Here is a 56,709-nt window from a genome sequence, read left to right on the forward strand (position 1 = left end):
TCCACGAGGATCCAGGGGGTCCGGCTCGGGGGCGGCCAACGGGCCTGTTGACCGAGCCTCAGGGGCTCGTTCTGTCCGGCGTCTCGCTGACGACGAGAAAGTTACGCCCCGCCGACGGGGAGGGTCAAACCGGGGTCCCCCACCCCGAATCGGCCCTCTCATCGCAGGTCAGAGGCCTGCGCTCGGCGCGGTGGACGGCATGACGGCCAGATTTCGGCCTTCATGACGCCGGTCACATTTGGCGACCGCGGACCGCTCTCGGTGCTCTGAACCGGCGACGGACGGCCACGATCCGTGCCCTGGCCTGCGGCGATGGCCATGGTTCGACGCACACGGTGCGCAACCGCGCCGTCCTGACGTCGAGTTGCAGCGCTCGAACAGCTCCCGAGCACCCCCGGGCGGCCCCCGATCACCCCGGCGCCCTGCCGTCGGCACCGTGCCTGGCGCCCGGACTCTCCTGCCGGTCCTCCCGGGAACTCCCGGCGGTGCGGGGTCGCTCCTTCGCGCGCACACGCGAGACCGGCCCACCGCACACGCGACGCCGGCCCGACGCCCTCGCTCCGGAGCGACATGTTCCGCGGCGGCGAGTCCTCCCGATCATCGACTTCCGGCCTCGGTCGATGATCGGATTTCGAGCCCAGCACGTCGGTACCGCGCGGAATTCCGGGGCAAGTCTCGTGATCGAACCGCGATCATCACCCCGAATCCCCGGAGTCCACAGCTGTGACCGCTCGATCGAATTCACGCAGAGGCTGTCCGTGGACACGTCGTCGCAGGCAGCGACCGAGGAACCACCCGTTCGTGCGTGCATCTCGTGCCGCGCCGTCGCGTTGAACCGGATGAGCGTCTCCCACCGGACGCGCCGCGAACGCGGGGGCGAAGCAATTCCGCGGCCGCCGGTGGGAGGCGCTCTTTCCGTTCACCCGGAATTCGTCTCTGCGCGACGCAGCACGAGCCGGCCCCTGCTCCCGGGCATCGGCGCGAGCGCGCGGGGCCCGCGCGACAAGACCGGTCCGGCACGGCGAGCACGACGGCCCGGAACGACGCGAACACCCCGAGGTCGTCGACAGGCCGCGCATCGTCCGCACTCCCCCGGCGTCGGCCTCCCTTGCGAGGGCGGCCATGACCCGGCCTGCACCGGCAGGGTCCGGGCCCGGTGGAGCCGCAGCGACCGCCGCGAGGACGACGGGGGCGAACGGCCACGCGTCGCCGAGCACCTCCATCGCCACCGCGGCCGCCAACCCGAACAACGGCGCCGCGGTCGCGAGCGCCGCGGAGGCCCGGCTGATGCGGTGCAGGGCTCCACCGTCGCCGGGGATCCTCCGCCCGCAAGGGCCGGGCGGACGTACCGCGGGCACGTCGATGTGGCCGCGGTCACCGGCCCGACGACGCCGATCCCGGCGAGGACGTGGATCACGGGCGGGACGGCCGTCACATCCGCGGTCCTCCCTCGTTCCCGAAAGGCCGGTGCAAGTTACAGGGAGGCTGAAAGCCGGGCCTCGACCGCGTCCCGGTATGAAGGTTGAATCGCTCGCCCAATCCTTCAGCCTGTCTGAAACCGTGGCTGACGCTCGGAGCCGCAGTACCGCAAAACCGGACCAGCCTCTTTCAGACTGCCTGAAACCAGGAGCCGCGACGTCCCCCGGTCAGGGGGTGTCCTCGCCCAGCCGCCCGAGCATCCCGACGAGCGTGCGGGCCAGGAGGGCGCGTTCGGGCCGTGGGAGCGAGGCGAGCATCACCCGTTCGACGTCGCCGACCGCCTTCTCCGCCCGGCTCAGCAGCCGCCGTCCGTCCGGTGTGACGTGCAGCTCGGCCACCCGGCCACGACCTGGCTCGGTGCGACGCTCGACCGCGCCGCGCTCCTCGAGCCGGCGCAGGGTCGACTGCATGCTCTGGGCCGTCACCCCCGTGCGGCGGCCGAGCTCGCTGTAGGAGAGCCCGGGGCGTCGGGTCAGGTGGCCGAGCGCCGCCAGGTGCCGCATCGTGAGCTGCTCCGCCCGCAGCGCCGTGTCGATCTCGTCGCGCACCCGTCGCCCCAGCGTCGCGAGCAGCACGGCGAGGGCGCCCGGCCCGGCCGGCGGTCCGGCGGGGGGCGGTACGGGGCTCGACACGGCGCCATCATGCCTGCCGTGACCGGGCCGAGAACGCCGCCGGCCCCGCACCACGGATCGGGGTGCGGGGCCGGTCGTCGCGGGGTCACCCGCCGGGCCGGGGATCGGTCGGCCCGGCGGGGAGCCCTGCGGTTCCCGGACATCGCCGGGAGGCGGGAGCGGATCAGGCGTTCTGGGGGAAGCCCAGGTTGATGCCGCCGTGCTGTTCCCGCGCGGCCGGGTCGAGCCAGCGGGTGGTCACGACCTTGCCGCGGGTGAAGAAGTGGAACCCCTCCACACCGTGGGCGTGGGTGTCGCCGAACAGCGAGTTCTTCCAGCCCCCGAAGGAGTAGTAGGCCATCGGCACCGGCACCGGCACGTTGATGCCGATCATCCCGACCTCGACCTCGTTCTGGAACCGCCGCGCCGCACCGCCGTCGTTGGTGAAGATCGACGTCCCGTTCCCGTACGGGTTGGCGTTGACCAGCTCCACGGCCTCCTCGTAGGAGTCCACCCGCACCACCGACAGCACCGGACCGAAGATCTCGTCGGTGTAGATCGACATGTCGGCCCGGACGTTGTCGAACAGCGTCGGGGCCACGAAGAACCCGTCACCCTCGGCGTCGAACGAACCCCGACGGCCGTCGACCACCAGCGTCGCGCCCGCGGACTCGCCCGCGTCGATGTAACCGGACACCCGCTCCTGCGCCGCCCGGGTCACCAGCGGGCCCATGTCACAGCCTCGCGTTCCGTCCCCGGTGCGCAGCGCCACCGCCCGCTCGCGGATCTTGTCCACCAGGGTGTCGGCGATGTCGCCCACCGCGACCAGCGCCGAGACCGCCATGCAGCGCTCCCCGGCCGAGCCGAACCCGGCGTTGATCGCCTGGTCCGCGGCCAGGTCCAGATCCGCGTCGGGCAGCACCACCATGTGGTTCTTCGCCCCACCCAGCGCCTGCACCCGCTTGCCGTGCGCCGTGCCCGTCTCGTAGACATACCGCGCGATCGGGGTCGACCCGACGAACGAGATCGACTTGACGTCCGGCGACGTCAGCAGCGCGTCGACCGCGGTCTTGTCCCCGTTGAGCACGTTGAACACGCCGTCGGGGAGACCGGCCTCGCGCCACAGCTCGGCGATCCACAGCGCCGCGGTCGGGACCTTCTCCGACGGCTTGAGCACCACCGTGTTGCCCGCGGCGATCGCGACCGGGAAAAACCACATCGGCACCATCGCCGGGAAGTTGAACGGCGAGATGATCCCGACCACGCCCAGCGGCTGGCGGATCGAGGCCACGTCCACGTTGGTCGAGGCGTTCTCCGTGGCCGAGCCCTTCAGCAGGTGCGGGGCCCCACAGGCGAACTCCACGACCTCCTGGCCGCGGGCCACCTCCCCGGCGGCGTCGGAGAGCACCTTGCCGTGCTCGGAGGTGATGATCGCCGCCAGCTCCGGGGCCCGCTCGTCGAGCAGCTCCCGGAACTTGAACAGGATCCGGGTCCGCTTGGTCAGGCTGGTGTCCCGCCAGCCCGGGAACGCCGCCTTCGCCGCCGCGATGACCTCCGCGGCCTCCTCCTCCGACGCCAACGGCAGCGAGGCCGTGACCTCACCGGTCGCCGGGTTCGTCACGTCCGAGAACCGGCCGGACTTCCCGTCGACCTTCTGCCCGTTGGCCCAGTGGTACAGGGTCTTGCTGTCAGTCATGATCTTCTTCTTCCCCTCAGGAGCTGGGCCGCAGGAACGACTTCTGGATGGCCTTGTTCTCGTCGTAGACCTTGCGAGCGGCCTTGGTGGAGTCGAGCTCGCTGATCTCGCTCACCGGGACGTCCCACCACGACTGGGAGTCGGGGGCGCCGATCAGCGGGTCGGTCTCGACGTAGATGACGGTGCTGTCGGGGGCGGCCTTGGCCTCGGCGATCGCCGCGGCGAAGTCCGACGGGGTCTTGGTGCGGATCACCCGGATGCCGAAGCTCTCGGCGTTGGCGGCCAGGTCGAGCGGCAGGACGTCGCCGTCGAGCCGGCCGGTCTCCGCGGAGCGGTAGCGGTACTTCGTGCCGAACCGCTGCGAGCCGAGGGACTCCGACAGCGACCCGATGGACGCGAAGCCGTGGTTCTGCACCAGGACGGTGATGACCTTGAGGCCCTCCTGCACCGCCGTGGCGAGCTCGGTGGCCATCATCAGGTAGGAGCCGTCGCCGACCATGACGAAGACGTCCCGGTCGGGGCAGGCCATCCGGACGCCGAGACCGCCGGCGACCTCGTAGCCCATGCAGCTGTAGCCGTACTCGACGTGGTAGCCCTTGGCGTCCCGGGTCTGCCAGAGCTTGTGCAGGTCACCGGGCATGGAGCCGGCGGCGCACACCACGACGTCGCGCGGGTCGGACAGCTCGTTGACCATCCCGATGACCTCGTTCTGGGTCAGCAGGCCGCCCGCGCCGTTCGCCGGGACCTCGGGCTCGTAGACCGCCTTCACCGTGGCGGTCCACTCGGCGTCGAGCGCGGTGTAGCGCTCCGTGTACGCCGAGGCGACCGAGTACCCGTCGAGCAGCGGGAGCAGGGCCTCGAGGGTCTCCCGCGCGTCGGCGACGATCGAGGCGCCGGAGTGCTTGACGGCGTCGATCGGGGCCACGTTGACGTTGACGAACCGCACGTCCGGGTTCTGGAACGCCGTGCGGCTCGCGGTGGTGAAGTCCGAGTACCTCGTGCCGATGCCGATCACCACGTCGGCCTCGCGCGCGGTCGCGTTCGCGGCCGTCGTCCCCGTGGAGCCGATGGCGCCCAGGCACTGCGGGTGGTCGAACACGAGCGTGCCCTTGCCGGCCTGGCTCTGTCCGACCGGGATGCCGGTGGCCTCGGCGAACGCGGCGAGCGCCGCCGTCGCCCCCGAGTAGTGGACACCGCCGCCGGCGACGATCACCGGCCGCTCGGCCGACCGGATGATCTCCGCGGCGCGGGCCAGCGCCGCCTGCTCCGGCAGCGGGCGGGCGACGTGCCAGACCCGCTTCTCGAACAGCTCGACGGGCCAGTCGTGGGCCTGGGCCTGGACGTCCTGCGGGAAGCAGACGGTCACGGCGCCGGTCTCGACCGGGTCGGTCAGCACCCGCATCGCCGACAGGAGGGCGGCGGGCAGCTGCTCCGGCCGCCAGACGCGGTCGAAGTACTTGGAGACCGGGCGGAAGGCGTCGTTGACCGTGACGTCGCCGGCGTTCGGCAGCTCCAGCTCCTGCAGCAGCGGCGAGGCCGAGCGGTCGGCGAAGGTGTCCGCGGGCAGCAGCAGCACCGGGATGCGGTTGATCGTGGCGAGCGCGGCGCCGGTGACCATGTTCGTGGCGCCCGGGCCGACGCTCGACGAGACCGCCCAGGTCTGCAGCCGGTCCTTCATCCGGGCGTAGGCGACGGCGCTGTGCACCATGGCCTGCTCGTTGCGGCCGAGCACGTACGGCAGCGCGCCGGGCTCGTGCAGCTCGGCCTGCAGCAGCGCCTGGCCGAGGCCCGCGACGTTGCCGTGGCCGAAGATGCCGAAGCAGCCGGCGAACAGCTTCTGCTCCTCGCCGTCGCGCTCGCTGTACTGCGCCGCGAGGAACCGGACGGTCGCCTGCGCGACGGTGAGCCGGATCGTCTCACCCATTTACTGACCTCCGAGGCGGGAGTCGATCGCCTGGTCGGCCCACGTGTCGCGGATCCAGGCCTGGTCGGGGTGGTCCGTGATGAGCCAGGCGCGCTCCTCGCCGGGGCCGGCCATCACGTTGAGGTAGTACATGTCGTGGCCGGGCGCCGCCGCGCACGGACCGTGCCAGCCCCACGGGATGAGCACCGTGTCGCGATCGTGGACCTCGACCATGATGTCGATCTCGTGGCCCGGCGAGCTGCTGGTGCGGTGGAAGCCGAGGCCGGGCTGGCCGGCGGGGCCGGGCGCGATCTCGAAGTAGTAGATCTCCTCGAGCTGCGACTCGTGCGGGCCCGCCTCGTCGTGCTTGTGCGCGGGGTAGCTCGACCAGTTGCCGCCGGGGGTCACGACCTCGCAGGCGATGATCGAACCGGCCTCGAAGGAACCGACGGTGCCGAAGTTGCGCACCTGGCGGCTGGCCTGGCCCGCGCCGCGCAACTCGACCGGGACGTCGGCCTTCGGCCCGTACCGGAAGGGCAGCTCCCGCTCGCACCGCGCGCCGCACAGGGCGAACCGGCCGCCGGCCTCCGACGCGAGGGTCACGGTCGAGCGGATCGGCAGGTAGGAGACGTCCGTGGGCCCCTCGAAGACGTTCGTGCGCCCGGCGAGGGTGTGGGTCTCGTCCCCGAGGGTGACGGTGGCGGAGCCGGACAGCGGCACCACGAACATCTCCTCGGCGCCGGTCTCCACGGTCCGGGAACCGCCCGCAGGCAGGTTCACGATCCGCAGGCTCGAGTGCTCCCAGCCCGCCGACTTCGGGGTCACCTCGAGCTCGTAGCCATCGGCGCCGCCGGTGCCGGCGGGGATCACGTACTCGGTCATGCTGCGGCGGCCTCCTCCGGTCGGACGAGCGAGACGGCGGTGTCGACGGCCTTCGCGACGTCGCCGTCGTCGGGGTACAGCAGTGCCCGGCCGACGATCAGGCCGCGCACGGACGGAAGCTCCAGCGCCGACTTCCACGAGGCGTAGGTCTCCTCGGGCGCTCCGGTCGGGTCGCCGCCGAGCAGCAGCGTCGGGAGGGTGGTGGCCTCCATGACCCGCTCCATCTCGTCGACGACCGGCAGCTTCATCCAGGTGTAGGCGCTGGAGGTGCCCAGGCCCTGGGTGATGTGCACGGACTTGATCACGGCCTCCGGCGAGAGGTCGTTGACGACCTTGCCGTTCACCCGGTTCGACAGGAAGGGCTCGACCATGGCGACGAGCTGCGCCCGGTTCGCCTCGGTGACGACCTGTGCGGACAGCTCCAGGGTGGCGACCGACGCCGGGTCGTTCAGGTCGATGCGGGTCAGCATCTTGATCGCCTCGAAGCCCGCCTCGACGGTGCCGGCGACGTCGTAGCCGGTGAGCCGGTCGTCGAGCTCGAAGCTGGCGCCCTGCAGGCCGCCGCGGTTCATCGACGACACCACGACCTTGTTCTCCAGGGCCCCCATGAGCAGCAGGTCCTCGAGGACGTCGGCCGTGCCCAGCACGCCGTCGACACCCGGGCGGGACAGCGCGGTGCGCAGCCGGTCCAGCAGCTCGGGGCGGCTCGCCATCGCGTCCGCGCGGCCGCGGGCGCTGAGTGCACCTCGGGCCGGGTGGTCGGCGGCGACGATCATCAGCCTGCCGTCGTCCGGGACGAACGGGCGGCGGGCGCGGGAGCGGAGCAGCTCCGGGATGCGGTGCGGCTCGAAGGTCCGGATGTCGCGGACCTCGTCGTAGGTCTTCGCGAAACTCACTTGTCCGCCTTCTGGTTCGGGTCGCCGCCGTCGAGGAGGATGTCGATCTCGGCGGGCGTGGGCATCGCGGTGGAGCACTCCAGGCGGGAGGCGACGATCGCACCGGCCGCGTTCGCCCTGGCCAGCACCTTCTCCAGCGGCCAGCCCGCGAGCAGGCCGTGGGCCAGCGAGCCGCCGAAGCTGTCACCGGCACCGAGGCCGTTGTACGGCTGGATCAGGATGGGCGGGGAGACGACGTGCTCGGTGCGGGTCTTCGCCAGCACGCCCTTGGGGCCCTGCTTGACGATCGCCAGCTGCACGCCGGCGTCGAGCAGCGCGTCGGCCGCCTTCTCCGGGTCGGTCTCGCCGACCGCGACCTCGCACTCCTCGCGGTTGCCGACGGCGACCGTGACCTGGCCCAGGATCTTCTGGATCTGCTCGGTAGCCGCGGCGGGGGTCTCCCAGAACATCGGCCGGTAGTCGAGGTCGAGGACGGCCGGGCGGCCGTCGCGCGCGGCGAGCACGTCGTGGTGCGTGGTCCGGCTCGGCTCCTCGGAGAGCCCGGTGACCGAGAGCCACAGCAGCTCGGCGGCGCGGACCGCGTCCAGGTCGACGTCCGGGGTCGTGACCTGCAGGTCCGGGGCCTTGGGCTTGCGGTAGAAGTACAGCGGGAAGTCGTCCGGCGGGAAGATCTCGCAGAACGTGACCGGCGTCGGGTACTCGTGGTTCGTGACGACGTGCTCGTCGCTCACCCCGAGCCGACGCAGCTCCTGCCGGACGTAGCGGCCGAACGGGTCGTCGCCGACGCCGGTGATGATGGCGGCCCGCCGGCCGAGCCGCGCGGCGGCGACGGCGACGTTGGCGGTGGTGCCGCCCAGGAACTTGCCGAAGGACTCGACGTCCTCCAGGCCCACCCCGACCTGCAGGGGATAGATGTCCACCCCGGCGCGCCCGAAGGTCAACACCTCTGCTGGTTCGCTCATCGAGTCCTCTTCGACGTCTCGTTTCCGCGCTGTCCGACGCCTTCGAAGCTACGTGTCCGTCGGTACTTTGTCTATACATAGTTACGTACTCACTTGTAGCCTCGCTCGCATGGAGGACACCCCCGTCGCGTTCGAGGTCGAGCTGGACCGGGCCAGCCCGGTCCCGCTCTACCACCAGCTCGCGCTGGCCATCGAGCGCGCGATCGAGACCGGGGTCCTCAAGCCCGGCGACCGGCTGGAGAACGAGGTGGCGCTCACCGCGCGGCTCGGCCTGGCCCGGCCGACGGCGCGGCAGGCGATCCAGGAGCTCGTGACCCGCGGGATGCTGGTGCGCAAACGCGGTGTCGGCACGCAGGTCGTGCAGCCGCACGTACACCGCGAGGTGCGGCTGACCAGCCTGTTCGACGACCTCGCCGCCGAGGGGCGGGTACCCGGGACCGAGCTGCTGTCGCTCGACGAGTGCGGCGCCGAGGAGGTGCCGGAGCCGCCGGGGCTGCCGGCACGCCTGACCCGGATCCGGCGTCTGCGCAGCGCCGACGGGGTGCGGCTGGCGCTCCTCACCAACTACCTGCCGGAGCACTACAGCGTCTCCGCCCCCGACCTGGAGCGGACGGGGCTGTACGCGCTGCTGCGGGCGCAGGGGGCGAGCTTCCGCATCGCCCATCAGATCATCGGGGCGCGGCTGATGACGGCGGACGAGGCGACACTGCTCGGCGAGCAGGAGCCGGCGGCGTGCGTGACGGTCCGTCGCTCGGTCTACGACGACACCGGCGCCTTCGTCGAGACCGGCACGCACGTGTACCGGGCCTCGCAATACACGGTGCGGACGTCGTTGGTGGTGTGAGGGAAGCCCTCAGCGCGCGGCACACTCCGCGCAGCGCCCCCAGAACACCAGCTCGGCCTCGTCGATCTCGAAACCCTCCTGGTGCGCCGGCTCGAGGCAGGGCGCGGACCCGACGGCGCACGGCACGTCCCGTACCCGCCCGCACACCCGGCAGACCAGGTGGTGGTGGTTGTCGCCGTGCTGCAGCTCGAACCGGGTGGCCGAGCCGGCCGGCTCGATGCTGCGCACCAGCCCGACGCGCCGCAGGTCCTCGAGCACGTTGTAGAGGCCCTGCCGGGACAGCTCCGAGACCGCCGACGGCCCCGCCGCCGCCCCCGCCCGGGCCACGACCTCCGCCACCTCGACGGCGGTGGAGTGCGGCCGGTCGGCCAGGGCGTGCAGCACCGCGCGCCGGTGCGGCGTGCTGCGCAGCCCCTTCTCCCGGAGCAGAGCGGTGAGGTCGTCCATGCAGGTGAGGCTACCCCCACAGATTGGATGCGGTCACTAACTTGACCAGCATCACGATTTGACTGTGTCAAAAGTAGGGTACAAAGGAACCATGACCGCCACGAACACCACCACCAGCGCCCCCACCGGCTTCCGTCCCTTCACCGCCTCGCCCGAGCTCGAGGCGAACCTGCAGAAGGTGCTCGTCGACCTCGTCGCCCTGCACCTCGAGGGCAAGCAGTTCCACTGGAACGTCGTCGGGGCGAACTTCCGCGACCTCCACCTGCAGCTCGACGAGATCGTCGAGGTCGCGCGCGAGCACAGCGACACCATCGCCGAGCGGATGCGCGCCCTCTACGCGGTGCCGGACGGCAGCCCGCGGACCGTCGCCGAGACGACCTCGCTGCCGCGCCAGCTGCCCGGCGAGCAGGACACCACCGCGGTCGTCAACGCGATGACCGAGCTGCTGTACCGCACCGCCGCGACCGTCCGCGAGGTGCACGACGCCGTCGACGCCGAGGACCCCTCGACCGCCGACCTGCTGCACGCGGTGATCGTCGACCTCGAGAAGCAGGCCTGGATGCTGAGCTCGGAGAACCGGCGCGCCTGAGCGCCCCGGGCGTCACGGGCGGCTGCGGCCGGATCCCCTTCGGGGGGTCCGGCCGTTCTCGTTCCCGCCCCCGTCCGCAACCTCCGGAACCCCACCACCCGATCGGGTGACCACGCGGACGCCCGGAAACGGTGCCCGGGCCCGCACCGATCTTCCTTGCGGCAAGCGCACGTGAGGGAGTACTGCAGTGCAGGCACGGAACGGGTCGGAGACAACCCTCGGCGAGCGACAGGGTTCGGAGGCGCGGGTACCCGCACCCCGCGAACCCGCGACCGGGCCGGTCCGGGTGCCCCGCTCGTCGGTCGCGGTCGAGGTCGTCGTCGCGGCGGTGGCGCTCGTCCTGCTCGGCGGGACCGTCCTGACCTACCCGTTCCGCGGTGACCAGGCGATCTTCTCGCTGATCGGCCGGCAGGTCCTGCAGGGCGAGACGCTCTACACCGACCTCTGGGACGTCAAGCAGCCCGGGGTCTTCCTCTGGTACGGCCTGGCCGACGCGCTCGGGCTCGGCGAGACGGGCGCGCGGCTGCTCGACGTGCTCGCGGCCGTCGCGTTCGGCGCCTGCGTGTGGCGGCTGCTGCGCCGACGGACGGCCACGCCGTGGGTGCGCCGGTGGCTGCCGGTGCTGGCCACGGGTGTCCTGCTGACCTCCGCGGGCCCGGGCGACTTCGGCCAGCTGGAGATGCTCTGCCTGGTCCCGGCGGTGGGCGCGTTCGCGCTGGTCGCCGCGGACCCCGGCCGCGTACCGGGGTGGCGGCGGGTCGTGGGCGCCGCCCTGTGCGTCGGCGTCGTCGGGGTGTTCAAGCTGCCGCTCGCCGCCGTCACCGGGCTGGCACTGCTGGTGTTCCTCGCGCTGCGGCTGCGGGCGCGTGCCCGCGTCGTCGCCGTTCCGGTCGTCGTCGGTGCCGCCCTTGTCCCCGGACTGCTGGTGCTGGCCTGGCTAACCGTCCGCGGCGCCGGCGGGGCCGCGCTGCGGGTCTGGCTGGTCGACGCACTGGACATGGGTGCCGCGCACGGCTCCCGCTCCCCCGCCCGGCTGCTCGAGGGGCTCGGCCGGTACTGCCTGTGGAGCGCCCCGGTCGTGCTGCTCGCGGCACGGCGGGCCGGCACCGCGTGGCGCCGCCGGGACGCGCTCGACCTGGCAATGGTCGCCTTCGCGGTCCTGCACGTCCTGTCCGTCGCCGGCCAGTTCGGCTGGTGGTACCAGTGGTACTTCCTGTCGGCGCCGCTGGTCGTGCTCGCCCTGCGCGGCCTCGACGACCTGGCCCCGCGGCTCGCCCGGGGCCCGCGGCGGGGGTGGGCGATCACCCTGCTGGCCGTAGCCTGCCTGCCGCTGCTCGGGCACGCGGCGAGCTGGACCCTCCCGGCCGTGCTCGACGGCGGCGGGCTCACCGCCGCGAGCCGGGCGCGGATCGACGAGCGGGTCGCGGGGTACGACACGATCCGCGCCGAGATCGCTGCCGCCGGGGTGCGGCCCGACGACAGCCTCTTCGTGCTCGGCGATCCGCTCTACCACCTGCTGGCCGACGAGCCGCTGGTCGTGCGGACCAACGGCTGGGACTACGACCTCATGGCCGACCGGCAGTGGCAGGAGCTGGCCGGCGAGGTCGTGGCCGTCCGGCCCACCGTGGTGCTGGTCGACGACCAGGCCACGGGCTGGCTCGCCGAGCGCGGCCCGGACCTGCGGGCCGAACTGGCCCGGGACTACACGCCGATCCGCACCGACGCCGAGGGGACCTGGTACCGGCTCCGCTAACCTACGAGCGCGGCGACCTGCTCCGCGACCGGCGGGGCCCGATCCGGTTGTCGATCTCGTGGTGCGGCGCCGGCGGCGGCTCGTCCGGCCGCATCCGGGCCACGAAGGCGTCGAAGTCCGCGAGCTTGCCGCTGTCCCGTGGGGAGGCGCGCCGCTCCAGGCGGTGCCGCAGGGTCGCGCGGTCCGAGCGCACCCAGACCAGCCGGACGTCGTCGCCGCCCAGTTCGGCGACCCATCGGAGCCACCGGTCCGGGTCGCGGATCTGCCCGGTGAAGGGGCCGGAGAGCAGCACCGGGCAGCCGTGCCCGCGGACCTCCCGCGCGGTCGCGGTGAGCCCCGCGTACTCGTGGACCTTGACGTGCGCGTCGTACCAGGGACCTTCGCGCTCGCCGGGCGGGCGGCCCGCGGCCTCCAGGGTCGCGGCCACGAAGTCCCCGTAGAGCGTGTCCTTGTCGAGCAGCGCCGGGACGGGGTCGAGGGCCGCGAGCAGGGCGGCGGCCACCGTCGTCTTGCCTGCGCCGGGTGCCCCCGCGACCACCCAGACCGTCCCGGCCCTCTCGACCACCGGTCCACCGTGCACGATCGACGCCGCGCGGGCCAGGATCTCCCCGTGCCCCGCGACCCGATCGGCCCGGCCACCGTGCCCGGCGCCTTCGACGACCACGCCGCCTCGTACGACCGGCTGGTCGGCCGCAACCCCGGCTACCACGAGCACCTGCGGCTGTCCGCGCGCCGACTCGGACGATGGTCGGCTCCACAGGCTCCGGCTCGGGACGGCACCGGCCCGCGGCTGCTCGACCTCGGCTGCGGGACGGGCGCGTCGACGGCCGCGCTGCTGGCCGCGGCACCGGACGCCGAGATCGTCGCCGTCGACGGTTCGGCGGAGATGATCGCGGAGGCGCGGCGCAAGGACTGGCCGGACCGGGTGCGGTTCGTGCACTCCCGCCTCGAGGACCTGTCCACGACCGGGATCACCGGCCCGTTCGACGGGATCCTCGCCGCCTATCTCGTGCGCAACCTGCCCGACCGCGACGCCGGCCTCCGGACGATGTACGACCTGCTCGCCCCCGGCGCGCCGATCGCGGTGCACGAGTACTCGGTGCGGGACAGCCGGCGCGCGCGGGCGGTCTGGACCGCAGTGTCCTGGGGGATCATCATCCCGCTGGGCCGCCGGGTCACCGGGTCGACCGACCTCTACCGCTACCTCTGGCGCAGCGTCCTCGACTTCGACGGCGCCGGGCGGCTCGCCGCGCGGATGCGCGCGGCCGGGTTCGCCGACGTCCGCGTCGAGCCGGTGACCGGCTGGCAGCGCGGCATCGTGCATTCCTTTCTCGGGCGGCGTCCGACCTGACCGTCACGCCCGGTCGGTTCTCCCTGGGCGGCGTCCGACCTGACCGTCACGCCCGGTCGGTTCTCCCTGGGCCGGCGTCCGACCTGACCGTCACGCCCGGTCCCGGAGCGCCTCCCCGCCCTCGCCGTGCGAGGCGCAGTGGGCGCAGCAGAAGAACTTCCCGCCGGCCTGCACCCCGTGCCCGATGACCCGGCAGCCGCAGTGCTCACACACCGGCGCCATCCGGTGGATCGCGCACTCGAAGCTGTCGAACACGTGCACCGCGCCCTGCGCGTGTACCTCGAAGGCCATGTCGTAGTCGTTGCCGCAGACCTCGCACTGCGCCATCACGTGCTCCTCTCCTCGGGGCTCCTCGGCGGGCGACCCGCCTACCCGGTCTCGGCTGGTCGAAGCACGCGGTGGGCCGGGGGGCGCTACGGGCGTTCCCGGCACCTCCGCACCGGGAGCCCCACCTGCGCGTGTGGTTAGGTGCAGCCGGAACGACGGTCACGGGAGGTGGCGATGGCGCAGGCGGACGGCGGGCGCGTGCAGGCCCTGCTGCGCAGCGAGGACAAGGTGCTGCGGCGCTGGGTCGAGGCGGCGGAGACGCCGCTGCGTGGCCGGTTGACGACCGGCGAGCTAGAGCGGACCTGCTCGGACCTGCTGGCGGTGCTGGGCGAGGCCGTCGCCGGCGGGGGGCTCGACGTCACGTCCGCCGCCTATGCCGGCGCCCGCGGTTTCCTCGCCGAGCTCTCCCGGGACTGGGCGCGCCGCGGCTTCAGCCCCAGTGAGACGGCCTCGGCCGTCTTCGCGTTGAAGGACGCGCTGTTCGCCGCGGCCGACGAGGACGGCGAAGGCGGCGAGAGCGGGGGCGACCTCGCCACGGTCCTCGAGTCCTCCCGCTGGGTCGACGCCCTGGGCCTGGTGACCTTCGAGAGCTTCGCCCGCGCCCGCGAGCAGGTGATCAGCGAGCAGGCCGAGCAGCTGCTGGAGCTGACCACCCCGGTGGTGAAGCTGTGGGAGGGCGTGGTCGCCGTCCCGCTGATCGGCACGCTGGACTCCGCGCGCACGCAGATCGTGATGGAGAAGCTGCTGCAGACGCTGGTCGACACCGGCTCCGAGCACGCGATCATCGACATCACCGGCGTGCCGGCGGTCGACACCGAGGTCGCCCAGCACCTGCTCAAGACCGTCGTCGCGGCCCGGCTGATGGGCGCGGAGTGCACGATCTCGGGCATCCGGCCGCAGATCGCGCAGACGATCGTGATGCTCGGTATCGAGTTCGGCGACATCACGACCAAGTCGACGCTGGCCGACGCGCTGCTGCACGCCATGCGCGGCACGGGCGTCGAGGTCGTCCGGCGCCGGACCGGGAGCCGCTGACCGTGGAGCGGGTTCCGGTCCTGTCCCTGGGCGACGCGCTGCTCGTGTCCATCCAGGTCGACCTCCAGGACAACACGGTCCTCGCACTCCAGGAGGACCTGGCCGAGCGGATCGTGTCCACGGGCGCGCGGGGCGTGCTCATCGACATCTCCGCGGTCGACATCGTCGACTCCTTCATCGGGCGCATGTTCGCCTCGATCGCCGCGCTGTCCCGGCTGCTCGACGCCGAGACCGTCGTCGTCGGGATGCGGCCCGCGGTGGCGATCACGCTCGTCGAGCTCGGGCTGTCGCTGGACGGCGTGCGCACGGCGCTCGACGTCGAGCGCGGTATGAAGATCCTGCGCGCGCTGTCCGACCGGCGCGGGCTGCCGGTGGCCGACGAGCTGGACGACGACCTCGTCCCCGTCGCGGAGGGCGGCGGCCCGGCCGCCGGGGCGTGACCACCTCCACCGGCGTCGAGGAGCTGCCGATCCGCACCGGCGACGACGTCGTCCGGGTCCGGCAGCTGGTCCGGGCCCGTGCCCAGGAGGTCCGACTCTCGCTGGTGGATCAGACGAAGCTGGTCACGGCCGCCAGCGAGCTGGCCCGCAACACCCTCGTCCACGGCGGCTCGGGCACGGCCACGGTCGAGACCCTGACCCGGGACGGCCGGTCCGGGATCCGGGCCGTCTTCGCCGACGAGGGGCCGGGGATCCCGGACGTCGACCAGGCCCTGACCCCGGGCTGGACCAGCGGCTCCGGGCTCGGTCTCGGGCTCTCCGGCGCTCGCAAGCTCGTCGACGAGTTCGCGATCGACACCGCGGTCGGCCGGGGCACGACGGTCACCGTGGTGAAGTGGACCCGGTGATCCCGCCCCGGGTCGAGGACGTCGCCTGGCTGCCGCTCGACGACCCGAGCGGTCCCGGTGGGGCCCGCCGGGCGGCGGAGAAGCTGGCCGACCAGCTCGGCTTCCCGGCGCAGCGCGTGGCCGAGGTCGGCCTCGCCGTCACCGAGATCGGGACGAACGTGCTCCGGCACGCCGGTGGCGGTGCGGTGCTGCTCCGTGCGGTGCACCTGGACAAGACCGGCGGGGTGGAGGTCGTCGCCGTCGACGCCGGCCCCGGGATGAGCGACGTGCCGGCCTCGAGCCGCGACGGGCACTCCACGCGCGGCACGCTCGGCGTCGGGCTGGGGGCGATCGGCCGGCTCGCCGACGCGCTCGACATCGGCTCCCGCCCGGGGAAGGGCACCGTGCTCGTCGCCCGGTTCCGGCCCGGGCGCGACGCCGGCCCGCCGGGGCCGGACGCGGCGGGCGTCACCCGCCCGTTGTCCGGCGAGCAGCTGTGCGGCGACGCCTACGCGCTGCGGGAGGAGGGCTCCCGGCTCTGGCTCATGCTCTGCGACGGCGCAGGGCACGGCCCGCTCGCGGCGGCGGCGTCCCGGGAGGCGGTGCGGGCGTTCGCCGAACCCGAGCGCCCGCCGTCGACCCCCGTCGACGCGCTGCGGGCGATCCACGGGGCCATGTCCGGCACCCGCGGCGGCGCGGTCGCGGTGGCCGAGCTGGATCCCGACGCGGGGCTCGTGCGCTTCGCCGGGGTCGGCAACGTGGCCGGCGCGGTCGTGAGCGGCACGTCCAAGCGCAGCATGATCTCGGTCGGCGGCATCGCCGGCTACCGCGTCCCCACGCTGCGCGCCTACGACTACCCCCTGCCGCCCGACGCCGTCGTGGTCCTGCACTCGGACGGCGTCCGGCCGCGCTGGCAGGCCGAGGACCTGGCCCTGCCCCGCCGGTCCCCGGTGGTGGTCGCCGCCGCACTGCTGCGCGACGAGGGCGTGCGTCAGGACGACGCCTCGGTCGTGGTCGGTCGCGCACCCGGGGCCGGCCGGTGACGACCGCGCGGGCCGAGGTGTTCCGGCTGCGGGTGCGCGGCGAACAGGACGTGTTCGTCGCCCGCCAGCGGGGCCGCGAGGTCGCGGCGCTGGCCGGGCTCGAGCACCAGGACCAGATCCGCGTCGCGACCGCGCTCAGCGAGCTCAGCCGCGAGCTCGCGACGCTGCCCGGCGAGGTCACGATCACGATCTCGCTCGGGGCCGAGCCCACGCCCGCGCTGGTGCTCACCGCCGAGTGGGCCGGCGGGGGTGGAAACCCCGAGGACCTGGAGGGCGTCCGGGCCGCCGCGCGCCTCACCGACGGCTGCGAGGTCCGCCAGGCGGACACGGGTGGCTCGGTGCGGCTGATCAAGCGCCTGCCGCCGGGCAGCGGCGTCGACCCCGACCAGGCCGAACGGATCCGCAGCGCCGTGCGCGAGTCCCGCCCGGCCGACGCGCTCGCCACCCTGCGCAGCCAGAACCAGGACCTGCTGGAGGCACTGGAGAGCCTGCAGGCCCGGCAGGAGGACCTGCTGCGGGTCAACGCCGAGCTCGAGGAGACCAACCGCGGCGTGCTGGCCCTGCACGCAGAGCTCTCCGAGGAGCTGGAGGAGACCAACCGCGGCGTGGTCGCCCTCTATGCCGAGCTCGACGACGCCTCCACCCGGCTGCGCGAGGCCAGCGAGGCGAAGACCCGCTTCTGGGCGAACGTGAGCCACGAGCTGCGCACCCCGCTCAACTCGGTGCTGGGCATCTCGCGGCTGCTGCTGGACCCGGAGGGCGGCGCGCTGGACGCCGAGCAGCGCCACCAGGTCGAGCTCATCCGCGACGCGGGCGCCATGCTGTTGTCGCTGGTCAACGAGCTGCTCGACGTGGCGAAGGCCGAGTCGGGCCAGATCGAGGCCGTCATCGTGCCCACGGACCTCGGCGCGGTGTTCGACGAGCTGCGCGCCACGTTGCGCCCGGTCGCCGGCGCCGAGGTCGAGCTCGTCGTGGAGCGGCCGGAGATCGACGTCGTGTGGACCGATCCGGTGCTCCTCGGCAGGATCCTGCGCAACCTGGTGAGCAACGGCCTGAAGTTCACCGAACGGGGCGAGGTGCGGGTCCGGGCGGGTCTGGACCCCGGGAACGGGGAGGTGGTGGTCCGGGTGAGCGACACCGGGATCGGCATCCCCGCCGAGCACCAGCAGCGGGTGTTCGAGGAGTTCTACCAGGTCCGCGGGCACCTGCAGGCCGCGAGCGGCGGCACCGGCCTGGGCCTTCCCTACTCCCGGCGGCTGGCCGCGATCCTCGGCGGGTCGCTCGGGATGGAGAGCGAGCCGGGCCGCGGGACCGTGCTGACGCTGCGCCTGCCCGCCCGGCCGGCCGGCGAGGCCGCCGCGGGCGTCGTGCCGCTCGGCCGGGTCCTCGTGGTCGACGACGACCCGGCGGTGCGGGCCCTGCTCCGGCGGATCGTCGAGGGGTTCGAGGGGCAGGTCACGGAGGCCGGCTCGGGGCCGGAGGCGCAGCGCGCGCTCGCGGCCGCGGTTCCCGATCTCGTGCTGTTGGACCTCGACATCCCGGCGCCGACCGGCTCCGAGGTCCTCGCCGGGATGCGCGCGGAGCCCGCCCTCGCCGCCGTCCCGGTCGTGGTGGTCACGGCCGCGCAGCTCACCGACGCGCGACGACGCGACCTCGGCCGGACGGCCGTCGTCGTCGACAAGGCGCAGCTGTCCGGGCCGGTGCTGGTCGCGGCGGTCGGCGCCGCTCGCGACCTGGTCGGGCGGGCCCCGTGACCGGCCCGGAGACGCCCACCGAGGGGGTCGACGGGACGACGATCCTCGTGGTCGACGACAACGCCGGCAACCGGTACGTCGCCGCCAGCTGGCTGCGCCGCGCCGGCTACCGCGTGGTGGAGGCGGCGACCGGGACGGAGGCGCTGGACCGGGTGGCGCGGGATCCGATCGACGTCGTCGTGCTCGACGTCGGGCTGCCGGACATGAGCGGGTTCGAGGTGTGCGAGCGGATCAAGTCCGACCCCGCCCTCAGCCGCCCGGTGATCCACCTGTCCGCCACCGCGGTCCGCGGGCAGGACCGGGCCCAGGGGCTCACCCGCGGCGCCGACGCCTACCTCGTCGAGCCGGTGGAGCCGGACGAGCTGCGCGCCACCGTGTGGTCGGTGCTGCGCTACCACCGCGCGCGGGCGGCGGCGGAGCGGCTCGCGGCCCGGCTGGCCGGGCTCAGCCGGGCGACCATGGCGATGAACGCGGCCGTGGACTTCGACGAGCTGGCCACCACGATCGCGTCCGGCGCGGCGGTGCTGGCGGAGGTGCCGGCCGCCGCCCTGGTCGCCGCGTCGGACCGGACCGTGCGCCGGGCCGTGGTCGACCCGGCCGATCCGGACGACACCCCGCGGTGCGACTCGGTGTCGCCGCGGCTGCTCGAGCGGCTCACCGGCACCCTGTCGGACGGTCCGGCCGCGGTGTCCTGGGCGGACGCGGTGGGCGGTGAGGCGGTGGCCGGCGAGGAGACCGGCGCCCCGGCCTCGGCCCTGCGGTTCGGGTTCCGGGCCGGCCGGGTGGCGATCGTGCTGCGGACGCCGGGGGTCGGTACGGAGCTGCGCGACCTGCTGGCCCAGCTGGGCAACGCGGCCGCGCTCGCCGTCGACTCCCTGCAGCTCTACGTCGAGGAGCACACCCTCGCCCTGACCCTGCAGCGCGCCTTCCTGCCCACCGCGCCGGCCGCACCACCCGGGGTGGAGGTCGCCGTGCGGTACGTCCCCGCGGCACAGAACACCGAGATCGGCGGGGACTTCTACGAGGTCGTCGAGCTCGGCGAGGGCCGGCTGCTCCTCGCGATCGGCGACGTCTCGGGTCACTCCATCCACGCCGCGACCGTGATGGTCGAGCTGCGGCACGCGCTGCGCGCCTACGCGGTCGAGGGGCACGGGCCGGCGGCGATCCTGCAGCGGCTCGAGGACATGCTGCGGCGCTACCACCCGCGCGAGTTCGCAACGGTGTGCGTGATGGTCCTCGACACCGTCCGCGACGTCGTCACCGTCGCCAACGCGGGCCACCTCGCGCCGCTGCTGGCCTCCCCCGAGGGCACCGTCCCGCTCACCGTGCGCGGTCCGATGCTGGGCCTGCGCCGCACGCACGAGGCGGACTCGGTGCTCGCCCTGCCTCCCCGCTGGACGCTCGTGCTCTACACCGACGGGCTGGTCGAGAAGCGGGGTGTGGACCTCGACGCGGCACTGGAGGAGCTGCGCGCCGCCGTGTCCGTGGACCCCGCCCCCGAGGAGCTCGGCGACCGGCTGCTCGGCCGGTTCGCCGGCGTCCGCGAGGACGACATCGCGCTGCTGATCCTGCGCGGCGGGGCCTAGGGACTTCGCGACCGGCTACCGGCGGCGCCACCAGAGCGAGACCGTCGTCCCACCCGGACCGCGGTCGATCTCCGCGTGGTCGCTCAGGTTCGTGATCATCGCCAGGCCGCGGCCGCGGTGCCCCGGGTCCTCCGGGATCGGCCGCCAGCGCCCCTCGTCCCGCACGGTGACCAGGACACAGCCGCCGGTGGTGCACACCGCGCTGAGGTCGACCGGGCGCTCACCGTCCGTATAGGCGTGCTCCGCCGCGTTGACCATGGCCTCGTAGCAGGCCAGCAGCAGGTCCTCCACCGTCTCCTCGTCGAGCCCGGTGGCCGCGGCCCATGTGCCGAGCTCCCGGCGCGCCGCGGCCAGCCGCGCGGCCTCGCCGGGGAACCGGTGCTCGAGGAGCGGGCCGTCCGCGGCGGGCTCCCGGCCCCAGGCCTGCGCGTCCGGAGGGTCGCCGACGGGCTGCGGATCGCGCCGGACCGGGACCGTCACCATCAGGCGTCCCCGAGCGCGGCGGCCCGGGAGGGGTACAGCGCGAGGGTCCGGTCCATTCCGGTGATCTGCAGCGGCCGCAGCACCCGGCGCGAGTCCGCGACCACCCGCAACGCGACGCCGCGCTCCTCCGCACCGCGCTGGGCGAGGGCGACCGCCGTCAGCCCGACCGAGGTGAAGAAGTCGACGCCGGTCAGGTCCAGGACGAGGACCGCCGGCTCCGCCTCGAGCTCCGCCTGCAGGGTCTCGTCCAGCCCGGCGGCGGTGACGAGGTCGATCTCGCCCGCGATGGCGACGACCGTGGCGTGGTCGAGGCGCTCGATGCGGACCGTGAGCGCGTCGTCGTCCGGTCCCGCGCGCAGGAGGGGGTTGATCTCGGCCGTGCCCGAGGTGCGCCGTACCTGCATCGTCCGCCCTTCACCCGCCCCGCGGGGCGATCCGTCGGCAAGGCCGGGCGCGCGGCGCACGCGAGGTGATCCGGTCCCTGCCCCGGACGGGAGGCTACGCGCCCGCTCCGCCCGCCTCCAGCGGGAGCGGACCTGCCACGCGGACGTCACAGGGGGCGTGCGCCGCCGGTCAGGACCGTCCACCGGGACCCTGCCGGTGGCACACCGCACCCCTCGAGCGGTGGCCGACCGGCCGGGCGCCCTTCGACGCCTACTTCGACTTCATCGAGGCACACCCGCAGTGGTACCGCTCGCTGTACCGCAGCACCGCCAACGCCGACGACGTCGTCCGCGACCGGCGTGCCCGCACCCCGGGACGAGGTGCGGGAGAGGTGCTGCGCGGCACTCCTGGCGGCACTGGGCATCGAGGTCTGAGAGACCGGGCCGCTCCCGGGCCGGGTACGGGCCGCAGTGCCCATGGCCCCCGGGCCCGGCGGGGTGCATCGTCGGGCGTGCCCGCCGTCCGGCGGGCGGCACGCCGGAGGCGAGGTGGCCCCGTGATCGAGCCCTACCAGGTCGTCGGTCTCGTCCCGACCATGCGGGGCATCCGCTACCGCGACGAGATCAAACGGAACATCGAGCACCTCGGCCACCTGATGAAGGCGGCGTCGTGGCTGTCCGCGATGGCCCTGCCGGTCCGCCTGATCACGATTCCCGAGGGCGCGCTGCAGGGCTTCAACGACGAGGTGCTCGACCACGACCACGAGTGGTTCGCCGCGGAGTGCGCGATCGACATCCCCGGCCCGGAGACCGACGCACTCGGTGCCCTGGCCGCCAAGTGGGACTCCTACGTCATGGCCACCGCCAAGGCGCGGCACCCGGAGTTCCCGGGCCGCTTCTTCAACGTCGGGTTCGCGATCTCCCCGGCCGAGGAGATCGTGCTCGTCCACCACAAGGTGGTGCCGCTGCAGCCGGTGGAGCACTCCGTGACCCCGCACAACGTCTGGGACCGCTGGGTCGAGCTCTACGGCGACGGGCTCGACGCCTTCTACCCGGTGGCCGACACCGAGATCGGCCGGCTCGGCGTGATGATGGCCAACGAGGCCTCGTACCCGGAGAACGCGCGCGGGCTCGCGATGAACGGCTGCGAGGTGGCCTACCGCGGCCCCTACCCGCACCCGCACGCCGGCAACGGCTTCTTCGAGATCCAGAACCGGGCCCGGGCGCTGGACAACAACATGTACGTGATCGGCAACCAGGTCGGCACGTACTACCTGGACGCCGAGTCGGACATCCCCATCGACACCTTCGGCTCCGCCAGCATGATCTGCGACTACCGTGGCACCGTCGTCGGTCGGGTGGGCTACGCCGGGCACTCCACCTGGGTCGCGGGCACGGTCGACATCCAGGCCCTGCGCGACTTCCGCTCCCGCTCGCAGTTCGGCAACTGGCTGAAGGACCTCACGACCGAGCAGTACCAGGTCATCTACCGGGAGCCGATCTACCCGAAGAACCTCTACCTGGACCGGAAGCCGTACACGCACGACGAGTACCGGCGCGAGGTGACCGAGAAGCAGGTCGAGCTCCTGCACGCGCGGGACATCTGGCGCCGTCCGGACGCCGGCGCCCGGAACGGGGGGTCGACACCGTCGAGCAGCTGATCCCGTCGTCCCTCAGCAGGAACTTGAGCGTGTACGCGAGGGGGTAGAGCGCCGCCACCGCGGCCTCGTACACCGGAGTGTTGGGGTCGCCGTGGCCGTCGATCATCAGGTACCTGAGGTCCCGCACCTCGAGCACCTGTGGCGAGTCACGCTTCGCCGTGTAGCACGGCAGCTCCCGCTTCAGGTCCACCTTGGTCGCCACGGGCCCCCGATGCTGCAGGTCAGGGCGGTGCCGACGCCGGACCGTTCCCCTCCGCCCCGGGCCACCACCGCCGCGGATCATGCCAGCTCCTCCGGTGGCGGCCCGAGCAGCTCGCGGACGGCCTGGCAGCCCTCCTCGGTGATCAGCTGGTCGACGTACAGCTCGCGGAGGATCTTGAACTCCGGCGGCTCGTCCTCGTGCACGACGATCCGGTCCGCGCCGTGCTGCGCGGCCAGTGCGTTCACGGCCTCCTTGACCTCGTTGAACGACGCGTCCAGCTCGTCGGCCAGCTCGCGCATCCGCTTGATCATCCGTGCCTCCGGTTCCGCCGTCGGGCCCTGCGTCGGGAGGTCTCGCGTCGCCCGTACTACTCCGGATAGCTCGCCCGGTCCCGTCCGACACCCGTGCGACTCACGATCTCACGGCCGACCACCGGTGCGGGAACCTGTCGATCTGCTGACGATCACGCGCCCACCAGGCGTTGCGCCGCCGCTCGGTCGGCAGGACGCCGCTCGGCGGAGCACCATGGTCCCGATGACATGGACGCCGCACCCCGACCTCCCGCCCACCGCGCCGCGGGCGGGCGGCAACGGCCGGACCGAGGTGCGCGACCGTGTCCTGCTCGTCGACGACGACGGCCGCATCCGCCAGGCCCTGTCCCTGGCCCTCGACGACGAGGGATTCGCGGTCTCGACCGTGCCGTCGGGCGAGGAGGCGATGGTGGCGGTCGGCCGCGGGTCGGTCGACCTCGTCCTGCTCGACCTGATGCTGCCGGCGATGGACGGCCTCGTCGTGTGCCGGCAGCTGCGGGCCCAGGGGGACCTGCCGATCATCATCATCACGGCGCGCTCCGACTCGGCCGACGTCATCGCCGGGCTGGAGGCCGGCGCCGACGACTACGTCACCAAGCCGATCGTCGCGGGCGAGCTCGCGGCGCGCATCCGCGCCCTGCTGCGCCGCAGGCGACCGGGCACGCCGCCGGCGGAGCTGCGGATCGGCGACGTCGAGATCCGGCCGGACGAGGGCCTGGTCCGCTGCCACCGTGGCCCCGAGCCGGTGGAGGTGCACCTGACCCGCACGGAGTTCCGCCTGCTCGTCGAGCTGGCCGCCGCCGACGGCCGGGTCGTGACGCGGGAGGACCTGCTGCGCCGGGTGTGGGGCTACGACTACCTCGGCGACACGCGGCTCCTCGACGTCCACGTCCGCCGGCTGCGCCTCAAGATCGAACCCGACCCGGACGACCCCACCATCGTCCTCACCGTCCGCGGCGCGGGCTACCGGGTCGCCGTCCGGTCCGATGCCCACGGCTAGCCCCGCGGCGAGGACCCCCTCCCGGGCGCGGCCACCCGGCCTCCTGCGGCGGGGGCTGCCCCTGCGCTGGCGCATCGCGGTCGCCTTCGCCGTGGTCACGGTGGCGATCACCGGGCTGCTCGCCCTGGCGACCTGGCACCTCGCGTCGGACTTCCTCCTGGCGAAGCGGGAGCAGGGCGCGACGATGCAGGCGACGGTCGACGCGCGGCTGGTGGAGGAGACGCTGCGCGACCCGCACCAGGACGGCTCCGGCGACCTGCTCACCGGCCTCGCCGGGGGCGGGGACGGCGCCGTCGCCCTGCGCCGCAACGGCACCTGGACCACGAGCGGTCGCCGGTTCGACATCAACGCCCTCCCCGAGGACATGCTCGCCCTCGCCGGCTCGGGGACGCCGGCACGGCAGCGCATCGTCGCCGGTGGGATCCCGGTGCTGGCCATCGCGATCCCCCTGCCGGACGCGGTCTACGTCGAGCTCGCCCCCCTCAACGGGCTCGACACGACGCTGCGGTTCCTCAGCGGGGTGCTGGTGGCCGGGGTCGGCGTCAGCGGGTTGCTCGGCCTGGGGCTGGGCGGCTGGGCCGGACGACGCGCGCTGCGCCCGCTGACCGAGCTGCGCGACGCGGCCGCCCGGGTCGCCGCCGGCGACCTCGACGCGCGGCTCCCCGAGCAGACGGACGCCGACCTCGCGCCCCTGGCCACGACCTTCAACCGCACCGCGGAGGACCTCCAGCGGCGGGTCCGTCGCGACGCGCGCTTCGCCGGCGACGTGAGCCACGAGCTGCGCTCCCCCCTGACCACCCTGGTCAACGCCGTCGCCGTGCTGAGCCGCCGGCGCGAGGAGCTCCCCCCGACCGCCCGGCAGGCCGTCGACCTGCTCGACGCCGACGTGCACCGCTTCCGGCAGATGGTCACCGACCTGCTGGAGATCTCCCGGGACGAGCGGCTCGCCCCGGAGGACCTCGAGATGTGCGACGTGGTCGACATCGTCACGCACGCCGTGGGGACGCGCGCGGGTGTCGCCGTGGAGGTCGTCGGGTCGCCGCCGAAGATCGAGGTCGACCGCCGCCGCCTCGACCGTGTCGTCGGCGACCTGCTGGACAACGCGGACCACCACGCCGGCGGGGCCGTCCGGGTGGGGGTGCTGGCGGCCGCCGACGGCGTGCGGATCGAGGTGGACGACGCCGGCCCCGGGATCCCGCCCGAGTTCCGCGAGGAGGTCTTCGAGCGGTTCGCCCGCGGGGCCAACGCCGGCCGGCGCGAGGACGTCGGCGGAACGGGCCTCGGCCTGGCCCTCGTCGCCCGGCACGTCCGGGCCCACCACGGCCGGATCCACGTCGAGGACAGTCCCGCGGGCGGCGCCCGGATCGTCGTCGAACTGCCGGAGGACACGAGATGAGCGAGTCGACGGGACGCGGGCGGTCGGTCGGCCGGGTCGTGGTGATCGCGCTGATCACGGGGATGGCGGGGGCGTGCGGGGTCAGCACCGAGGACCACCCGCGGCCGATCGACCCGACGCAGGTGGCACCGGCACCGACGCCGACGGTGACCGTGGTGCCCGACCCACCGTCGACGCCGCCCGCGACGGTGAACGCTCCCACCTCGAGCGGGACCACTCCCGGTCACGGGAGGAGCACCCACTGAGCCCGCCCGTCCACCCCGGACCGGGTCGGCCCGCCGGGACGTGTGTTCCGGCGTGCAACGGGTAGGGCGTTGCACCGGAACCGCACCCGCAGCGGGACCGTGGGAGAGGAGCCCTCCGCGTGGCCGACGAGCCGCCCACCGTGCCCCGGCTGGTGTCCGAGGTGGTCGGCCGCCTGCCGAGCGTGCTCGAGGAGGTCGCCGGACAGCTCGCGACCCAGCACCCCGGCTACGCGGGCTTCGTCGACGCGGAGTTCCGGAACGTCCTGGCCGGGGCCGAGGCGTTCACCGAACGCGTGTTCCGCGTCGCGGCCGAGGGCCATCACAGCCGGTCCGGTTTCGTGACCGACGGCGAGCGCGCGCTGTTCATGACCATCGGCCGCGAGCACTACCACCAGCACCGGGACATCGACGCCCTGCTGGCCGCCTACCGCATCGGCGCCGCCGTGGCGTGGCGGCACATCGCCGACGTCGCGCTGCGGCACCGGCTGCCGTCCACGCGGTTCGCCGGCCTCGCCGCGGCCGTGTTCGCCGCCGTCGAGGAGCTGTCCGCGGCGAGCCGGCAGGGCTATGTCGCCGCCGAGGACGAACGCCGGCAGAGCGTCCGGCGGCACCGCCAGGAGCTGCTCGAGCTGCTGCTCTCCGAGGGACCCTCCCGCGCCGCGATCGACGCCGTGGCGGCGCGCGCGGACTGGCCGGTGCCCGAACGGGCGGCGGTGGTGCTGGCCCACGACGCCGACGCCGGTGTCCTCGAACGGCTCGACGCCCTCGACGGCCACGGCGTGCTCGGGGACGGACCGGTCGTCGTGGTCCCCGAGCCCGACCGGCCGGGCCGGTCCGAGCACCTGAGGGCTCTGCTGCACGGTCGGGGCGCGGTGCTCGGCTCCACGGTGCCGGTCGACCGTCTCCGCACCGGCCTCGAGCTGGCCCGCCTGGCGGCGCGGCTGCGGGACCGGGGACTGCTGACCGGCGACCCGCTCGTGGTCGACGACCACCTCGACGCCCTCATCGTGCACCGCGACGAACAGCTCCTGGAGGCCCTGCGCACCCGCCTGCTCGCGCCGGTGCTCGAGCTCCCCGGATCGTCCGCCGAACGGCTGGTGGAGACCCTGGGCAGCTGGCTGCTGCACCTGGGCAACGGCCGGGCCGTGGCCGAGGAGCTGCACGTGCACCCGCAGACGGTGCGGTACCGGCTGGGCCGGCTGCGCGAGCTGCTCGACCTCGACACCCCGCGGCACCGGGCCGCGCTGCTCCTCGCGGTCGGCTGGCCGGGCGTGGACCCGACCGGTGGGGGCGGGACCGACGCCGGCCGGTCCTGACCTGCTCGTCGGTCGGTGCCCGGCCCGTCAGGTCCGTCCCATGAGCCGGGGCAGCGTGTGCCGGAGCACGGCGGCCGTCGGCACGGAGACCAGGGCCCCGATGATCCCGCCGAGGATCGAGCCGAGGGCGAGCGCGAGGCCGATGAGCAGGGGGTGCAGCCGCACGTAGCGACCCACGATCAGCGGCTGCAGCAGGTGCGCCTCGAGCTGGTCCTCGACGATCAGCACGGTGAGCAGGATCAGGGCCGCCAGCAGGCCCTTCGTGCCCAGGGCGACCAGCACGGCGATCCCACCGGCGACCAGCGCGCCGACGATCGGGATGAAGCTGCCCAGGAAGACCAGGACGCCCAGCGCCACGGGCAGCGGCACCCCGAGCAGCCAGACCACGCCGCCGATCACGATCGCGTGGATGACCGCGATGACCGCCGTACCGTGCACGTAGGCGGTGACGACCGCCCAGGCCGTCCGGCCCGCGCCGTCCAACCGCTGCCGGAACATCCCGTGGAACGGCGACAGCAGCGCCCGCCAGATCCGCTCGCCGTCGTAGAGGAAGAAGAAGCAGACGAACAGCGTCAGCACCGCCATCGTGGCGAGGTCCGCCACCCAGCCCGCCCCGGTCTGCAGCACGCCCACGAGCTGGTCGCGGTGCGCCTGCAGCCAGGTGACGGCGTCGTTCTGGAGTTGGTCGAGCGGCAGCCGCCCCTGCCCGAAGCGGTCGAGGATCGAGCGCAGCCCCTGCATGGTCCGGACGAGGTCGTCGACGAGGGTCGGCATCTGGGCCGTGACCCGCTGCTCCACCAGGAACCCGATGCTCCCCAGCACCGCGACCGTGATCACGAGCGTGACGAGGGCCGCGAGCGGGCCGGGCAGGCGCGCGCGCCGCAGCAGGGTGGTGAGCGGCTTCAGCAGGGACGCCAGCAGCACCGCGAGGACGATCGGCACGACGACCAGCCAGAGCATCGACAGGATCCGCACGACCGCGTAGACCGCCACGCCGACCACCAGCAGCCGCCAGGCCCACCCGCCGGCCAGGACCAGCGTCCGCGGGTAGTCGCTGTGCGGACGCGGCATCCAGCGGATGCGTGACTCGGTGCTCATCTGGGTCCCCTCCGGCGGCGTGCGTTCCCGTCGGCCCTCCGGGCCGGAGGGCGGGCCCGGGTCGGGTTCCCGGTCCCTGGCCTCCCATCCCTCACGTGACCCTCATGCCACGCGGTACTCGTCGAGGTCACGGTCCTTCACCTCGAGCCCCAGCCCGGCTCGCGAGCGGTCCGGGCGCAGCACCCCGCCGTCGGCGGGTTCGAGGACACCGTCGAAGGCGATCCGCTCGATCCGCTCGTGGTCGTGGAAGTACTCGAGGTGGCGCAGGTGCCAGACGGCCGTGCCCGCGTGCGCCGAGACCTGCGGCGCGCAGTGCAGCGAGAGATCCATGCTCCGGGCGTCGCAGAGGGCGGCGACCCGCAGCAGGGCGCTGAGCCCGCCGCAGCGCGTGACGTCGGCCTGCAGGCAGTCGACGGCCCCGGCCGTGAGCATGTGGTGGAAGTAGGGGAGGTCGTAGCCGTACTCCCCCGCCGCGACGTCCATCCCGCCCGGTCCGCGGTCGCGCAGCAGGCGCAACCCCTCGAGGTCGTCGGAGCTGACCGGCTCCTCGAGCCAACGCACGTCGTGGTCGGCGAACCGGTGGGCCCACTCGAGGGCCTGCTTGCGGGTCCAGGCCCCGTTGGCGTCGACGAAGAGCTCGACCGCGTCGCCGATCGCCTTGCGCGCCGCCCGCACCCGCTCGGGGTCCTGGTCCGGGTGGCGCCCGACCTTCATCTTCACCCGCGGGATGCCGGCCTCCACCCATCCGCAGAGCTGCTCGGCGAGCCGGCGGTCGTCGTAGGAGGTGAACCCGCCGCTGCCGTAGATCGGCGTCGCCTCGTGCACCGCGCCGAGCACGGTCGGGAGCGGCAGGTCCTGCAGCCGGGCGTGCAGGTCCCACAACGCGACGTCGACCGCGGAGATCGCCTCGGCGACCAGCCCGGGCCGGCCGAGGTTGCGTACCGCGTGCTGCATCGCGGCCCAGGACGCGGCCGGGGTGGCGGCGTCGCGGCCGTGGACGACCGCGGCGAGCTTGCCGGTGACGACCTGGGCTGCGGCCGGTCCGGCGTAGGTGTAGCCGATCCCGGTGCGTCCGCCGGCATGGGCGCGCACGAGTACCAGGGTGGTGGAGTCCCAGCTCAACGTGCCGTCGGACTCGGGGCTGTCGGTGGGGATGGTGTAGGCGGCCGCCTCGAGCTGCTCGACGACGGCGGACGCCGGGTTTTCCGCGTCGGTCACCCTCCCGGCCTACCCCGGCCACCGGCCCCCGATCCGCCGCCGGCGGCCCAGGACCCGGTTCGTCAGGCAATCGAAGGCTTCGATCCGGGGCTGGGCCCGCGCGTGCCGGGTAGCCGTGGAACACGGGCCCCGGCGGCAGCGATCCCCGGGACCGACGAGACCGCACACGACGCGACGAGATGAGGACGGTAATGCCCAAGGTCGCCGACTATGTCCTGCAACGCCTGACCGAGTGGGGCGTCCACCGGATCTACGGCTACCCGGGTGACGGGATCAACGGGTTCCTGGGTGCCCTGGACCGTGCCGACGGAGATCCGGAGCTGATCCAGCCGCGGCACGAGGAGATGGGCGCGTTCATGGCCGGCGCCCACGCCAAGTTCACCGGCGAGCTGGGTTGCACCATCGCCACTTCCGGCGGCGGCGCCATCCACCTGCTCAACGGGCTCTACGACGCCAAGCTCGACCACCAGCCGGTCGTGGCGATCGTCGGGCAGCAGAAGACCTTCTCCCTGGGTGCGGCGTTCCAGCAGGAGATCGACCCGACGGTGCTGTTCACCGACGTGTCGGAGTTCGTCCAGACGTGCATGCACCCCGCGCAGGCCCGCCAGCTCATCGACCGCGCCTGCAAGGTGGCGCTGTCCAACCGGACCGTCGCGACGATCATCATCCCGGTCGACGTCCAGGAGGAGGAGGCGCAGCCGTCGCCGCCGCGCGTCCACGGCGCGGTCTACACGAGCGTCGGCTGGACCAAGCCGAGGGTGATCCCGCCGCAGGCCGAGCTGGAGAAGGCCGCGGAGATCCTCAACGAGGGTTCCAAGGTCGCGATGCTCGTCGGGCAGGGCGCGGCGAAGGCGCAGGACGAGGTGGTGGCCGCGGCCGAGCTGCTCGGCGCCGGCGTGGCCAAGACCCTGCTCGGGCGCGAGGTGCTGCCCGACGACCTGCCCTACGTCACCGGCCCGATCGGCCTGCTCGGCTCGACGGCCAGCTACGAGCTCATGAAGGACGCCGACACCCTGTTCATGATCGGCACCAGCTTCCCGTACGCCGAGTGGCTGCCCGAGGAGGGCCAGTGCAAGGCCGTCGAGATCGACATCGACGGCCGCATGATCGGTGTGCGGTACCCGGTGCAGGCGAACCTGATCGGGGACTCGAAGGACACCCTGCAGGCCCTGCTGCCGCTGTTGAAGCGCAAGGAGGACCGCTCCTGGCGGGAGAAGATCGAGAAGGAGGTCGAGCAGTGGTGGCGGGTCCTCGACGACCGCGCCCACGAGTCCGCCGACCCCCTCAACCCGCAGCTGGTGGCCTACGAGCTCTCCCCGCGGCTGCCGGAGAACGCGATCATCACCACCGACTCCGGCTCCGCCACCAACTGGTGGGCCCAGTACCTGCGCCTCGGCAAGGGCATGAAGGCGTCGCTGGCCGGCACCCTGGCCACGATGGGCGCCGGCACTCCCTACGCCATCAGCGCCAAGTTCGCCTACCCGGACCGCCCGGTGATCGCGATGGTCGGCGACGGCGCGTTCCAGATGAACGGCATGGCCGAGCTCGTCACGGTCAAGCGCTACCTGGACAAGCTGACCGCGGAGAACCCGACCCTGATCTTCTGCGTCTTCAACAACCAGGACCTCAACCAGGTGACGTGGGAGCAGCGCGCCGAGTCCGGTGATCCGAAGTTCATGGGCACGCAGTGGATCCCCGACGTCCCCTACGCCGAGTTCGCGAAGCTCCTCGGGTTCGAGGGCATCAAGGTCGACGACCCGGCGGACATGGGCGCCGCCTGGGACCGCGCCCTCGCGGCCGACCGGCCGGTCGTGCTCGAGGCCGTCACCGACCCGGAGATCCCGCCGATCCCGCCGCACATCAAGAAGGAGCTCGGCAAGAAGTCGGCCACCGCGATGCTCAAGGGCGACCCCGAGGAGGCCGGGGTGATCACCAAGGGGGCGAAGCAGAAGCTGCACGAGTTCACGGAGTCGGTCAAGGACGCGATGCCTGGGAGGCACGAGTGACCACCACGGTCCCGGCCCGGCCCGACCAGCGGTTCGCCGCGGGCATGGTCGCCACCGAGACGATCAACACGAAGGGGCTCGAACAGGACCTGCGCCGACACCTGACCGGAGAGGTCCGCTTCGACACGGCATCGCTGGCGATGTACGCCAACGATGCGTCGAACTTCCGGCAGGTCCCGGTCGGCGTGGTCGTGCCGAGGACGCTCGACGACGTCGTGGCCACGATGCGCGCCTGCCACCGCTACCGCGCACCCGTGGTCTCCCGGGGCGGGGGCACCAGCCTCTCCGGCGAGACGGTCAACAACGCCGTCGTGATCGACTTCTCGAAGTACCTCACCCGGATCGAGGAGGTCGACGCGGAGAACCGCCTGGTCACCACGGAGACCGGGGTGATCAACGAGCAGCTCAACAAGGTCACCGGCCGGGACGGGCTCGTGTTCGGGCCCGACCCGTCGTCGCACTCGCGGTGCACCATCGGCGGCAACATCGGCAACAACTCGTGCGGCGTCCACTCGGTGCAGGCCCGCCACTACGGGCCCGGCCCGCGGACGTCGGACAACACCCACGCCCTGGAGATCGTCACCTACGGCGGCGAGCGCTTCTGGGTCGGCGTGGACGAGGAGGACCGGCTCGACGAGATCATCGCCGCCGGCGGGCGCAAGGGCGAGATCTACGCGAAGCTGCGGGACCTGCGCGACCGCTACGCCGACGACATCCGCGCCGGCTACCCGTCGGTGGACGTGCTGCCCCGCCGGGTGTCGGGCTACAACCTCGACGAGCTGTTGCCGGAGAAGGGGTTCAGCGTCGCCCGCGCCCTCGTCGGGACCGAGAGCACGTGCGCGATCGCCCTGCGGGCGGTCCTCATGCTCACCCCGGCGCTGTTCCAGCGGACCACCGCGCTGATCCAGTACCCGGAGCTGGCCGAGGCCGCGACCCACGTCCCCGAGATCATGGAGTGGAAGCCGATCGGGCTCGAGGCCCTCGACGAGCGGCTCATCGAGGACGAGCAGCTGAAGAAGATCCACCTCACGGGTCTGCACGAGCTGCCCCGGCGCGAGGAGGGCGGCGCCTGGCTGATGGTCCAGTTCGGCGCCGACACCACGGAGGAGTCCGTGGTCCGCTGCCAGGCGTTCGTCGACTGGCTGCGCGGGGACAAGGGCTACGCCGAGGACCGCATCCGGGTCGCGAAGAGCGTGCAGGAAGGCGGGAACAGCGAGACCCTCTGGGCGATCCGCGAGGGTGGCCTCGGCTCGACCGCGTTCCCCGCCGACGGGGACCACTGGCCCGGCTGGGAGGACTCGGCGGTCCCGCCGGACAAGGTCGGCGACTACATCCGCGACCTCGACGCGCTCTACGACGAGCACGGGCTGCACGGGGCGATGTACGGCCACCTGGGTGAGGGCTGCATCCACTCCCGGATCAGCTTCGACCTGCGCACCGCCGAGGGGATCCGCGACTACCGCGCGTTCATGGAGGCGGCGGGCGACCTCGTCACCCGCTACGGCGGCACCCTCTCCGGCGAGCACGGCGACGGCCAGCAACGCGCCGAGCTGCTGGAGAAGCAGTACGGGCCGCGGCTGATGCAGGCCATGCGGGAGTTCAAGGCGATCTGGGACCCGGACGCGAAGATGAACCCGGGCAAGGTCGTCGACGCCTACCGGATGGACGAGAACCTCAAGCTCGGCACCGACTACAACCCGTGGCGGCCGGAGGTCCGGTTCTCCTACGCGCAGGACGAGGGCGACTTCGCGCACGCCGCGCTGCGCTGCGTCGGGGTCGGCAAGTGCCGCGACCCCGAGTCGGCCCAGACCATGTGCCCCAGCTACCAGGTGACCCGCGAGGAGAAGCACACCACGCGCGGGCGGTCCCGGCTGCTGTTCGAGATGCTGCGCGGCGAGGTCATCACCGACGGGTGGCAGTCGAAGGAGGTCGCCGACGGCCTCGAGCTCTGCCTGGCCTGCAAGGGCTGCACCAGCGACTGCCCGGTCGACGTGGACATGCCGACCTACAAGGCGGAGTTCCGCTACCACCACTACAAGTCGTGGCGGCGCTGGCGGAACCGCCACGCCTACACCTTCGGCTTCATCGACCAGGCCGCCCGGCTCGCGTCGCGGATGCCCGAGGTGGTCAACGCCGTCACACAGACCCCCGGGCTCGCCCTGCTGGCCAAGGTCGTCGCCGGGATCGACCGGCACCGGCCACTGCCCACCTTCGCGCCGCAGACCCTGCAGCGCTGGTTCACCGAGCGCGGTGGCACCCGCAACCCGGACGGGCGCCGCGTGGTGCTGTTCCCGGACACGTTCACCAACCACCTGCACACGGACGTGGGGGTCGCGTGTGTGGAGGCGATCGAGGCCGCCGGGTGGCAGGTGGTGATGCCGGAGGTGCACGTCTGCTGCGGACGCCCGCTGTACGACTACGGGTTCCTGGACGTGGCCGAGCGCTACCTGCGGCGGGTCCTCGACGTGCTCCGCGACGACATCCGGGCCGGCACCCCCGTCGTCGGGATGGAGCCCAGCTGCCTCGCGGTGTTCAAGGACGAGCTGGTGAAGATGCTCCCGCACGACAACGACGCGCGGCGGCTGGCCGGCAACGCCTACCACTTCGGCGAGTTCTTCACCGCCTTCGACGTCGAGCCGCCGCGTCTGAAGGGCAAGGCGCTGCTGTGGGGCCACTGCCACCACCGCGCGACCGGCGGGATCGGCACGGAGCAGCAGGTCCTCGAGCGCATGGGCCTGGAGGTCGAGTCGCTCAGTGGCGGCTGCTGCGGGCTGGCCGGGTCCTGGGGCTTCGAGACGGGCAAGTACGACATCTCGATGGACTGCGGCGAGCAGGCCCTCCTGCCCGCCGTGCGGGACGCCGACCCGGAGGCCCTCGTGGTCGCCAACGGGTTCTCCTGCCAGACCCAGATCGCCGACGCCGGCACCGGGCGTCGCGCCCTGCACCTCGGCCAGGTCATGGCGACGGCGCTGCGGGACGGCGCCTCCGCCCACCGCGACGGCCGACCGGAGGAGCACACCCCGCCCCGACCGGGGCCGGGTCGAGACCTGCGCGTCGCCCGGGTCGCCGTGCCCCTCGGCCTGGCGGCGGTGGCGGTCACGGCCGTCTCCACCGCCGCGTCCGCCGGATTCCACCACCTCACGAGAGGAGTCGCATGAGCACGGGCACCGTCGTCATCACCGGGGGCACCGCGGGCGTGGGGCGCGCCGCGGTGCGCGAGTTCGCCGACGCGGGCTACGACGTCGCGATCCTGGCCCGGGGCGCCGCCGGACTGAAGGCCGCCGAGGAGGACGTCCGGGCCGCCGGCGCGCGGAAGGCGCTCGCCGTCCCGACCGACGTCGCGGACCCCGAGGCCGTCGAACGCGCCGCCCAGCAGGTGGAGGACGAGCTCGGACCGATCGACGTCTGGGTCAACACCGCGTTCGCCGGGTCGCTGGCCTTCTTCTGGGACACCACCGACGAGGAGTACCGGCGGATGACCGAGGTCACCTACTACGGCCAGGTCAACGGCACCCGCGCGGCCCTGGCCCGGATGCGCCCGCGCGACCACGGCGTGATCGTCAACGTCGGCTCGGCGATGGCCTACCGCTCGATCCCGCTGCAGTCCGCCTACTGCGGGGCCAAGCACGCGGTGAAGGGCTTCACCGAGTCCGTCGCCACGGAGCTCGCCCACGAGAAGAGCCGCGTCCGGATCCGCATGGTGCAGCTGCCCGGGCTCAACACCCCGCAGTTCACCTGGAACCTGAACAAGATGCCGGGGCACCCGCGCCCGGTCGCGCCGGTCTACCAGCCCGAGCTGGCCGCCCGCGCCATCCGGTTCGTGGCCGAGCATCCCCGCCGCAGCATCTGGGTGGGGATCTCCACGGCCTACACGATCCTGGGCGAGCGGGTGGCGCCCACCGTGGTCCGCGCGTACCTCGCACGGACCGGCGTCTCGGGTCAGCAGACGGACGCCGACCTGCCGCGCCACGGCTCGAACGTCTTCGCCCCCCGCGACGACGACGCCGACCGCGGCGCGCACGGCCCCTTCGACGACGAGGCGCACTCCCGCGACCCGGTCCTGTGGGCCTCCATGCACCGCGGCGCACTGCTCGCGGGCGCGGCCGTCTCGGGCCTCGCGGGGCTCGCCGGCCTCGGCCTACGTCGACGGCGGTAGCCGCACCGCACCCCGGTCCGCCACCTCACGTGACCGGAAAGTCGGCGCGCAGCGCGACTCCGCCCGTCGCTGACGCCGGCACCCACCACGGCCGTCCCCGGTCTCCGGGGACGGCCGCTGTGTGTCGCCGTCAGTGTGTCGCCGTCAGTCGGCGAGCCGGACCGCCGCCTCCAGCATCGCCGCGTGCACGAACGCCTGCGGCAGGTTGCCCCGCAGCTGGCGCTGCACCACGTCGTACTCCTCGGAGAACAGGCCGGGCGGTCCGCACGCGGCCCGGTTGCGCTCGAACCAGCGGGCGGCGCCGACCCGGTCGCCCTGCTGGTGGGAGGCCATGGCGGTGAGGAACCCGCACAGGAGGAAGGCGCCCTCGGCCTCGCCGAGCGGGCGCCCGTCGTGCCGGAACCGGTAGACGTAGCCGTCGCGGCCCAGGTCGGCGCGGACCGCGTCGAGCGTGGCGGTCGAGCGCGGGTCGTCCGCGGGCAGGGCGCCCCGGAGCGCCGGGAGCAGGAGTGCGGCATCGACCCGGGGATCGTCGGGCGTGCGCTGCCAGCGGCCCGAGGGGTGCAGGGAGTCGTCCGCCGTCGCCGCCACGATGCGGTCCGCGAGGGCGTTCCACGCGGCGGCGTCGGACGCGGGCGCGGCGGCGGAGGCAACCTGACGCAGGCCGGCGGCGCAGATCAGCCGCGAGTGCGTCCAGCGTTCCGGGTCGAGCTCCCACAACCCGGCGTCGACGTCCTGCCAGCGCTTCTCGATCGCCGCGACCGCGACGGTGGCCGCCTGGAAGCCGTCCGTGTCGAGCCGGTCGTGCCGCGCGGCGGCGGCGAAGAGGAGCAGCGCCTCCCCGAAGGCGTCGAGCTGGAACTGCTTGCGCACGTGGTTGCCGATCACGTCCGAACCGCCCGGATAGCCGGGCAGGTCGTGGGTGCGCTGCGGTGGTACCGGCTCGCCGGTGGCCGTGTAGGCGGGCATCAGGTCCGGCCCGTCGGCCAGGATCCGGCCCGCGACGAACCCCGCGGCGTCGTCGAGCAGGGGATGCGGGCCCGCGGCGGCCACGGCCTGACCGGCGAAGCACTGGTCGCGGATCCAGACGAAGCGGTAGTCGTAGTCGCGCCCCTGGTCCGCCCGCTCGGGCAGGCTCGTCGTGCCGGCCGCGACCATCCCGCCGCCACCGGTGGTGAGGCCGCGCATGACCGCGTAGGCGTGGCGGGCGTCCCGGTCGGCGATGGTCGGTCCCAGGTCGGGGATGGCCTCCCGCCACCCGGCCTCGGTCTCGGCCCAGGCGCGGTCGGGCTCCGGCGGCGGGCCGTCGAACGCGACGTCGGAGAGCTCCAGCACCAGGTCGTGGTGCTCCCCCGGCGCCAGTCTCAGCTCGGTCGACAGCTCGCCGTCCTCCGGTCGCGCCTCCGGCGCGCCGCTCCAGCGCAGCCGCAAGGGTCCGCTCCGCCCGGTCCACACCCCGTCGTCGGAGCGGTGGACCCGGGAGAACGCGGCGTCGTCGAAGTTCGCGGCCGGCCGGAGCAGCACGTCGACCCGTGCCTCGCCGCGCACCGCCCGGACCCGGCGCAGGATCACGGCGCGGTGCGGATCACCGGGGAAGGCGAGCGCCTCGCGGCACTCCACGACGGTCTTCTCGTCGGTGATCCAGCGCGACCGCCAGATCAGCGACCCGTCCTCGTAGTAGCCGCCCCACACGCTCCGCTGCTGGGGGGCCACGGCGTAGCAGCCCCGCCCCCCGAGCAGCGTGGACAGGACGGCGGGCGAGTCCCAGCGCGGCGCGCAGAGCCAGGCGATGTCCCCGCGCGGGCCGATCAGCGCGCCCCTCTCCCCGTCGGCGATCAGCGCATACTCACGCAGCACGTGCGGTCCCGGCGCCGTGCGTCGTTCCACCCCTGCCTCCCCGCGGTCGAACCTCCGGGCCGGCCACGGCGGCCGGCCCGGAGGGGGACTACCCGGTGCGCGGGACGGTCAGGAGGCCTCCCGCCTTGCGATCACCTGACGCCCTCGGGACCGGATGGTCAGGCGGGTCGTCGGCCGGATCGTCGGCCGGATGGTCACTGGCCCACGCGCGCCCCGGGCATGCCGCCGGAGTACTCGACCGGATCGTTCGGCCTGCGGCCGGGGATGTTCGACGCCGCGTCGAGCTTGCCCATCGGCAGGATCGTCCGGCCGCTCGTCGCGGCGAGCAGCATCGCACCGGCCACGTAGAAGGCCGAGCCCGCGGAGAAGACCAGCACCCAGCCACCCGCGACGACCGCCCAGGCGAGCGGCGCGATCAGCCCGATCGCGAGCAGGACCGATCCCGCGGTCAGCAGGCCCAGCACGGTGAACAGGCCCACGCTCTCCGTCATCGCGGCGATCGTGCCGAACAGTGTGACCACCGAGAGGCCGATGAACCAGAACCCGAACGCGCGGGAGTCGACCGCACCCGCGGGAACCAGACCGGTCTGCCCGAGCAGCACGAGCGACCCCCAGGCCAGCCAGAACGTTCCCCAGGTGCCGTGCATCGCGGTGGCCAGCGTGTCGCGGGCGCGGTACGACCACATCCCCGCGAGCAACTGCCCGAGCCCGCCGAAGAACAGCGCGAAGGGCGCGATGACCGGGGCCGCCGTCGCCGGCGTTCCCCACCAGCCCGCGAGCAGCGTGGCGACCATCAACGTCGCGGTGGCGAAGCCGAACAGGCCGAGCACGGACGGTGCGGCCACCGGCGTCAGCACGATCCGGCTGCGGTCCTCCCAGACCTCCTTCCCCACCATGCCGTCCGACGGGTTCCCGGGTGTGGCCGGGTCGCCGCCCTGTCCCGCGCGGAGCGGATCCGTCGTTCGGTGACCTGCACGCATGTCGTCCTCCTCAGGGTCGACGTCGTCGGGTCGCGGGTGACACCGTGCGGGCGGCACAAACGCCGGCCCGCCTGACGACTTCCTGACGACGGAGGACGAAGCGGACGGCGACGTGGTCGCCGTCCGCTTCCGGGTGGGTGGTGGGACCCGGTCAGCGCTGGTCGAGTCCGAGGTCGGGGCCGAAGACCTCGTAGTGGATGTCCGCGGCGGGCACGCCGCGCTCGAGCAGCTGGCCACGCACGGAGCGCATGAACCCGACCGGTCCGCACAGGTAGGCCACGGTGTCGGCGGGGACGTCGAGACCGGCCAGGTCGACCAGCCCGGTGCGCTCGGTCGGCCAGGGCTGCTCGGGGCGCTCGTACCAGACCGCCGCCTGCGCGTCGGGCAGCTTCGCGACGAGCTGCTCGAGGTCGGCCCGGAGCGGGTGGCTGTGCGGGGTGCGGTCGGCGTGGACGGCGAGCACCGGGCGCGGCGAGTCGACGGCCGCGAGGTGGCCCAGCATGTCGATCATCGGCGTGGCGCCGATGCCGGCCGAGGCCAGGAGCACGGGCCGATCGCCCTCGTCGAGGACGACGTCGCCGAAGGGACGGCTGACGCGCAGCACGTCACCGAGCCGCACCCGGTCGTGCAGGTGGACGGAGACCTCCCCGTCCGGCGTGCCGGCGACCCGCTTGACGCTGAAGCGCAGGGTGTCCGGACGCTGGGTGGACACGCTGTACTGGCGGATCTGGTGGGCACCGTCGGGCAGCGCGACCTGCACCGAGACGTACTGCCCGGGCCGCGACGCGGCGACGGGTTCGCCGTCGGTGGGTCGGAGGATGAAGGTGGTGACGTCGTCGGTCTCGCGCAGCAGCCCGACGACGCGGTGGTCGCGCCAGGTGTCCCCCGCCTCGACACCGGCCTCCGCGTACAGCCGCGACTCGATCGCGACCAGGGCGTTGGCCATCAGCCAGTACACCTCGTCCCAGGCCGCGGCGACCTCCTCGGTGACCGCCTCGCCCAGCACCTCGACGATGGCGGCGAACAGGTGGGTGTGGACGATCGCGTACTGGTCCCGGGTGATGCCGAGCGACGCGTGCTTGTGCGCGATGCGGGCCAGCATCGCGTCGGGCCGCTCATCGGGTCGGTCCAGCAGCGCGGTGGCGAACACCGCGATGGACCCGGCGAGCGCTCGCGCCTGGGTGCCGTTCGCCTGGTTGCCCCGGTTGAACAGGTCGCGCAGCAGTTCGGGGTGGGCGGCGAACAGCCGGCGGTAGAAGACGGTGGTGATCTCGTCGACCGCGGCGGCGACCGCGGGCAGGGTCGCCCGGACGGTGGTGGCGGACTTCTCGGACAGCATCGGGAGCGGCTCCAAATCAGAATCTGGAATTCGTGTTCTCCGCGCGGTGGCTCCGCGCGCACGTGGTGGGGGTGTTCAGCCCGTAGCTGCCGGCGGGGCGAGGCCGAGCAGCAGCGGACCGGTCGGGGCGTCGACGAGGTCGTCGATCGAGTAGGGGTCGAGCGCGGCGTAGAAGGCCTCTCGGGCCTCCCGCAGCGCCGTGCGCAGCCGGCAGCCGGAGCGCAGCGGGCAGGGCGGGTCGTCGTCGCAGCCGACGACGTCGCCCTCGCCCTCGAGGGCGCGCACGAGGCGGCCGACCGAGCCGTACCGCCCCGCCGAGGTCAGCGCCAGGCCTCCGCCGCGACCACGCCGAGCCTCGAGCACCCCGAGGTGCCGCAGGCGGGTCACGATCTTGGCCGCGTGGCTGTAGGGCGCCCCCACGGCCGCGGCGATCTCGCGGGTGGGCGGGCACTCGCCCTGGTCGAGCACCGCGATTCGCATCAGAATGCGCAGCGCCAGATCGGTGGCCGCGGTCAGTCGCACGAGAGCGACACTAGGAAAACCGGAATCCTGGAGTCGACTACACGGAGCGTGTGCAGGAACACGCTGCCATCCCACGATCCGGTGACCTGCATCGACACTCTCCGTGAGGGGCGGAGGTCACACTCGGCGGCGTGCCCGTGTCTGCCGGCGCGTCCGGCTTCGTAGGCTGCGCCCGTGGTCGAGTCGAGCCATCTCCGCGACACCCGCAGCGGCTACGACGCCATCGCACTCCCGTACGACGCGACGTTCCGCGCCGAGCTGGCAGACAGCCCGCTCGATCGCGCCATGCTCGCCGGCTTCGCCGAGCTCGTCACCGGACGGCACCCGGACGGCCGGCTGGTCGAGGTCGGCAGCGGACCCGGCCACGTGACTGCGCACCTGCACGGCCTCGGTCTGGAGATCCGCGGGGTCGACCTCTCCCCGGCGATGGTCGAGCTCGCCCGTCGCGAGCACCCCGGGATCACCTTCGACGCCGGCGAGATGGGCGCACTCGACGCCTCCGACGGGAGCCTGGCAGGCCTCGTCGCCTGGTACTCGATCATCCACGTCCCTCCGGCGCGCCTGCCCGCGGTGTTCACCGAATTCCACCGCGTGCTCGTGGACGGAGGCCTCCTCCTGCTGGGCTTCCAGGTGGGCGACGACGTCCTGCACTTCGACGAGGCCTTCGGCCATCAGGTCTCGCTGGACTTCCACCGCCTCGAGCCCGCCACGGTGACGGCCCTGCTCGACGAGGCCGGGTTCGAGGTCATCGCCCAGCTCGTCCGCGCCCCGGCTCCGGCCTCGGCCGCCACGAAGATCCCACAGGCGAGCCTCATCGCCCGCAAGCGTCCCTGACGGCTCGCGCCGGCAGCCGCACCGACGACCGGTCACCGGAGCCACGTGACTCCGGGCGGCCGCAGTGGTGCCCCCGCCGTGGGGTCCAGGGGACCTTCGTCCGGAGGTAGCGGACCTTCGCCTGCTCACGGACGCCGCACGCGTCCCGCACGATCGGTCGACCGGGACTCCCGGTGCGGCGGCGGCCGAACGATGGGGGGCGGGGATGGTCGAGATCGACGTGCCGCACGGAGACCGGCGCCGGATGCCGGCGATGGACGTGCCGACCGTTCCGCTGCCGCGGAACCCGACGGTCGTCGTGCCGATGTCGAGGTACGGGGTCCTGCCCGACAGACGATCTGCGGCGTCGCCGAGGCCGTCCCGGACGACGCCGAGATCACGTCTCGCCGTCGCCCTCGGCCGCGCGGTGGTCGGCGGGTGCCGGCGGCTGGGTCGAGCCGGTGCCGTCCTCGGAGGTCGGGTCGCCCTGGCCGTCGACCCGCAGCTCCTGGCCACGCTGGCGGCCGGCCGGACCGTGATCCTGGTGTCCGGGACGAACGGTAAGACCACCACCACCGCCATGGTCGCCGCCGCAATGGGCGGCGCGGGCGACGTCGCCACCAACCGGACCGGCGCGAACATGCCCGACGGCCTGGTCACCGCGCTGATGGACGCCCCCGACTCCGGCCAGGCGGTTCTCGAGGTGGACGAGGGCTACCTCCCTCGGGTCGTCGTCGGCATCCGACCTGCGACCGTGGTCCTGCTGAACCTCAGCCGCGACCAGCTCGACCGCGTCGGCGAGGTCGCGACGACCGCCCGCCGCATCCGCGAAGCGCTCACCGCGAGTCCCGGCACGACGGTGGTCGCGAACGCCGCCGACCCTCTCGTCGTGTCCGCGGTCGCCGGGGCGCGCGAGGTGATCTGGGTCCGGCCGCACCGTGCCTGGCGCCGGGACGCCTCGACCTGTCCCGACTGTGGTGGCCCCCTCGAGTGCCGGTCCGATCCGTGGTCGTGCCCAGGGTGCGGGATCACGCAGCCCGTCGCGGCGTGGACGACGGACCCGGGGGACACACTGACGGGCCCCGACGGCGCATCCGTCCCGCTCGACCTCGCGCTGCCGGGGGACATGAATCGTGTCAACGCGACCTTCGCGACGGCCGCGGCGGTCCGGCACGGGCTCGGCGTCGCCGTCGCGACGGCCCGCATCGCGTCGGTGGACGACGTCGCGGGCCGGTACCGCACCGTGCCGCACCCCGATGGCTCGGCTCGCCTGCTCCTCGCCAAGAACCCCGCCGGCTGGACGGAGATCCTCGACCTGCTCGACAGGACCACCGGGCCGGTCGTGGTGGCGGTGAACGCGCGCGAGGCCGACGGCCGCGACCCGTCCTGGTTGTGGGACGTGGAGCTGGAACGCCTGCGTGGGCGCGACGTCGTCGCCACGGGTGACCGCGCCGCCGACCTGTCGGTGCGCCTGGCCTACGCCGAGGTGCCGCACCGGGTGATCGCCGACCCGTTCGATGCCGTCCTCACGACGGGCGGCGACAGTCATCTGGTCGCCGACTACACGGCGTTCGTCAGCGTGCGGGACCGGCTCTGCCGGGGTGGGCGCTGATGCCACGGCCCTCCGACGTCCGGATCGCGGTGCTCCTCCCCGACCTGCTGAGCACGTACGGGGACCGCGGCAACGACCGCGTGCTGGCCCAGCGCCTGCGGTGGCGTGGGTTCGGGGTCGAGACCGTCCTCGTCGAGGTGGGACCGGTCCCGGCGGAATGCGACCTCTACGTCCTCGGCGGCGGCGAGGACGCGGCCCAGCTGATCGCGACCCAGCGGCTGCGCGCGTCCACGGGGCTGCACCGCGCTGCGGACCGTGGTGCGCCGGTCCTGGCCGTCTGCGCGGGACTGCAGATCCTCGGAGAGTCGTTCTCGACAGCCGACGGTACCCCCGAACCGGGACTCGGCCTGCTCGACATCCGCACCACGCTGCGCGCCCGGCGTGCCGTCGGTGAGATCGTCACGCGCACCGTGCTGCCCGAGCTCGAGGGGCTGGCCCTCACCGGCTTCGAGAACCACGCCGGCGCCACCCACCTGGGCCAGGGGGTGCGGCCGCTCGGCACCGTGGTGCAGGGCGTCGGCAACGGGGCGGGTGCTCCGACGGAGGGCGCCGTGTCCGGCCGGATCCTCGGCAGCTACCTGCACGGCCCGCTGCTGGCCCGCAACCCGCAGGTCGCCGATCTCCTGTTGACGTGGGCGACCGGGGAGGCCCTCACCCCACTCGCGATGCCGGAGGTCGAGGTGCTGCGCGCCGAGCGGCTCCGGGCCCATCGCCGGGCCACCCGCTGACCTCTCGCGCCGTCCCGGTGTCGGCGGTCGACGGCGCGTCTTCCGCCGGTGCTCCCGGCTGTCATTCGGACACACCGGCGTGGATGTCCTTTGACCTCCCTCCGAAGGCCTCAGCGTTCTGCCCGGCGGGCCACTCTGCGCCGATGGCGGCGCAGGACGCCCAGCCCGAACCACACCAGCGCGCCGAGCAACGCGGTGACCAGCGTGAACAGCCACAGCGGCCAGGACCAGCTCCAGACGAGGAAGTGCAGGGTGACCGGTGCCGTGTTCTGGATCATGAACACGAGGAGGAGCCCGACGCCGACGAGGGTCGCGATCACCCCGCCGCTGAGTCGTCGGCCCCCGCGCCCCTCCGCGGTACCGGTCGTCCTACCAGGGCTCACCTGCTCGACCATCACGCTCTCCACCCGCTCGGCAGCCGTGCGTCCTCGCGGCAGGGTCGGGCCCCGCGCACGTGGGCGTAAGGGCCTTAGGTCTCCCCCGCAGACGGGCGAGTCGACCGGTGACGATCTGCAGACGCAAAGGGGCGCCTGCTGCGAGCAGCAGGCGCCCCCCGGTGGACCGTCGGTCAGGACACCCCGGCCAGGTAGGCGTCTGCCTTCGCCGGGTCCATGAACCAGTGCTGGAAGTCCGACGGATCGCTGAAGCCGTTGACGAAGCGGCGGGCCACCGTGTCGTTGACCTGGGCGGTGCCGAGGATCTTCAGCACGTGTTCCGGCGGCGGGCCGAGCAGCGCGTTGGTCCAGTTCGTGACGTGCTGGGCGTAGTCCCAGTAGCGCTCGAACGTCGCCGTCATCCACTCCTCGTCGTAGGGCTTGTCGCCCCGCTCGAGGATGCTGTTCAGGTAGAACTCCGCGCACTTGGACGCGTTGTTCGCGCCCTGGCCGGTGATCGGGTCGTTGGCCACGACGACGTCCGCCATCCCGAGCACGCGGCCGCCCGAGGGCAGCTCCCCGACCGGGTTGCGCACCATCGGCGTGTACCCGCCGGCGAGGGTGGCGTTCTGGTCGGTCAGCGTGACGTTGCGGGCCCGGTCGTACTCCCAGGGGATGTACTTCTGCATGAGGCCGAGCGTCCGGTCCAGGTGCTCCTGCGGGGTGGGACGGTCGCCGAAGGCGTCGAAGGGCCCGCCCGGCACCCCCTCGAAGAAGAGGATCTCGCAGTTGCCACTCAACGTGTATGCCGGGATGACGAAGAGCTCGCCGACCCCGGGGACGATGTTGAACCGCACCGCGGAGGACTCCGGGTGCTCGGGGCGCCGCTCCAGGCCGTGCACGTAGGCGATCGCGAGGGCCCGCTGCGGCTGGGTGAAGACCGAGCGCTCGGGGTCCCGGTCGAACAGCTGCACCAGCTCGCCCTTGCCCGCCGCGACGACGACGAGGTCGTAGAGGGAGGTGAGCCGGTCCAGGTCGGCGGTCGTGACGCCGTGCGTGATGACCTTGCCGCCGCGCCCCTCGAGCAGCTCCAGCCAGCCCGCCATCTTCACCCGCTGGTCCACCGACTGGCCGTAGGCGTCGAGCTTGCCCCACCAGTCCATCACCCGGCTCGAGTCCGGTCCGGCGATCGAGACCCCGAGGCCCTCGACCTGCACGGTGTCGTTCTCCCACAGGTTCAGCTTGTGCTTGCGCTCGATCTCCAGCGCGTCGGCGAACATGCACTGGGTGGACATGACGCGGCCGCGGCGGATCTCGTCCGGTGTGCGCGCCGACATCAGCGTGACGTCGTAGTCGTGTTCCCGCAGGGTCAGTCCGAGCTGCAGCCCGGACTGGCCCGCACCGACGATGAGGACCTTAGGCATAGGTACGGACCCTTCCAGGGGGTGTGATCTCGCCCAGCGACAGCACGTACCGCACGAGCTGGCGCAGGGTGCCGACCGTGGACGCCGGCTCGCGGGCGTCGACGGTGACCAAGGGGACATCCGGGGAGAGCGCGAGGGCCTCGCGCACGTCGTCGAGGTTGTGGTGCAGCTCCCCGTGGAACGTGTTCACCGCGACGATGAACGGCAGCTCCGAGTCGTTCTCGAAGTAGTTGATGGCGGCGAAGGAGCGCTCGAGCCTGCGGGTGTCGACGAGCACGATGGCACCGAGGGCACCGCGCGTGAGGTCGTCCCAGAGGAACCAGAACCGCGGTTGGCCCGGGGTCCCGAACAGGTAGAGCAGCAGGTCCGAGTGCAGGGTGATCCGACCGAAGTCCATCGCCACGGTCGTGGTGGACTTGCCCGGCTCGACGGGCCCGTCGATGCCCACGCTCGCCTCGGTCATCCACGCCTCGGTGTTCAGCGGCGGGATCTCCGACACCGACCCCACGAACGTCGTCTTGCCGACGCTGAAGCCCCCGGCGACGACGATCTTCGCGGAGACCGCGAGCTGCCCGGGGGGCGGGACGGCGGCCGGCCGCTCAGACGGAGAGCCGTTCGAGACCATCGAGGATCCTTCCAAGCATCTCGCGATCGTGGTGGTAGCTGTGCGCGGTGGGATGGATGTACACCGCGCCCTGCGCCGCCAGGTCGCTGATCAACACCCGGACGACGCCGAGCGGGGCGGCGATGGCCACCGACAGCTCGGCGATCGACGCCCGCGAGCGGGCGTGCTCGTAGAGCTGCCGCGACTCGGGCATCAACGTCTCGGGGAGGCCGGGGTCGTACTGCGGGACCGAGATCAGCGCCTCGACCAGCAGTTCGTGCCGGGCCCGGGTCCGGCCGCCCGTGAGGGTGTAGGGCCGGATCCGCCTGCTGCGGCTCCTCGGGCGCCCGGTGCTGTTCTCGGGCGACGATCCGACCGACATCGCGCTCACCTCCCGGTCAGGCCTGCGCCCGGCGCGCGGAGAGCACGCGGCGCAGGTCGGCACGGACTTCGGGGGTCAGGACGTGGCCCGCGTTGCGCACGAACTGGGTCATCTCGTAGCCGACGACCTTCATGTCGCACCCGTGGCCGGTCAGCACCGCGAACCCGGCGCCGGAGCCGATGCCCATGAACAGGAAGTACCCGTCGGACATCCGGATCATGATCTGCTCGCAGATGCCCTTGCCGAACAGCGCGGCCCCGTTGTGGGCGAGGCTCAGCAGTCCGCAGGCGATGGCCGCGAGCTGCTCGGCGTCCTCGGTGGTGACGGAGTTCGACGCGGTCAGGGGGAACCCGTCGGAGGACATGACGAGGGCGTGCGTGACGCCGTGCACACGGCCGACGAAGTCGTCGACGAGCCAGGCGAAGTCCTGGGGTGAGGTCATGGACTCCGCCATCACCGCGCGTCCTCGTCAGCGGCGACGCCACCCTCGGCGTCCCCTATGGAGGCGGCCCCGTCCGTGACGTACGGGTCCGTGGGGTCTCCGAGCGTGAGGTCCCCGTCCGTGACCTCGCCGCCCTCGGCGGGAGCGTCCTCGGCGTTCGCCGCCTTCTCCCCGTCGGTGAAGCTGTCGAGGTCCGCCAGGAAGGCGTCCTGGCCGTCGGAGTCCGATGTGAACTCGGTGGGCGCGGCCACCCCGGCGCCCGGCTTGATGCTGCGGGAAACGCGCCGGGGTAGGCCGGTGTCCGTGGTGCCGGCGACCGCGGGCGACGGCGGCGGCGACGGCCACGGTGCGGGCGCCGGGCGCGGCGCCGGGTCGAGAGCCGCGCGCTGGGACGGCGCTGCGCCGCGGTGCGGCAGGGCCGCAGGCGCCTCGACGCCGCTCGCGACGAAGTCCGGGGCGACGCCGTTGACCTCCGGCTGCCCCCGGTGGTGCCGCCCCCTCACCGGCACGGTCTGCGCGCCCGTCCAGGTCGTGTCGGGCACGTCGATCACCAGCGACGACGGGACGAGGATCGTGGCGGTGGTGCCGTTCGGGAGCCGGTGGTCGAGCGCGATCTGCAGGCCGTGGCGCTCGGCCAGCCTGCGGACCACGGCCAGGCCCATGTGCCGCACCGCGGCGTCGTCGAGCCGCGACTCCCGGGAGAGCCGGTCGTTGAGCTCGGCCAGCCGTTCCGGGGGGAGCCCGATACCGTCGTCCTCGATCCGGATGAGGACGCTGCCCTGCTCGGTGAGGTGGGAGCTCACGCGGACGTCGGCGTTCGGCGGCGAGTGGTTGGCGGCGTTGTCGAGGAGCTCGGTGACGACCCGGCTCAGGTCGTTCGCGGCGAACCCCACGACGCCCAGCGGCGCCATGCGGCCGATCCCGACCTTGGCGTACTGGTCGATGGAGGACATCGCCGCGCGGACGGTGTCGAGGATCGAGATCGTCTCCCCGGCGTCCTCGTCCGCGTCGTGGTTGGCGAGCACGCGGAGGTTCTCCGCGTTGCGGCGCAGCCGCGCGGCCAGGTGGTCGAGCCGGTAGAGCTGGTCGAGCCGGTTGCTGTCGTCCTCGTGGCGCTCCATCAGCTCGAGGTCGGACAGCAGCGTGTCGATGAGGTTGAGATCGCGCAGGGCGATGCTCGCGCAGACGTCGACGAGCGAGTCGTCCTGGACCGGTACCGCCGGCGCCGCCGGTGTCGGCGCAGGGGCGGCCGAGGCCGCCTCGATGACCGGCGGGGCCGGACGGGCCGGGGGCCCGTCGACGGCCCTCAGCGGAGGATGCCGGTCGGGATCCAGCAGGTGCGCGGCCGCCACGGCCGAGCGGCCGAGCATCACCCGCGATCGATCGAAGATCTCACGAGCCCGCGCCCGCGTCGCCATGCGCTCACCTCTGTTGTGACTGTATGTGTCGGATCAGTCATTCACCGGATACACGGGCATCGAAGCAGAGTGACGAAGCCTTGTCGAACGACCGCGAGTTGCGCCACACAGAGTACGTCGTACGTCGATCGGGCTAACGAGGACGTTCGCCGCACGAGCCCGACCGGTGGGCTCTTCCGTCTTGACCCCACGCGTCTGCGGGTTCCACTCGCCGCCGCCCGGGAAGCTCCCAGGACAAACCGTCCGCGCGTGGCCCTCCGTGCGGGGCACCCGGCGGTGATCTCGCGGCGCCGGCTCGTCCGTCCAGGCCATCATGAGGGCGCACATGGACTCACCGGGACGTTCGCCGATCGGTGAGCGGCGCCGACTTCGGGCGGGACACGGGTGCTGGGGTCTGCTCGCGGGCCTGGTCGGGTGGGTCACCCCCGTCGACCGCGAGCGCTCACGCTCCGTGGTCGCGTGGCCCGACTCCTCAGCACAGACCGCGCAACCGAGCCGATGGACCACCCTCGGCTCCCTACGCCTGTCGTCTACCGGGCGGGACAAGGATATGAATCCCGGGGAACGGACGGTGGGGCCGCGGCGCGCTGCTCACCACCGACGGCTGGCGCGACCGCTTCGACGTGGCACGTAGATCGCCTGTCCGCTGCGGGAGGACGAGGTCGTCCCGGTGGCGCGCCATCCGCATCGGCAGCCGACGTCCACTGCCCGATCCACTGATCGCCCGACACCGCGTAACGCGCGCCCCGCCGAAGGTGGTGGTCGGCGCCGGAAGCCGGTGCCGACACCGAAGGGAAAGGCAACCGCCATGCGCAAGATCTTCCTCGCGGCCTCCGGGGCCGCGGTCGCTGTAGTCGGCCTCGTGGGATTCGCCGCGCCCGCGACCGCCGCGGAGGCCGGTCACCCGGCCTACATCAAGGCACCCACGACGGCATACCAGAACTCGAACAACCAGTCGGGGGCGGTCTTCACCAACCTGAAGCCCAACCAGCAGGTCACCGCGCTGTGCTTCACCGAGGGTCAGGAGATAGACGGCAACCACAACTGGTTCCGCATCAGCCTGACCCCCGACCCGCAGGGCAAGACGGGGTTCGTGCACCGCGACGCAATCAGCGTCGACGCCAGCCCGGACGAAATGAAGCACTGCTGACCTTCGCCGACGCGAAGCGCGGAAGCGCCGCATGTTCGGCCTGGAGCAAGCGTGTCCGCGCACGAACACTGAGGTCGGTGTAGGTCGAGGCTGATCTATCTCGGTCCGGAGCGCCGGACCGAAGAGCAGCAGCACAGGGACGGCCCCCTTCGGGCTTGTCCGCAGCCATGCAGACAAGCACCGGAGGGGGTCATCCCTACACTCGCTGTATACGTCGGCCTGTTCACGCTGACATTCGCAGTCATCGCCGCAGTCACTCCAGTGATCTCCACTCCCGCACCGATCCGATCAGCGCCGGCGGATCGGCCATCACCCTGCAGGTGACACATTCCCCAAGCAACGAGAAGACACCTGAGCGCCTCCCTCTGCCGCGTGGACACTCGGCGCGACGAGTGGTGTCGCCTCGCCCGATGACGGGCTCCGACGAGGCCAAGGGCAATCGGGTGGCCGGCAATTCGCCCCGATCGAGATCTCGTTCGGCAGGTGCCCTCATGGGCCCGCCCGTCGACGCAGCTCGCCATGTCGCGCACCACGATCATCTGACCGTCCACCGTGGCCCGGGTCATCTAGAGCGGCGAACCCGTTGTCCAGCGCGGTGTAGACGAGCCCTTCCCTGGTGGCCTGCCGCGTGGCCCACTCATGGCCGCCTCGGCACAGCTTGGCGTTGTAGGGCCTGGGTCTGCACCGCCGCAGCAGCAGGACACGTTGCTCGGGCCGACCTGCGACTCGAAGGCGAACTCCGCGGCGAGGGCGCGATCGAGGAGCACGACCGCGGCAAGCAACCTCAAGGGCCGGTCGGAGCGCGGGGTCCGCGCGTGGCTCGACGAGCGGGGCGGCGTGGCCGCCCGGGCCTCTCGGGACCGGAACCAGAAGCACCCCGCCCTGGTGCCGGGCGGCCTATCGGTGGACGCCCGGGTTCTCGTTCAGCTCGGCCGACTGGCCGATGGGAGAGCAGTCGCGTTCGCGCGAGAGTGGAAGCACAGCGGACAACGAGTCCGGAGGCCACGTCGGGGAGCAGGAGATGCTCACCGAGAAAACGGAGATCGACATGCACATTGACGAGATCCGACGCGTGCCCGCCAAGGTCCTCGCTGTGGAGCAGCGCGAGTCGTACTGGGAGGACGGCTACCTGCTGCTGGAGCGGCTCATCTCCGAGGAGTGGCTGCAGCGCCTGCGCGCGGCCACCGACGAGATGGTCGAGCGCAGCCGCGCGGTGACGGCTTCGGACCGGGTCTTCGATCTCGAGCCCGATCACACCGCCGCCGCCCCGCGGCTGCGCCGGGTCACGAGCCCTGTCGACCAGCACCCGGACTACTGGGCCTACGCCCGGGACTCGCTGCTCGCCGACGTCGCGGCCGATCTCGTGGGACCGGACGTCGCGTTCCACCACTCGAAGCTCAACTTCAAGTGGGCGCGCGGGGGCGCCGAGGTCAAGTGGCACCAGGACATCCAGTACTGGCCACACACCAACTACACGCCGCTGACCTTCGGGACGTACCTGTACGACTGCGGCATGGAGCAGGGGCCCCTCGGGGTGCTCCCGGGCAGCCACGAGGGCCCGCTCCACGACCTGTACGCCGACGACGGCACGTGGGCGGGAGCCCTCTCGGACCGAGACGCTGCCGGGCTCGATACCGAGCGCACCGTGTACCTGCCCGGCCCGGCCGGCTCGGTGACCGTGCACAACTGCCGCACCGCGCACCACTCGGCGGCCAATGACTCCCCGATCGGGCGACCGTTGCTGCTCAACGTATACAAGGCGGCCGACGCCCTGCCCTACACCGCGAACCCGCTCCCATCGAGCCACGCCGAGGAGGTCGTGCGCGGGCAGCGGGCGCGCTGGGCCCACCACGACCCGCGGCCCTGCCTCATCCCGCCGGACTGGTCGGGTGGCTATACCAGCCTGTTCGCGTTGCAGCAGAAGGAGCGTGGCCCCGCGTCCGGCTGACAGGGTGGCTCCCTGCCCGAGGCCGGCCGGGTAGCGGCTGGGAGTGCGGCGTCTTCGGTGGAAGGCCCGAACAACGCGCGTTGTCCGTCACCATTGCCGCGCGACCGCCGATCGAATCGGGCAGGATCCGCTCGGGGCGTCCACCTCGTGGCGCACTATTGCTCGTCGGCCTGCGGCCTGAACCAAGGCGGGGCGTCGAGACCCTGGGCAGTCCCGTCCGTCGTGGCTTGCCGGATGTCCTTGTTGTAACCAGGCCGCCCCTGCCCGTTCCCGACCGTTACCGCCAGCCGCTCGCCGGGCTGCTCGACGCCCTGGCCGAGCACCTGCCCGACGTCGCCCCCTCCGAGAGCACGCCGTCCAGGTCTGCCGCAACGCCTTCGGGGATTCAATGAGCCATTCTCAGTAGCGCTGGGTGGTGTCGGGGCGACACGCCGATGGTGGTGAGTTGGCCCGGAACGGGCGCAGGACCCCGGTAGAGAAGTTGGTCCTTCCACAGATCAACACTCACACCGAGGTCCTGCGTGTCCGATCCTGTCACCTACACCGCCGTGCTCCCGATCCGGGAGTCCACCCTCGCGTTCCTGGCTCGGCTCCTCGACGTCGAACGCGCCCGCCGCGGCACCCGGCGGGGCCGGCGCGCGCTGGACTGCCGCGCCCACGCGGTGCTGGTGCTGCGCTGGCTGCTCGACGCCACTCGGGTCACGCAACTGGCCCGCGACAACCAGATCGGCTCCGCCACGGTCTACCGGTATCTGCACGAGGCCATCGACGTGCTCGCCGCCCGCGCCCCCAGCCTGCGCGGAGCCCTGCTCGCTGCCCGCGCGGCCGGCTACCCCCACGTGCAGCTCGACGGCACCCTGATCCGCACCGACCGCCTCCGCCGACCCGGCCCCACCCCCGGCTGCGACCTGTGGTGGTCGGGCAAACACCACGCCCACGGCGGCAACATCCAAGTCCTCACCGCCCCGGACGGCTGGCCGCTCTGGACCTCCCCGGGCACTCCGCCCAGGGCCGCACCGTCGACACCAGCCACGTCATCCTCGGCCGCGGCTCCGACCCCGCCCTCGCCTACGTCGGGCTCACCCGCGGCCGCGATCACAACACCGCCTGGGTCATCACTCGCCCCGTCGCCGACGACTCCCCCACCGGACAGACCACCACCGTCAAACCCCGCGCCGCCCGCGCCGTGCTCGCCGACATCCTCGAGCGCGACCGCGACGACCACACCGCGCTGACCACCCGCGAGCAGGCCCACCTCGACGCCCACTCCGGCATGCGCCACATCGACCAGCTCGCCGACGGCATCACCCTCGCCACCACCGGACGCCTCGACCGCTACCTCGACCACCTCGCCGCCGAGGACAAACTGACGCCGGACCAGCGGCACGACCTCGCCGCCGACCCCGCCCTCACCAGCCTCGCCCTGCTGCTGCGCACCACCGAACTCGCCGGCCACGAGCCCGCTCAGGTCCTCGAGCACGCCGTCACCTCCCACTCCCTCGCCGGGGCCCACTCCCCAGCACAGGTGCTGCACCACCGCATCCGCACCCACCTCGACGGCCAGCTCACCCCCACCATCGAGGACTGCACCGACCTCATTCCGGCTGGCCTTGACGAGGAGTGGCAGCGCTGGCTGGCCCACCGCGCCGACGACGCCGACACCCGCCGCCGCGAACTCGGCACCCAGACCGCCGAGGAAGCCTCCCAGTGGGCCGTCGAAGCCCTCGGACCGGTTCCCGAGGACCTGCTCGCCCGCAGCGAATGGGAACACCGCGCCGGCTGGGCCGCCCTCTACCGCGAACTCGCCGACCACGACTCCCAGACCGACCCGCTCGGCGCCGCCCCACCCGCCGGTCTCGGCGAGAAGGCCGCTATCTGGCGCACCGCGCACGCCGCACTGGACCTGCCCGACTTCGGCGCCGAAGAAGGCGAACTCACCGACGGCCAGTTGCGCGTCCGCGTCGCCGCGATGCAGCGCGAGCAGGAATGGGCCCCGGACTACGTCGCCGACGAACTTTCGGACACCCACCGCCAGCTCGAACGCCGCCGCACCGACGCCCAGATCTGGACCGCCCGCGCCGAAGCCACCGACGACCCCGACGACCGACGCCAGCTCGAGCAGGCCGCAGCCCAGGCCGAGGTCGAGAGCGCACGTCTGCAGGACAGGCTCGACGAGCTCGAGACCACCGACGAGGCACGCTCGGCCTGGTACGCCCACACCGCCGTCACCCGCGACAAGGCCGAACGGGCCCGCGCCGAACTCGCCGCCCGCGGAGTCGACGTCGACACATCCGACGACCGTGTCACCGCCGAGGACTGGCTCGCCGCACACCACGCCGAACAGAGCGTGGAAGACCAGCACCGCGAGATCACCGAAACCGACATCGCCGCACACCACGGACCCTTCGAAGCGGCACCGGCACAGGTGTCGCGCGGCGACGCAACAGCGCCACCAACCCTCGACACAACCCGTGACGCCATCGCTCGCGCACAGGCGGCGCTAGCTGAGATCGAAGCCCAAATGGCCCTCGACGCCGCCCACCAGCAAGACGAAGACCAGGAACGCGCTCAGCAACTCGCGATGTGGTCCGCCAACGATTCCGCGCAAGAAGCCGAGGGCATGGACCGAGCGTTGGGACTTTAGGCAGCGTGGCGAAGGCGCATGTTCTCCACGATCGCGGCCAGCCGAGCCGACCGCGAGGCGGTCTGCTCGGCGACCGCCCTTGCCTCGGCCACCTGCTCGGGAAGCCACTCCCAGTGCGGATACGCAGCCCGGGACTGCGCCAGCAGCTCCTCCGCGGCTAGCACTCGACCAGACGTGTCACGGACAGGCAGCCGCAGGGGCGCGCGCTGCCCACTTGTGCCCGTCGCCCACCGCAACGTCACCCACGCTCCATGCGCCCAACCCGGGCTGACCGGAACCGGTTCCCAGAACGCCACCCCCTGCTGGGCGCACACCGCCTCCAGCGGCGGCGCCGGACCCTCCCCCATGCCGGAACTTGCCGCCCACATCTCGGTGATGGCCAGCCGCTTCCCGACCGGCTGCTCGTCGCGACCGGTCACAGGCCCACGGGCGCGGCCCAGAACCCAGCCGGCAGCGGCCTGGACACCGAGAACCCGGTCAGAGCGCCCGGCAACGAACGTCAACCAGTACAAATCAGCAATCGCTACCGAGGGCTGGTCAAGCTGGCCTGCCGCGTCAGTCATCCTGCGAGTATCGCGATAGACCACAACCTTGCAGCCCGCCTGGCTGGTCTGGGCCCAGGGCCAACTAAGGGCTCCACGCCCAGAAGGTGGGAGTGCTGACCCGGCGGCCGCTACTACTAGGAGCCGATCCTGGCACGACCAGGCCCAATAGAACGCATCACAGATCCAACACCAAGGGCTCCCCGGTACACCTCGACACGCAGATCACCATCGACTCACCCCGGGCCATCTTGTCCTCGGATAGGACGACGTCCCGGTGCTCCGGCACGCCCGCGAGCACGGGCGTCTCGCAGGTGCCGCACAGCCCCTCGGCGCAGGACGAAAGCGCCTTGGGCTCGCCCCCGCCTCGAGCACGGTCTTCCCGGCGTCCACGCGCAACGTCACCCGCACGCGCGAGAATGACGTCGAATGCGGTGTTAGTCGCCGCTGGCCGAACGGAGGCCGAGAATCGTTCGGTGTGCAGGCTGAGGTCGGCACGCGGTCAAACGACGTGCTCCAACGCGGTCGGCAGCTGCTCGGGTTCGCACGCGAGAACGGCCGCGTCGGCGACGAACTCGTCGAGATCGAGCAGACCGGTGCTGTCCCGCGGTCTGACCAGGACAGGGTCGCCGTACTGTGATCGGGTCGTTTCTGCAGTAGCGGGTCCACGCGGGGTCAGGCCAAGTTGGTCCAGATGCTCTTGACCTCGGTGAATGTCTCGATGGCCTCCCAGCCCATCTCCCTGCCGAGGCCGGAGGCCTTCATCCCGCCCGAGGCCGCGGCAGCGTCGAGGAACGGGGGCATGTTGATGTACACCGTGCCGGCCTTGACCTGCTGGGCGAGCCGGTTCGCGACCCGAACGTCACGCGTCCAGATCACCGCGGCCAGGCCGTAGTCGGTGTCGTTGGCGAGTGCGACGAGCTGGTCGGGGTCGTCGTACGGGAGCACGGACAGGACCGGGCCGAAGATCTCCTCGCGGGCGATCCGCATGTCCTGGGTGACCCCGCCGAACACGGTGGGCCGGTAGACGTTGCCCCGGGCCAGCTCGCCGTCGCCCCGCGTGCCGCCGGTGACCAGCTGCGCGCCCTCGTCCTGCCCGATCCGGACGTAGGAGTCGACGCGGTCGACCTGCTCGGCGGTGACCAGCGGGCCGAGCTGCGTGGCGGGGTCGAACCCGTTGCCCAGGGTCATGGAGCCGGCGGCGGTGGCGAGCTTGTCGGTGAACTCGTCGGCGCGGCGGGCATCGACGTAGAAGTGCGTGTAGGCGGCGCACACCTGTCCGGAGTCGAGCAGCCCCCCATGATGTTGCCCTGCACCGCGGCGTCGATATCGGCATCCGCGGTGATGATGCTGGGGGCCTTGCCGCCCAGCTCGAGCGAGACCTTCTTCAGCGCGCGGCCGGCCTCGGCGGCGATCTCGCGGCCGACCTCGGTGGAGCCGGTGAAGGAGATCTTGGCGACCTTCGGGTGCCGGACCAGCGCCTTGCCCACCTCGGGACCGCCGGTGACGACGTTGACCACCCCGGCCGGGTCTCCGGCCTGCTCGATCAGTTCGGCCAGGCGCAGTGTGGATAGCGGGGTCTGCTCAGCCGGCTTGATCACCACGGTGTTGCCGGTGGCCAGCGCCGGAGCGAGCTTCCACACCGCGATCATCAGCGGGAAGTTCCACGGCGTGATCAGCCCGCAGACGCCGAGAGGCTCGCGGCGGGTGCGGTAGTCGACGTTGGGAATGGACAACGGCGCGGTGATCCCGGTGATCTTGTGGCCAGCCGGCGTAGTAACGGAAGTGCTCCACAGCGTTGGGGATCGAGATCCCGCTGCTGATGGCGAAGGGCTGGCCCTGATCGGCGGTCTCGAGCCGGGCCAGTTCCTCGGCGTTCTCCTCGAGCAGGTCGGCGATGCGCAGCAGCAGCTTCGCCCGGGCGGCCGGGGCGAGCCCGGCCCATTCCGGGCTCTCGAACGCCGCAGCCGCTGCGGCTACGGCGGCGTCGACGTCGGATGGGGTGCCCTCGGGCAGCTCGGCGATCACCTCGCCGGTGGCGGGGTTGTGGGTGGCGAACGTGCCGCCGGACCCGCCGCTCCACTTCCCGCCGATCAGCATCTCGGTGCGCATCAGATGGTCTCCAGCTTCGTCGCTCGGGGGGTGACGTCCTGCCGTTCGGCATCGTGCAGATCGGCGTCGGTGGCGGCGCGGACCTCGTCGGCGGTGACGCCAGAGGCGGTTTAAGGTGCGCGCCGTGGTCCAGGTGACGCCCTCGTCAGCGATCTGCCGGCCGGCGCCGACGGCCTCCCAGACGTCGAGGACGTCGCGCTGCTGGCAGATCGCCTTGGACCCGACCATGTCCCGCTCGGGGCGCTGGTCGAGAACCACGGTCGGCACGCCCCACCGGGCCAGCAGCAGGGCGGTGGTCTGGCCGACCGGGCCGGCGCCCAGGACGAGCACCGGTGCGGTGGGCCAGGGGCCCGCCGCTC

At 72.9% G+C, this 56,709-nt stretch carries 50 protein-coding genes and 3 pseudogenes (1 of these 53 only partly in view); 25 read left to right on the plus strand and 28 right to left on the minus strand.

What is annotated here, in order from left to right:
- Positions 1-1,646: 1,646 nt before the first annotated feature.
- The 6 genes from LWC33_RS24860 to iolC all read right to left on the minus strand — a co-directional run bounded on the left by LWC33_RS24860 (position 1,647) and on the right by iolC (position 8,429).
- Positions 1,647-2,111, minus strand: a complete 465-nt coding sequence (locus LWC33_RS24860; RefSeq protein WP_233306998.1) for a MarR family winged helix-turn-helix transcriptional regulator — start codon at positions 2,109-2,111, stop codon at positions 1,647-1,649.
- A gap of 163 nt (positions 2,112-2,274) precedes the next feature.
- Complete coding sequence (locus LWC33_RS24865) at positions 2,275-3,786, minus strand: CoA-acylating methylmalonate-semialdehyde dehydrogenase (RefSeq protein ID WP_233307000.1); 1,512 nt, start codon at positions 3,784-3,786, stop codon at positions 2,275-2,277.
- A 16-nt stretch (positions 3,787-3,802) separates the two neighbouring features.
- A complete protein-coding gene (gene iolD, locus LWC33_RS24870) occupies positions 3,803-5,710 on the minus strand; it encodes a 3D-(3,5/4)-trihydroxycyclohexane-1,2-dione acylhydrolase (decyclizing) (protein ID WP_233307002.1) in 1,908 nt (635 codons plus the stop codon).
- A complete protein-coding gene (iolB, locus tag LWC33_RS24875; RefSeq protein WP_233307004.1) occupies positions 5,711-6,571 on the minus strand; it encodes a 5-deoxy-glucuronate isomerase in 861 nt (286 codons plus the stop codon).
- Complete coding sequence (locus LWC33_RS24880; protein ID WP_233307006.1) at positions 6,568-7,467, minus strand: class I fructose-bisphosphate aldolase; 900 nt, start codon at positions 7,465-7,467, stop codon at positions 6,568-6,570. Before LWC33_RS24880 ends, iolB begins: the two co-directional genes overlap by 4 nt.
- Entirely contained in the window at positions 7,464-8,429 is a 966-nt protein-coding gene (gene iolC / locus LWC33_RS24885) for a 5-dehydro-2-deoxygluconokinase (protein WP_233307008.1), read from the minus strand. Before iolC ends, LWC33_RS24880 begins: the two co-directional genes overlap by 4 nt.
- A gap of 109 nt (positions 8,430-8,538) precedes the next feature.
- Between iolC and LWC33_RS24890 the strand changes: the two genes are divergently transcribed.
- Positions 8,539-9,273 (plus strand): GntR family transcriptional regulator, encoded by a 735-nt coding sequence (locus LWC33_RS24890; RefSeq protein ID WP_233307010.1) that lies wholly within the window; start codon positions 8,539-8,541, stop codon positions 9,271-9,273.
- 9 nt (positions 9,274-9,282) lie between these two features.
- On the opposite strand, the gene LWC33_RS24895 is transcribed toward LWC33_RS24890, so the two are convergent.
- A complete protein-coding gene (locus LWC33_RS24895) occupies positions 9,283-9,720 on the minus strand; it encodes a Fur family transcriptional regulator (protein ID WP_233307012.1) in 438 nt (145 codons plus the stop codon).
- A gap of 91 nt (positions 9,721-9,811) precedes the next feature.
- On the opposite strand from LWC33_RS24895, the gene LWC33_RS24900 reads away from it, so the two are divergent.
- Positions 9,812-10,309, plus strand: coding sequence for a Dps family protein (locus LWC33_RS24900; protein ID WP_233307014.1), 498 nt, complete (start codon positions 9,812-9,814; stop codon positions 10,307-10,309).
- 187 nt (positions 10,310-10,496) lie between these two features.
- On the plus strand, positions 10,497-12,062 hold the full coding sequence (locus tag LWC33_RS24905) for a hypothetical protein (RefSeq protein WP_233307015.1): 1,566 nt from the start codon (positions 10,497-10,499) through the stop codon (positions 12,060-12,062).
- Between the two features lies 1 nt (position 12,063).
- Here LWC33_RS24905 and LWC33_RS24910 read toward each other — a convergent pair whose 3' ends face one another.
- Positions 12,064-12,627, minus strand: a complete 564-nt coding sequence (locus LWC33_RS24910) for a P-loop nucleotide/nucleoside kinase family protein (protein WP_233307017.1) — start codon at positions 12,625-12,627, stop codon at positions 12,064-12,066.
- A gap of 45 nt (positions 12,628-12,672) precedes the next feature.
- Between LWC33_RS24910 and LWC33_RS24915 the strand changes: the two genes are divergently transcribed.
- Entirely contained in the window at positions 12,673-13,413 is a 741-nt protein-coding gene (locus LWC33_RS24915; RefSeq protein WP_233307019.1) for a class I SAM-dependent methyltransferase, read from the plus strand.
- 90 nt (positions 13,414-13,503) lie between these two features.
- Here LWC33_RS24915 and LWC33_RS24920 read toward each other — a convergent pair whose 3' ends face one another.
- On the minus strand, positions 13,504-13,740 hold the full coding sequence (locus tag LWC33_RS24920) for a metallothionein (protein WP_233307021.1): 237 nt from the start codon (positions 13,738-13,740) through the stop codon (positions 13,504-13,506).
- 174 nt (positions 13,741-13,914) lie between these two features.
- Between LWC33_RS24920 and LWC33_RS24925 the strand changes: the two genes are divergently transcribed.
- Genes LWC33_RS24925 through LWC33_RS24950 form a run of 6 tightly spaced genes read left to right on the plus strand, consistent with a single transcriptional unit; the run spans position 13,915 to position 19,984 of the window.
- Complete coding sequence (locus LWC33_RS24925) at positions 13,915-14,775, plus strand: STAS domain-containing protein (RefSeq protein ID WP_233307023.1); 861 nt, start codon at positions 13,915-13,917, stop codon at positions 14,773-14,775.
- A 2-nt stretch (positions 14,776-14,777) separates the two neighbouring features.
- Positions 14,778-15,215 carry an STAS domain-containing protein gene (locus LWC33_RS24930; RefSeq protein ID WP_233307025.1) on the plus strand — a complete coding sequence of 146 codons (438 nt, stop codon included), beginning with the start codon at positions 14,778-14,780 and terminating at the stop codon, positions 15,213-15,215.
- A complete protein-coding gene (locus tag LWC33_RS24935; RefSeq protein ID WP_233307028.1) occupies positions 15,212-15,622 on the plus strand; it encodes an ATP-binding protein in 411 nt (136 codons plus the stop codon). Before LWC33_RS24930 ends, LWC33_RS24935 begins: the two co-directional genes overlap by 4 nt.
- Complete coding sequence (locus LWC33_RS24940; protein ID WP_233307029.1) at positions 15,610-16,644, plus strand: ATP-binding SpoIIE family protein phosphatase; 1,035 nt, start codon at positions 15,610-15,612, stop codon at positions 16,642-16,644. Before LWC33_RS24935 ends, LWC33_RS24940 begins: the two co-directional genes overlap by 13 nt.
- The gene (locus LWC33_RS36240; RefSeq protein WP_233307031.1) at positions 16,641-18,398 is read left to right on the plus strand and encodes an ATP-binding protein; all 1,758 of its coding nucleotides are present in this window, start codon (positions 16,641-16,643) and stop codon (positions 18,396-18,398) included. The genes LWC33_RS24940 and LWC33_RS36240 overlap by 4 nt, the downstream gene beginning before the upstream one ends.
- Complete coding sequence (locus LWC33_RS24950; protein ID WP_233307033.1) at positions 18,395-19,984, plus strand: fused response regulator/phosphatase; 1,590 nt, start codon at positions 18,395-18,397, stop codon at positions 19,982-19,984. The genes LWC33_RS36240 and LWC33_RS24950 overlap by 4 nt, the downstream gene beginning before the upstream one ends.
- A gap of 15 nt (positions 19,985-19,999) precedes the next feature.
- Here the strand turns inward: LWC33_RS24950 and LWC33_RS24955 are convergent, their stop codons facing one another.
- Positions 20,000-20,467, minus strand: a complete 468-nt coding sequence (locus LWC33_RS24955; RefSeq protein ID WP_233307035.1) for an ATP-binding protein — start codon at positions 20,465-20,467, stop codon at positions 20,000-20,002.
- Entirely contained in the window at positions 20,467-20,871 is a 405-nt protein-coding gene (locus LWC33_RS24960) for an STAS domain-containing protein (protein ID WP_233307037.1), read from the minus strand. The genes LWC33_RS24955 and LWC33_RS24960 overlap by 1 nt, the downstream gene beginning before the upstream one ends.
- Positions 20,872-21,407: 536 nt before the next feature.
- Between LWC33_RS24960 and LWC33_RS24965 the strand changes: the two genes are divergently transcribed.
- Positions 21,408-22,511 carry a nitrilase-related carbon-nitrogen hydrolase gene (locus LWC33_RS24965; RefSeq protein ID WP_233307039.1) on the plus strand — a complete coding sequence of 368 codons (1,104 nt, stop codon included), beginning with the start codon at positions 21,408-21,410 and terminating at the stop codon, positions 22,509-22,511.
- A 279-nt stretch (positions 22,512-22,790) separates the two neighbouring features.
- Here LWC33_RS24965 and LWC33_RS24970 read toward each other — a convergent pair whose 3' ends face one another.
- Entirely contained in the window at positions 22,791-23,024 is a 234-nt protein-coding gene (locus LWC33_RS24970; RefSeq protein ID WP_233307040.1) for a hypothetical protein, read from the minus strand.
- Between the two features lie 223 nt (positions 23,025-23,247).
- On the opposite strand from LWC33_RS24970, the gene LWC33_RS24975 reads away from it, so the two are divergent.
- The 4 genes from LWC33_RS24975 to LWC33_RS24990 all read left to right on the plus strand — a co-directional run bounded on the left by LWC33_RS24975 (position 23,248) and on the right by LWC33_RS24990 (position 26,981).
- Positions 23,248-24,024 carry a response regulator gene (locus LWC33_RS24975; RefSeq protein WP_255692755.1) on the plus strand — a complete coding sequence of 259 codons (777 nt, stop codon included), beginning with the start codon at positions 23,248-23,250 and terminating at the stop codon, positions 24,022-24,024.
- Complete coding sequence (locus tag LWC33_RS24980; protein ID WP_233307043.1) at positions 24,011-25,420, plus strand: sensor histidine kinase; 1,410 nt, start codon at positions 24,011-24,013, stop codon at positions 25,418-25,420. Before LWC33_RS24975 ends, LWC33_RS24980 begins: the two co-directional genes overlap by 14 nt.
- Positions 25,417-25,665, plus strand: coding sequence for a hypothetical protein (locus tag LWC33_RS24985; RefSeq protein WP_233307044.1), 249 nt, complete (start codon positions 25,417-25,419; stop codon positions 25,663-25,665). The genes LWC33_RS24980 and LWC33_RS24985 overlap by 4 nt, the downstream gene beginning before the upstream one ends.
- 119 nt (positions 25,666-25,784) lie before the next feature.
- A complete protein-coding gene (locus LWC33_RS24990) occupies positions 25,785-26,981 on the plus strand; it encodes a PucR family transcriptional regulator (protein ID WP_233307046.1) in 1,197 nt (398 codons plus the stop codon).
- A gap of 27 nt (positions 26,982-27,008) precedes the next feature.
- Here the strand turns inward: LWC33_RS24990 and LWC33_RS24995 are convergent, their stop codons facing one another.
- The gene (locus tag LWC33_RS24995) at positions 27,009-28,079 is read right to left on the minus strand and encodes an AI-2E family transporter (RefSeq protein ID WP_233307048.1); all 1,071 of its coding nucleotides are present in this window, start codon (positions 28,077-28,079) and stop codon (positions 27,009-27,011) included.
- Positions 28,080-28,181: 102 nt separating this feature from the next.
- Entirely contained in the window at positions 28,182-29,297 is a 1,116-nt protein-coding gene (locus LWC33_RS25000; protein ID WP_233307049.1) for an enolase C-terminal domain-like protein, read from the minus strand.
- A gap of 191 nt (positions 29,298-29,488) precedes the next feature.
- Between LWC33_RS25000 and LWC33_RS25005 the strand changes: the two genes are divergently transcribed.
- Genes LWC33_RS25005 through LWC33_RS25015 form a run of 3 tightly spaced genes read left to right on the plus strand, consistent with a single transcriptional unit; the run spans position 29,489 to position 35,459 of the window.
- Positions 29,489-31,303, plus strand: coding sequence for a thiamine pyrophosphate-requiring protein (locus LWC33_RS25005; RefSeq protein ID WP_233307051.1), 1,815 nt, complete (start codon positions 29,489-29,491; stop codon positions 31,301-31,303).
- Positions 31,300-34,461, plus strand: a complete 3,162-nt coding sequence (locus tag LWC33_RS25010) for an FAD-binding and (Fe-S)-binding domain-containing protein (RefSeq protein ID WP_233307052.1) — start codon at positions 31,300-31,302, stop codon at positions 34,459-34,461. Before LWC33_RS25005 ends, LWC33_RS25010 begins: the two co-directional genes overlap by 4 nt.
- Positions 34,458-35,459, plus strand: a complete 1,002-nt coding sequence (locus LWC33_RS25015) for an SDR family oxidoreductase (RefSeq protein WP_233307054.1) — start codon at positions 34,458-34,460, stop codon at positions 35,457-35,459. The genes LWC33_RS25010 and LWC33_RS25015 overlap by 4 nt, the downstream gene beginning before the upstream one ends.
- 144 nt (positions 35,460-35,603) lie before the next feature.
- Here the strand turns inward: LWC33_RS25015 and LWC33_RS25020 are convergent, their stop codons facing one another.
- The 4 genes from LWC33_RS25020 to LWC33_RS25035 all read right to left on the minus strand — a co-directional run bounded on the left by LWC33_RS25020 (position 35,604) and on the right by LWC33_RS25035 (position 40,157).
- Positions 35,604-37,346, minus strand: a complete 1,743-nt coding sequence (locus LWC33_RS25020) for a glycoside hydrolase family 15 protein (protein WP_233307056.1) — start codon at positions 37,344-37,346, stop codon at positions 35,604-35,606.
- 164 nt (positions 37,347-37,510) lie between these two features.
- A complete protein-coding gene (locus LWC33_RS25025) occupies positions 37,511-38,296 on the minus strand; it encodes an acetate uptake transporter (protein WP_233307057.1) in 786 nt (261 codons plus the stop codon).
- A gap of 151 nt (positions 38,297-38,447) precedes the next feature.
- Entirely contained in the window at positions 38,448-39,635 is a 1,188-nt protein-coding gene (locus tag LWC33_RS25030) for a globin domain-containing protein (RefSeq protein WP_233307059.1), read from the minus strand.
- A 75-nt stretch (positions 39,636-39,710) separates the two neighbouring features.
- On the minus strand, positions 39,711-40,157 hold the full coding sequence (locus tag LWC33_RS25035; RefSeq protein WP_233307061.1) for an RrF2 family transcriptional regulator: 447 nt from the start codon (positions 40,155-40,157) through the stop codon (positions 39,711-39,713).
- Positions 40,158-40,331: 174 nt separating this feature from the next.
- On the opposite strand from LWC33_RS25035, the gene LWC33_RS25040 reads away from it, so the two are divergent.
- The 3 genes from LWC33_RS25040 to LWC33_RS25050 all read left to right on the plus strand — a co-directional run bounded on the left by LWC33_RS25040 (position 40,332) and on the right by LWC33_RS25050 (position 43,310).
- Positions 40,332-40,991, plus strand: a complete 660-nt coding sequence (locus LWC33_RS25040; RefSeq protein ID WP_233307062.1) for a class I SAM-dependent DNA methyltransferase — start codon at positions 40,332-40,334, stop codon at positions 40,989-40,991.
- Positions 40,992-41,196: 205 nt separating this feature from the next.
- A complete protein-coding gene (locus LWC33_RS25045) occupies positions 41,197-42,582 on the plus strand; it encodes a MurT ligase domain-containing protein (protein WP_233307064.1) in 1,386 nt (461 codons plus the stop codon).
- Positions 42,582-43,310 (plus strand): type 1 glutamine amidotransferase, encoded by a 729-nt coding sequence (locus tag LWC33_RS25050; protein WP_233307066.1) that lies wholly within the window; start codon positions 42,582-42,584, stop codon positions 43,308-43,310. Before LWC33_RS25045 ends, LWC33_RS25050 begins: the two co-directional genes overlap by 1 nt.
- Positions 43,311-43,420: 110 nt before the next feature.
- Here LWC33_RS25050 and LWC33_RS36245 read toward each other — a convergent pair whose 3' ends face one another.
- The 6 genes from LWC33_RS36245 to LWC33_RS25080 all read right to left on the minus strand — a co-directional run bounded on the left by LWC33_RS36245 (position 43,421) and on the right by LWC33_RS25080 (position 47,954).
- Positions 43,421-43,693 carry a lipopolysaccharide assembly protein LapA domain-containing protein gene (locus LWC33_RS36245; protein ID WP_233307067.1) on the minus strand — a complete coding sequence of 91 codons (273 nt, stop codon included), beginning with the start codon at positions 43,691-43,693 and terminating at the stop codon, positions 43,421-43,423.
- A gap of 185 nt (positions 43,694-43,878) precedes the next feature.
- Positions 43,879-45,108: a styrene monooxygenase/indole monooxygenase family protein gene (locus LWC33_RS25060; protein WP_233307069.1), complete on the minus strand. Its 1,230-nt coding sequence runs from the start codon at positions 45,106-45,108 to the stop codon at positions 43,879-43,881.
- Positions 45,101-45,733 carry a GTP-binding protein gene (locus LWC33_RS25065; protein WP_233307071.1) on the minus strand — a complete coding sequence of 211 codons (633 nt, stop codon included), beginning with the start codon at positions 45,731-45,733 and terminating at the stop codon, positions 45,101-45,103. Before LWC33_RS25065 ends, LWC33_RS25060 begins: the two co-directional genes overlap by 8 nt.
- Positions 45,708-46,094, minus strand: a complete 387-nt coding sequence (locus LWC33_RS25070; protein WP_233307073.1) for a DUF742 domain-containing protein — start codon at positions 46,092-46,094, stop codon at positions 45,708-45,710. The genes LWC33_RS25065 and LWC33_RS25070 overlap by 26 nt, the downstream gene beginning before the upstream one ends.
- Positions 46,095-46,110: 16 nt before the next feature.
- Positions 46,111-46,536: a roadblock/LC7 domain-containing protein gene (locus tag LWC33_RS25075; protein WP_233307075.1), complete on the minus strand. Its 426-nt coding sequence runs from the start codon at positions 46,534-46,536 to the stop codon at positions 46,111-46,113.
- Positions 46,537-46,547: 11 nt separating this feature from the next.
- Positions 46,548-47,954 carry a sensor histidine kinase gene (locus LWC33_RS25080; protein WP_233307077.1) on the minus strand — a complete coding sequence of 469 codons (1,407 nt, stop codon included), beginning with the start codon at positions 47,952-47,954 and terminating at the stop codon, positions 46,548-46,550.
- An 808-nt stretch (positions 47,955-48,762) separates the two neighbouring features.
- Between LWC33_RS25080 and LWC33_RS25085 the strand changes: the two genes are divergently transcribed.
- The 4 genes and pseudogenes from LWC33_RS25085 (at position 48,763) to LWC33_RS25100 (ending at position 53,696) form a co-directional block, all read left to right on the plus strand.
- Positions 48,763-49,104, plus strand: coding sequence for a hypothetical protein (locus LWC33_RS25085; RefSeq protein ID WP_233307079.1), 342 nt, complete (start codon positions 48,763-48,765; stop codon positions 49,102-49,104).
- Positions 49,105-50,125: 1,021 nt separating this feature from the next.
- The gene (locus LWC33_RS25090) at positions 50,126-51,052 is read left to right on the plus strand and encodes a phytanoyl-CoA dioxygenase family protein (protein WP_233307080.1); all 927 of its coding nucleotides are present in this window, start codon (positions 50,126-50,128) and stop codon (positions 51,050-51,052) included.
- Positions 51,053-51,600: 548 nt separating this feature from the next.
- A pseudogene (locus tag LWC33_RS25095) lies at positions 51,601-52,107 on the plus strand (IS5/IS1182 family transposase); the annotation flags it as partial.
- Positions 52,108-52,238: 131 nt separating this feature from the next.
- A complete protein-coding gene (locus tag LWC33_RS25100; RefSeq protein WP_233307082.1) occupies positions 52,239-53,696 on the plus strand; it encodes a hypothetical protein in 1,458 nt (485 codons plus the stop codon).
- Here the strand turns inward: LWC33_RS25100 and LWC33_RS25105 are convergent.
- The 4 genes and pseudogenes from LWC33_RS25105 to LWC33_RS25115 all read right to left on the minus strand — a co-directional run.
- On the minus strand, positions 53,693-54,115 hold the full coding sequence (locus tag LWC33_RS25105; protein WP_233307084.1) for a hypothetical protein: 423 nt from the start codon (positions 54,113-54,115) through the stop codon (positions 53,693-53,695). The two genes, LWC33_RS25100 and LWC33_RS25105, sit on opposite strands and share 4 nt — an antisense overlap.
- A 301-nt stretch (positions 54,116-54,416) precedes the next feature.
- Positions 54,417-54,722: a 2Fe-2S iron-sulfur cluster-binding protein gene (locus LWC33_RS36610; protein ID WP_372476688.1), complete on the minus strand. Its 306-nt coding sequence runs from the start codon at positions 54,720-54,722 to the stop codon at positions 54,417-54,419.
- 191 nt (positions 54,723-54,913) lie between these two features.
- Positions 54,914-56,350: pseudogene (locus LWC33_RS36615) on the minus strand (aldehyde dehydrogenase family protein).
- Between the two features lie 105 nt (positions 56,351-56,455).
- A pseudogene (locus tag LWC33_RS25115) lies at positions 56,456-56,709 on the minus strand (FAD-dependent monooxygenase) (its annotated part continues 34 nt past the right edge of the window); the annotation flags it as partial.

This window comes from Pseudonocardia terrae (assembly GCF_021343995.1).
GTDB classification, from domain to species: Bacteria; Actinomycetota; Actinomycetes; order Mycobacteriales; family Pseudonocardiaceae; genus Pseudonocardia; species Pseudonocardia terrae.

What these genes read in the sequence shown, in the direction of transcription:
- LWC33_RS25050 (WP_233307066.1), top strand. Translation starts at nt 42,582, where the DNA reads ATGCCACGGCCCTCCGACGTCCGGATCGCGGTGCTCCTCCCCGACCTG.
- LWC33_RS25090 (WP_233307080.1), top strand. Translation starts at nt 50,126, where the DNA reads ATGCTCACCGAGAAAACGGAGATCGACATGCACATTGACGAGATCCGA.
- LWC33_RS24970 (WP_233307040.1), bottom strand. Translation starts at nt 23,024, where the DNA reads ATGATCAAGCGGATGCGCGAGCTGGCCGACGAGCTGGACGCGTCGTTC.
- LWC33_RS24920 (WP_233307021.1), bottom strand. Translation starts at nt 13,740, where the DNA reads ATGGCGCAGTGCGAGGTCTGCGGCAACGACTACGACATGGCCTTCGAG.
- LWC33_RS24960 (WP_233307037.1), bottom strand. Translation starts at nt 20,871, where the DNA reads ATGCAGGTACGGCGCACCTCGGGCACGGCCGAGATCAACCCCCTCCTG.
- LWC33_RS25015 (WP_233307054.1), top strand. Translation starts at nt 34,458, where the DNA reads ATGAGCACGGGCACCGTCGTCATCACCGGGGGCACCGCGGGCGTGGGG.
- LWC33_RS25070 (WP_233307073.1), bottom strand. Translation starts at nt 46,094, where the DNA reads ATGTCGGTCGGATCGTCGCCCGAGAACAGCACCGGGCGCCCGAGGAGC.
- LWC33_RS25065 (WP_233307071.1), bottom strand. Translation starts at nt 45,733, where the DNA reads ATGGTCTCGAACGGCTCTCCGTCTGAGCGGCCGGCCGCCGTCCCGCCC.
- LWC33_RS24955 (WP_233307035.1), bottom strand. Translation starts at nt 20,467, where the DNA reads ATGGTGACGGTCCCGGTCCGGCGCGATCCGCAGCCCGTCGGCGACCCT.
- LWC33_RS24995 (WP_233307048.1), bottom strand. Translation starts at nt 28,079, where the DNA reads ATGAGCACCGAGTCACGCATCCGCTGGATGCCGCGTCCGCACAGCGAC.
- iolC (WP_233307008.1), bottom strand. Translation starts at nt 8,429, where the DNA reads ATGAGCGAACCAGCAGAGGTGTTGACCTTCGGGCGCGCCGGGGTGGAC.
- LWC33_RS24865 (WP_233307000.1), bottom strand. Translation starts at nt 3,786, where the DNA reads ATGACTGACAGCAAGACCCTGTACCACTGGGCCAACGGGCAGAAGGTC.
- LWC33_RS24895 (WP_233307012.1), bottom strand. Translation starts at nt 9,720, where the DNA reads ATGGACGACCTCACCGCTCTGCTCCGGGAGAAGGGGCTGCGCAGCACG.
- LWC33_RS25005 (WP_233307051.1), top strand. Translation starts at nt 29,489, where the DNA reads ATGCCCAAGGTCGCCGACTATGTCCTGCAACGCCTGACCGAGTGGGGC.
- LWC33_RS25030 (WP_233307059.1), bottom strand. Translation starts at nt 39,635, where the DNA reads ATGCTGTCCGAGAAGTCCGCCACCACCGTCCGGGCGACCCTGCCCGCG.
- LWC33_RS24980 (WP_233307043.1), top strand. Translation starts at nt 24,011, where the DNA reads ATGCCCACGGCTAGCCCCGCGGCGAGGACCCCCTCCCGGGCGCGGCCA.
- LWC33_RS25025 (WP_233307057.1), bottom strand. Translation starts at nt 38,296, where the DNA reads ATGCGTGCAGGTCACCGAACGACGGATCCGCTCCGCGCGGGACAGGGC.
- LWC33_RS24890 (WP_233307010.1), top strand. Translation starts at nt 8,539, where the DNA reads ATGGAGGACACCCCCGTCGCGTTCGAGGTCGAGCTGGACCGGGCCAGC.
- LWC33_RS25085 (WP_233307079.1), top strand. Translation starts at nt 48,763, where the DNA reads ATGCGCAAGATCTTCCTCGCGGCCTCCGGGGCCGCGGTCGCTGTAGTC.
- iolD (WP_233307002.1), bottom strand. Translation starts at nt 5,710, where the DNA reads ATGGGTGAGACGATCCGGCTCACCGTCGCGCAGGCGACCGTCCGGTTC.
- LWC33_RS25045 (WP_233307064.1), top strand. Translation starts at nt 41,197, where the DNA reads ATGGTCGAGATCGACGTGCCGCACGGAGACCGGCGCCGGATGCCGGCG.
- LWC33_RS24975 (WP_255692755.1), top strand. Translation starts at nt 23,248, where the DNA reads ATGACATGGACGCCGCACCCCGACCTCCCGCCCACCGCGCCGCGGGCG.
- LWC33_RS25075 (WP_233307075.1), bottom strand. Translation starts at nt 46,536, where the DNA reads ATGACCTCACCCCAGGACTTCGCCTGGCTCGTCGACGACTTCGTCGGC.
- LWC33_RS25080 (WP_233307077.1), bottom strand. Translation starts at nt 47,954, where the DNA reads ATGGCGACGCGGGCGCGGGCTCGTGAGATCTTCGATCGATCGCGGGTG.
- LWC33_RS24985 (WP_233307044.1), top strand. Translation starts at nt 25,417, where the DNA reads ATGAGCGAGTCGACGGGACGCGGGCGGTCGGTCGGCCGGGTCGTGGTG.
- LWC33_RS24900 (WP_233307014.1), top strand. Translation starts at nt 9,812, where the DNA reads ATGACCGCCACGAACACCACCACCAGCGCCCCCACCGGCTTCCGTCCC.
- LWC33_RS24925 (WP_233307023.1), top strand. Translation starts at nt 13,915, where the DNA reads ATGGCGCAGGCGGACGGCGGGCGCGTGCAGGCCCTGCTGCGCAGCGAG.
- iolB (WP_233307004.1), bottom strand. Translation starts at nt 6,571, where the DNA reads ATGACCGAGTACGTGATCCCCGCCGGCACCGGCGGCGCCGATGGCTAC.
- LWC33_RS25060 (WP_233307069.1), bottom strand. Translation starts at nt 45,108, where the DNA reads ATGCCTAAGGTCCTCATCGTCGGTGCGGGCCAGTCCGGGCTGCAGCTC.